This is a genomic window from Kitasatospora saccharophila (assembly GCF_039529925.1).
Taxonomy (GTDB): domain Bacteria; phylum Actinomycetota; class Actinomycetes; order Streptomycetales; family Streptomycetaceae; genus Kitasatospora; species Kitasatospora saccharophila.
This window is the reverse complement of sequence record NZ_BAAANS010000007.1, coordinates 1-57,433: the sequence shown is the minus strand read 5'-3', so window position 1 is coordinate 57,433 and position 57,433 is coordinate 1. Positions and strand designations below refer to the sequence as shown.

The 57,433-nt window shown below is 75.4% G+C and carries 44 protein-coding genes and 1 pseudogene (1 of these 45 cut by a window edge); 28 read left to right on the top strand and 17 right to left on the bottom strand.

The features are described from left to right. A protein-coding gene (locus tag ABD345_RS07315) for a S8 family serine peptidase (protein WP_344551010.1) crosses the window boundary here: on the bottom strand, positions 1–2,394 show its 5' portion. The gene continues 153 nt to the left of window position 1, outside the view; only the first 2,394 of its 2,547 coding nucleotides appear in the window; its start codon is at positions 2,392–2,394; its stop codon lies beyond the left edge, outside the window. A 226-nt stretch (positions 2,395–2,620) separates the two neighbouring features. Between ABD345_RS07315 and ABD345_RS07310 the strand changes: the two genes are divergently transcribed. Continuing rightward, on the top strand, positions 2,621–3,175 hold the full coding sequence (locus tag ABD345_RS07310) for a DUF4232 domain-containing protein (protein ID WP_344551008.1): 555 nt from the start codon (positions 2,621–2,623) through the stop codon (positions 3,173–3,175). Positions 3,176–3,214: 39 nt separating this feature from the next. Here ABD345_RS07310 and ABD345_RS07305 read toward each other — a convergent pair whose 3' ends face one another. Further along, complete coding sequence (locus ABD345_RS07305) at positions 3,215–4,378, bottom strand: C40 family peptidase (RefSeq protein ID WP_344551007.1); 1,164 nt, start codon at positions 4,376–4,378, stop codon at positions 3,215–3,217. A 184-nt stretch (positions 4,379–4,562) separates the two neighbouring features. On the opposite strand from ABD345_RS07305, the gene ABD345_RS07300 reads away from it, so the two are divergent. Then, a complete protein-coding gene (locus tag ABD345_RS07300; protein WP_344551006.1) occupies positions 4,563–5,297 on the top strand; it encodes a class I SAM-dependent methyltransferase in 735 nt (244 codons plus the stop codon). Positions 5,298–5,321: 24 nt separating this feature from the next. Continuing rightward, a complete protein-coding gene (locus tag ABD345_RS07295) occupies positions 5,322–5,690 on the top strand; it encodes a VOC family protein (RefSeq protein WP_344551005.1) in 369 nt (122 codons plus the stop codon). Between the two features lie 47 nt (positions 5,691–5,737). On the opposite strand, the gene ABD345_RS07290 is transcribed toward ABD345_RS07295, so the two are convergent. Next, positions 5,738–7,594, bottom strand: coding sequence for an arabinofuranosidase catalytic domain-containing protein (locus ABD345_RS07290; RefSeq protein WP_344551004.1), 1,857 nt, complete (start codon positions 7,592–7,594; stop codon positions 5,738–5,740). A gap of 198 nt (positions 7,595–7,792) precedes the next feature. Here ABD345_RS07290 and ABD345_RS07285 point away from each other — a divergent pair, with 198 nt between their 5' ends. Then, on the top strand, positions 7,793–8,830 hold the full coding sequence (locus ABD345_RS07285; protein ID WP_344551003.1) for a LacI family DNA-binding transcriptional regulator: 1,038 nt from the start codon (positions 7,793–7,795) through the stop codon (positions 8,828–8,830). Positions 8,831–8,841: 11 nt separating this feature from the next. Here the strand turns inward: ABD345_RS07285 and ABD345_RS07280 are convergent, their stop codons facing one another. The 6 genes from ABD345_RS07280 to ABD345_RS07255 all read right to left on the bottom strand — a co-directional run bounded on the left by ABD345_RS07280 (position 8,842) and on the right by ABD345_RS07255 (position 15,830). Continuing rightward, entirely contained in the window at positions 8,842–9,888 is a 1,047-nt protein-coding gene (locus ABD345_RS07280; protein ID WP_344551001.1) for an aldose epimerase family protein, read from the bottom strand. Between the two features lie 47 nt (positions 9,889–9,935). Next, complete coding sequence (locus ABD345_RS07275; RefSeq protein WP_344551000.1) at positions 9,936–10,970, bottom strand: LacI family DNA-binding transcriptional regulator; 1,035 nt, start codon at positions 10,968–10,970, stop codon at positions 9,936–9,938. 64 nt (positions 10,971–11,034) lie between these two features. Then, entirely contained in the window at positions 11,035–12,039 is a 1,005-nt protein-coding gene (locus ABD345_RS07270; protein ID WP_344550999.1) for an ABC transporter permease, read from the bottom strand. Next, positions 12,036–13,001 carry an ABC transporter permease gene (locus ABD345_RS07265; protein WP_344550998.1) on the bottom strand — a complete coding sequence of 322 codons (966 nt, stop codon included), beginning with the start codon at positions 12,999–13,001 and terminating at the stop codon, positions 12,036–12,038. Before ABD345_RS07265 ends, ABD345_RS07270 begins: the two co-directional genes overlap by 4 nt. Next, entirely contained in the window at positions 12,998–14,638 is a 1,641-nt protein-coding gene (locus ABD345_RS07260; protein ID WP_344550997.1) for a sugar ABC transporter ATP-binding protein, read from the bottom strand. The genes ABD345_RS07265 and ABD345_RS07260 overlap by 4 nt, the downstream gene beginning before the upstream one ends. An 82-nt stretch (positions 14,639–14,720) precedes the next feature. Then, on the bottom strand, positions 14,721–15,830 hold the full coding sequence (locus tag ABD345_RS07255; protein WP_344550996.1) for an ABC transporter substrate-binding protein: 1,110 nt from the start codon (positions 15,828–15,830) through the stop codon (positions 14,721–14,723). 470 nt (positions 15,831–16,300) lie between these two features. Here ABD345_RS07255 and ABD345_RS07250 point away from each other — a divergent pair, with 470 nt between their 5' ends. Further along, complete coding sequence (locus tag ABD345_RS07250) at positions 16,301–17,377, top strand: universal stress protein (protein ID WP_344550995.1); 1,077 nt, start codon at positions 16,301–16,303, stop codon at positions 17,375–17,377. Positions 17,378–17,481: 104 nt separating this feature from the next. Here the strand turns inward: ABD345_RS07250 and ABD345_RS07245 are convergent, their stop codons facing one another. After that, entirely contained in the window at positions 17,482–18,462 is a 981-nt protein-coding gene (locus tag ABD345_RS07245; RefSeq protein ID WP_344550994.1) for an FkbM family methyltransferase, read from the bottom strand. A gap of 246 nt (positions 18,463–18,708) precedes the next feature. Between ABD345_RS07245 and ABD345_RS07240 the strand changes: the two genes are divergently transcribed. From ABD345_RS07240 to ABD345_RS07215, 6 genes are all read left to right on the top strand, one after another. Further along, complete coding sequence (locus ABD345_RS07240) at positions 18,709–19,359, top strand: hypothetical protein (RefSeq protein WP_344550992.1); 651 nt, start codon at positions 18,709–18,711, stop codon at positions 19,357–19,359. Positions 19,360–19,369: 10 nt separating this feature from the next. After that, positions 19,370–21,502, top strand: coding sequence for a glycosyltransferase family 2 protein (locus ABD345_RS07235; RefSeq protein ID WP_344550991.1), 2,133 nt, complete (start codon positions 19,370–19,372; stop codon positions 21,500–21,502). Between the two features lie 135 nt (positions 21,503–21,637). Continuing rightward, the gene (locus tag ABD345_RS07230) at positions 21,638–22,747 is read left to right on the top strand and encodes a glycosyltransferase family 4 protein (protein WP_344550990.1); all 1,110 of its coding nucleotides are present in this window, start codon (positions 21,638–21,640) and stop codon (positions 22,745–22,747) included. A gap of 55 nt (positions 22,748–22,802) precedes the next feature. Then, on the top strand, positions 22,803–27,296 hold the full coding sequence (locus ABD345_RS07225; protein WP_344550989.1) for a glycosyltransferase: 4,494 nt from the start codon (positions 22,803–22,805) through the stop codon (positions 27,294–27,296). Further along, positions 27,293–27,946, top strand: coding sequence for a class E sortase (locus ABD345_RS07220; RefSeq protein ID WP_344550988.1), 654 nt, complete (start codon positions 27,293–27,295; stop codon positions 27,944–27,946). Before ABD345_RS07225 ends, ABD345_RS07220 begins: the two co-directional genes overlap by 4 nt. 296 nt (positions 27,947–28,242) lie before the next feature. Then, complete coding sequence (locus ABD345_RS07215; protein ID WP_344550987.1) at positions 28,243–28,968, top strand: carbohydrate-binding module family 20 domain-containing protein; 726 nt, start codon at positions 28,243–28,245, stop codon at positions 28,966–28,968. 79 nt (positions 28,969–29,047) lie between these two features. Here ABD345_RS07215 and ABD345_RS07210 read toward each other — a convergent pair whose 3' ends face one another. Continuing rightward, positions 29,048–31,189, bottom strand: coding sequence for a hypothetical protein (locus ABD345_RS07210; protein ID WP_344550986.1), 2,142 nt, complete (start codon positions 31,187–31,189; stop codon positions 29,048–29,050). Between the two features lie 247 nt (positions 31,190–31,436). Between ABD345_RS07210 and ABD345_RS07205 the strand changes: the two genes are divergently transcribed. The 7 genes from ABD345_RS07205 (at position 31,437) to ABD345_RS07175 (ending at position 39,069) form a co-directional block, all read left to right on the top strand. Continuing rightward, positions 31,437–32,903, top strand: a complete 1,467-nt coding sequence (locus tag ABD345_RS07205) for an aldehyde dehydrogenase (protein WP_344550985.1) — start codon at positions 31,437–31,439, stop codon at positions 32,901–32,903. Between the two features lie 29 nt (positions 32,904–32,932). Next, a complete protein-coding gene (locus ABD345_RS07200) occupies positions 32,933–34,009 on the top strand; it encodes a zinc-binding dehydrogenase (protein ID WP_344550984.1) in 1,077 nt (358 codons plus the stop codon). 114 nt (positions 34,010–34,123) lie between these two features. Next, positions 34,124–34,744 (top strand): TetR/AcrR family transcriptional regulator, encoded by a 621-nt coding sequence (locus tag ABD345_RS07195; RefSeq protein WP_344550982.1) that lies wholly within the window; start codon positions 34,124–34,126, stop codon positions 34,742–34,744. Positions 34,745–34,827: 83 nt separating this feature from the next. Then, a complete protein-coding gene (locus ABD345_RS07190) occupies positions 34,828–36,000 on the top strand; it encodes a GDSL-type esterase/lipase family protein (protein ID WP_344550981.1) in 1,173 nt (390 codons plus the stop codon). A 197-nt stretch (positions 36,001–36,197) separates the two neighbouring features. Beyond that, positions 36,198–37,448, top strand: coding sequence for a non-hydrolyzing UDP-N-acetylglucosamine 2-epimerase (gene wecB / locus ABD345_RS07185; protein WP_344550979.1), 1,251 nt, complete (start codon positions 36,198–36,200; stop codon positions 37,446–37,448). Next, positions 37,445–37,789, top strand: a complete 345-nt coding sequence (locus ABD345_RS07180) for a hypothetical protein (RefSeq protein ID WP_344550978.1) — start codon at positions 37,445–37,447, stop codon at positions 37,787–37,789. Before wecB ends, ABD345_RS07180 begins: the two co-directional genes overlap by 4 nt. Further along, entirely contained in the window at positions 37,786–39,069 is a 1,284-nt protein-coding gene (locus ABD345_RS07175; RefSeq protein WP_344550977.1) for a glycosyltransferase family 2 protein, read from the top strand. Before ABD345_RS07180 ends, ABD345_RS07175 begins: the two co-directional genes overlap by 4 nt. Positions 39,070–39,253: 184 nt before the next feature. Here the strand turns inward: ABD345_RS07175 and ABD345_RS07170 are convergent. Next, positions 39,254–39,667, bottom strand: a pseudogene (locus ABD345_RS07170) (winged helix-turn-helix transcriptional regulator); the annotation flags it as partial. Between the two features lie 101 nt (positions 39,668–39,768). On the opposite strand from ABD345_RS07170, the gene ABD345_RS07165 reads away from it, so the two are divergent. From ABD345_RS07165 to ABD345_RS07155, 3 genes are all read left to right on the top strand, one after another. Next, positions 39,769–40,623 (top strand): alpha/beta fold hydrolase, encoded by an 855-nt coding sequence (locus ABD345_RS07165; RefSeq protein WP_344550976.1) that lies wholly within the window; start codon positions 39,769–39,771, stop codon positions 40,621–40,623. A gap of 344 nt (positions 40,624–40,967) precedes the next feature. Further along, on the top strand, positions 40,968–42,212 hold the full coding sequence (locus ABD345_RS07160) for a S53 family peptidase (RefSeq protein WP_344550975.1): 1,245 nt from the start codon (positions 40,968–40,970) through the stop codon (positions 42,210–42,212). A 24-nt stretch (positions 42,213–42,236) separates the two neighbouring features. Next, a complete protein-coding gene (locus ABD345_RS07155) occupies positions 42,237–43,088 on the top strand; it encodes a formyl transferase (protein WP_344550974.1) in 852 nt (283 codons plus the stop codon). A gap of 38 nt (positions 43,089–43,126) precedes the next feature. Here the strand turns inward: ABD345_RS07155 and ABD345_RS07150 are convergent, their stop codons facing one another. After that, positions 43,127–45,010: an N-acyl-D-amino-acid deacylase family protein gene (locus ABD345_RS07150; protein ID WP_344550973.1), complete on the bottom strand. Its 1,884-nt coding sequence runs from the start codon at positions 45,008–45,010 to the stop codon at positions 43,127–43,129. A 175-nt stretch (positions 45,011–45,185) separates the two neighbouring features. Here ABD345_RS07150 and ABD345_RS07145 point away from each other — a divergent pair, with 175 nt between their 5' ends. Next, on the top strand, positions 45,186–45,758 hold the full coding sequence (locus ABD345_RS07145) for an EF-hand domain-containing protein (RefSeq protein ID WP_344550972.1): 573 nt from the start codon (positions 45,186–45,188) through the stop codon (positions 45,756–45,758). A 174-nt stretch (positions 45,759–45,932) separates the two neighbouring features. Here ABD345_RS07145 and ABD345_RS07140 read toward each other — a convergent pair whose 3' ends face one another. After that, complete coding sequence (locus ABD345_RS07140) at positions 45,933–46,340, bottom strand: hypothetical protein (protein ID WP_344550971.1); 408 nt, start codon at positions 46,338–46,340, stop codon at positions 45,933–45,935. 218 nt (positions 46,341–46,558) lie between these two features. Here ABD345_RS07140 and ABD345_RS07135 point away from each other — a divergent pair, with 218 nt between their 5' ends. The 4 genes from ABD345_RS07135 (at position 46,559) to ABD345_RS07120 (ending at position 51,895) form a co-directional block, all read left to right on the top strand. Further along, a complete protein-coding gene (locus ABD345_RS07135) occupies positions 46,559–48,439 on the top strand; it encodes a galactose oxidase early set domain-containing protein (protein ID WP_344550970.1) in 1,881 nt (626 codons plus the stop codon). A gap of 99 nt (positions 48,440–48,538) precedes the next feature. Continuing rightward, positions 48,539–50,911, top strand: a complete 2,373-nt coding sequence (locus tag ABD345_RS07130; RefSeq protein WP_344550969.1) for a Dyp-type peroxidase — start codon at positions 48,539–48,541, stop codon at positions 50,909–50,911. A 214-nt stretch (positions 50,912–51,125) separates the two neighbouring features. Next, on the top strand, positions 51,126–51,656 hold the full coding sequence (locus tag ABD345_RS07125) for an Asp23/Gls24 family envelope stress response protein (protein ID WP_344550968.1): 531 nt from the start codon (positions 51,126–51,128) through the stop codon (positions 51,654–51,656). 50 nt (positions 51,657–51,706) lie between these two features. Beyond that, the gene (locus ABD345_RS07120; protein ID WP_344550967.1) at positions 51,707–51,895 is read left to right on the top strand and encodes a hypothetical protein; all 189 of its coding nucleotides are present in this window, start codon (positions 51,707–51,709) and stop codon (positions 51,893–51,895) included. 24 nt (positions 51,896–51,919) lie between these two features. Here ABD345_RS07120 and ABD345_RS07115 read toward each other — a convergent pair whose 3' ends face one another. From ABD345_RS07115 to ABD345_RS07105, 3 genes are read right to left on the bottom strand one after another with little or no spacing between them, the layout of a single operon-like run. Continuing rightward, positions 51,920–54,052 (bottom strand): xanthine dehydrogenase family protein molybdopterin-binding subunit, encoded by a 2,133-nt coding sequence (locus ABD345_RS07115; protein WP_344550966.1) that lies wholly within the window; start codon positions 54,050–54,052, stop codon positions 51,920–51,922. After that, entirely contained in the window at positions 54,049–55,053 is a 1,005-nt protein-coding gene (locus tag ABD345_RS07110; RefSeq protein WP_344550965.1) for an FAD binding domain-containing protein, read from the bottom strand. The genes ABD345_RS07115 and ABD345_RS07110 overlap by 4 nt, the downstream gene beginning before the upstream one ends. After that, complete coding sequence (locus ABD345_RS07105; protein WP_380275836.1) at positions 55,050–55,619, bottom strand: (2Fe-2S)-binding protein; 570 nt, start codon at positions 55,617–55,619, stop codon at positions 55,050–55,052. Before ABD345_RS07105 ends, ABD345_RS07110 begins: the two co-directional genes overlap by 4 nt. 175 nt (positions 55,620–55,794) lie before the next feature. Between ABD345_RS07105 and ABD345_RS07100 the strand changes: the two genes are divergently transcribed. Together ABD345_RS07100 and ABD345_RS07095 are read left to right on the top strand one after the other, a co-directional pair. Beyond that, on the top strand, positions 55,795–56,724 hold the full coding sequence (locus tag ABD345_RS07100) for a DUF389 domain-containing protein (protein ID WP_344550963.1): 930 nt from the start codon (positions 55,795–55,797) through the stop codon (positions 56,722–56,724). Between the two features lie 257 nt (positions 56,725–56,981). Next, positions 56,982–57,332: a beta/gamma crystallin domain-containing protein gene (locus tag ABD345_RS07095; protein ID WP_344550962.1), complete on the top strand. Its 351-nt coding sequence runs from the start codon at positions 56,982–56,984 to the stop codon at positions 57,330–57,332. Positions 57,333–57,433 lie beyond the last annotated feature (101 nt).

Below are 57,433 nucleotides of genomic sequence, written 5' to 3'. Positions count from 1 at the left end.
GGCGCCGGTGGCCTCGTCGAACAGCACCTCGAAGCTGACCCGCTTCGAACTGTCGGCGACCAGCGGGACGTTGTCCCAGACCACGGCGAAGGTGCGCTTGCCCGCGGTGCCGGTGGTGGCGGTGGTGACGGTGGCCTTCTTGTCGAGGGTCAGGTCGTCCCAGAACGGGGCGACGACGCCGTTCGGCTGGTAGGCGGTGGGCAGCGCGGTGTTGGCGTAGTCGCCGATCCGCGGCTGCAGGAAGTCGACCAGGCCGTTGGTGGTGACGGCGGCGCTGGTGTACGTCACGCCGTAGTACGTCACCGGGAACGGCAGGCTGACGGTCTTGGCGTCCTCGTCGCCGCTGAGCGCGACCTTGCTGCTGCCCTTGACCCAGCCGTAGGCGGCGGGGGCGCAGCTGGTGCCGGAGTTGTCGGTCCGGGCCGGGGTCCGCACGGTCTTCTTGACGTCGGCGGCGACGGCCAGCGGGCCGGTCCAGACGCCGTTGCACAGCACCGGCTGGGCGGGCTTGACGGTCAGCGTGTAGCCGCCCTCGGCGACCTTGCCCAGGGTGTACGAGCCGTCCTGGCCGGAGACCACCGAGGCGACGGGGGTGCCGGTGAGTTCGACCACGGCGCCCGCCAGCGGCTTGCCGGTGACGTCCAGCACGGTGCCGGTGACGGCGTGGGTGGCGACGGCGGTCATCGCCAGCGGGACGCTCTGCGGCTGCCCGGCGGCGACCGTCAGGCCCTTGACCTCGAAGTTCGCGTAGCCGTAGCCGGCGGCGGCGAGGTCGTAGCTGCCGGGGGCCAGCGCGAGCCGGTAGGAGCCGTCGGGGGCGGTGGTGACGGTGCGGGTGCCGGTGGCGTCCGAGCTGATCTTGACGGTGATGCCCGCCAGCGGGGCGCCGGTCGCCTTGTCGGTGGCCTTGCCGGTGATGTTCACGGCGGTGTGCGGGGCCAGGTCGACGGACTTGAGGATGTCGAGCCTGCCCTCGCCCCACACGTTGTTCATGCCGGCGGTGCCGCCGCAGTGGGTGTCGTCGACGTCCCGGGCGCCCTGGTCGAGCAGCGCGCGGGTGCCCTCGATGTCGCCGATCAGGCTGGGCGCGGCCGACCACAGCAGCGCGGCCGCCCCGGCCACGTGCGGGGTCGCCATCGAGGTGCCGGACTCCGCCATGTACGCCGAACCCGGCCAGGTGGAGCGGACGTTGACGCCGGGGGCGGAGATGTTCGGCTTGGCCGAGCCGTCCACCAGGGACGGGCCGAAGCCGGAGAAGTTCGCTATCTTGCCGTTCGCGTCGTACGCGCCCACGCCGTAGGACGGGGCCTGCGAGCCGGGGGCGTGCGCGGTGGAGCAGGTGGTGCCGTCGCCGTCGTTGCCGGCCGCGAAGGCTTCGAAGATGCCCGCGGAGTTCCAGGCTTCGACGATGTCCTGGTAGAAGGTGGTGTCGTCACCGCCCCAGGAGTTGTTGACGATGTTCGGCGCCAGGTCGGGCCGCGGGTTGTTGCCGTTGTGGTCGGTCGGCGCCAGGATCCACTGGCCGGCCTTCAGCAGGTACTCGTCCGAGCACTGCGAGGACTCGCAGCCCTTGGCGGCGATCCACTTGGCGTTCGGGGCGACGCCGATGCCGTTCTTGGCGACCATGGTGCCCATCGTGTGGGTGCCGTGGCCGTTGTTGTCGCACGGGGTGCTGGGGGTGGCGCAGTTCCCGGTCGGGTCGTAGAAGTTGTAGTCGTTGGTGAAGGTGCCGTCGCCGTTGTTGCCGCGGTAGTTGGCGACCAGGTCCGGGTGGTCGTACTGCACGCCGGAGTCGACGTTGGCGATCACGATGCCCTCGCCGCGCGCGTCGTACTGCGACCACACCTGGTCGGCCTCGATGTCCTTCACGCCCCACTCGGGCGTGCCGTCGCCCGCGTCGGTGGCGGCGGTGGCCGACAGTTGGCTGTCGTCCACGTGGTACGTCTGCGCCTTGACGATCTTCTGCACGTCGTCGCGCTTGGCCAGCTTCGCGATCAGCTTCGCGTCGCCGGTGACCTGGACGGCGTTGGCGATCCAGTAGTCCTGGTGGCCGACCTTCTGCTCGTCCAGGAACTTCTTCAGCGCGCCCTGGCTGCGCTGCGCGGTGTCCTGCAGCTGCTGGTAGGCGGTCCGCGCCCGCTCGGCGTGCGAGCCCTTGCCCTTGGACTTGCCCAGGTCGGCGCGGTCCTTGAGCACCACGAAGAAGGTGGCGTCCTGGCCCCCCGCCACCGCGCCGGTCAGGGCCGGGTCCACCTGGACGGTGGCGGAGCCGGACGGGGAGGGGGCGGCGGCCACCGCCGCGGGCAGCGGGGACGCGGTCAGGCCGGCCGTCACGGTCAGTGCGGCAGTGGCCCAGAGAGCCGTTCTGCGCCGGTTCTGTCGGGGCAGGTGCATCGGGGAGATCCTCCAGGGAGGGAGCGGGATTCCCCGAAGGTAGGGAGGGGCCGTTACTGCGGAATTACAGGCTCCGCGGACGCCGCCCACCGGCGTTGATCCGATGTTGATCGAGCTGCGCCAGCATGGCCGCACACCGGGCCGGGACACCCCGCGCCGACCGGTCGCCAGCCTCCCCCGGCCCCGCCGCACGGGCCGCCGAATCACGAGTGGGACCGCAACCGCCATGCACCCGAACCGACTTGCCGCCACCGCGGGCCTGACCGCCGCCCTGGGCCTGGCCCTCACCGCCTGCGCCCCCGGCCCGGCCACCGCCCCGGCCCCACCGGCCGCACCGGCCCCGCCCGCCGCCACCGCCGCGACGGTGATCCCGGTGGAGGCGGTGCGCGACGGCAGCGGCCGCTGCACCGCCGACGACCTGCGGGCCGCCGTCAGCGCACCGCCCGGCGGACGGGCCACCGAGCGGATCGAACTGACCAACCTCGGCCCGGCGCCCTGCACCATGACCGGCTACCCGCAGGTCGACCTGCTCAGCGACACCGGCACCTGGACCCTGCCCCGCAGCCCGGACTCCCCCGTCCGCACCGTCACCCTGTCCCCCGGCGGAACGGCCCTGGTGCTCGTCGACTACCTGCGCCACGAGGCCCCCGGCCAGGCCGGTTTCAAGGTCACCGGCATCGCCCTGACCCCGCCCGGCGGCACCGGCCGCCTCACCTTCCACTGGGAGGGCGCCAACCCCCGCACCGACGGCGGCACTTACGTCCACCCGGTGACCGGCTGACCCGAGAACCGCCCGACGGGCCGTCAGCGGCCCCGGGCGTCAGGACCGTGCGGGGTCCGGGGTCGGAGCGGCGAACGGGGACGGGGCCGGGGCGGGCAGGGCCGGTGCCGGGGCCGGGGCGGCGTCCGGGTCGGGGCGGACGGCGCCCAGGATCGGGAGCATGGTGACGGGGGCGAGCTTGACCACGGTGCCGGTGTGCGGGGCGTGCACGACGGTGCCGCCGCCCAGGTAGAGGGCGACGTGGCCGGCGTCGCCGTGGTAGATGACCAGGTCGCCGGGGCGCAGGTCGCGCAGCGCGACCCGGTGCAGGCCCGCCCACTGCTGCTGGCTGGTGCGCGGGATCGGGATCCCGGCGGCCTGCCAGGCCTGCGAGGTGAGGCCGGAGCAGTCGTAGGCGTCCGGGCCGGTGCCGCCCCACAGGTAGGGCTTGCCGCGCTGGGCGAGGGCGAAGTCGATGGCCTTGCGGCCGGCCGCGGAGGCCCCGCCGCCGGGGCCGAGGGCGCCCGCGGCGAGCAGTTGCCGGGCGGCGGCGTCGGCGAGGGCGCTGTCCCGCTGCTCCAGTTGGCCGAGTTGCTCGGCGGTGGCGGTGGAGAGCAGCCGTTCGGTGCGGGCGGCGTCCTCCTTGGCCCGGTCCAGGGCCCGTTGGGCCTCGGCGGCGGCGTCGGAGGCGGACTTCTCGGCCTGCGCGGCCTGTTCGGCGAGCAGCACCATCCGGCCGCGGGCCTCGCGCAGGTCGCGCAGCACGGTGGCGGCGCTGCGCGAGTCGGAGGCGGCGCGCTGCTGCCGGTCGAGGAAGTCCTCGGGTCCGCCGGAGAGGAACAGCCGGGCCAGGGTGCCGAGTCCGCCGCTGCGGTACTGGTCGGCGACCAGCCGGGCGGCTTCCGACTCGGCGTCGGCGAGCCGTCCGCGCTGTTCGTCGGCCTGCCGGGCGGTGTCCGCGGCGAGCTGCCGGCGGTGCGTCAACTCCCCGGTCGCGGCGGTGTAGCGCTGTTCGGCGGCCTCGGCGGTGTGCCGGGCGGCGTCGACCTCCGCGGCCAGCAGGTCGAGCGCGGTGTCCGCCCCGGCGGGGGAGGACTCGGCGGGGAAGGCCCCGGCGGGGGGTGCCGGGGCGGGGTCGGCGGCGGCCGGAACCGCCGGTACCAGCAGGATCGTTGCCACCAGCAGGGCCGCGGCCCGCCAGGATCGGGGTGTGTCACGGGACACTGCCGTCCACCGTCCTCGGTCTGATGATCGTAAGCCACGGACACTCTGGCACCCGTGCCGGACCGCTCCGGGGACCTCGCCCCCGGGGAGCCCCGCGCTCACCCGCGCGGCCCAGCCCGGCCCAGCCCGGCCCAGCGGCCTGTCGGGGCGCCGGGAACCGGCCGGGTGCGGCAGGGTGGACGGCATGAGTACAGCGGAGGGAACGGACTACGCCGTCAGTTCCGAGTTCTACGACCTGTTGCAGGCGGAGCCCGACCGGCGGCGGGCCGAGCGGTGGTTCGCCGCGGCGGCGGGGCGGGCCCGGCACGGGATCGTCGACTTCGGCGCGGGCACCGGGATCGTCACCCAGGTGCTACTGGAGTCCTCGGGCGTCCCGGTGCACGCGGTCGAACCCGCGGCGGCCATGCGGACGGTGCTGATGTCCCGGGCGGCGGCGCTGGGCGCGGACCGGCGGGCCCGGCTGACGGTCCATCCGGGCCGGGCCGAGGACGCCGGGCTGGACGCGGTCGCCGACCTGGCCGTCGCCGCCAACGTGGTGGGCTGCGTGGAACCGGCGGCCCGGCGCGCCCTGTGGCGGGCGGCGGCCCGGGCCCTGGTGCCCGGCGGGGTGCTGCTGTTCGACCCGCCTCCGGTCGGGGTCCCGGACGGCGTCGAGGACTTGGCCGGTCTTGGCCCGGTCCGGATGGGCGTGGACAGTTACCGGGCGGACGTGACCCGGGTGCCCGACCGCGGGGTGCTGCGGATGGTCTTCGAGTACCGGGTGGAGCGGGCCGGCCTGCCGGTGCGCAGCGTCCGGGAGGAGTTCCCGATGTGGCCGGCCGAGGCGGCCGCGCTGGCGGCGGAGGCCGCACAGGAGGGCCTGGAGTTCGTCCCGGCCCCGCTGCCGGAGCTGCTGGCGGCCCGTCGCCCGCCCGGTTGAGCCGAAGTCCGGCAGGATGGGGGCATGTTGACGATGGGTTCGGTGGTGCTGGGGGTGGCGGACGTGCCCCGGGCGGTGGCGTTCTGGACGGCCGCGCTGGGGTACGTCCCGCGCGGGGACGGCGACGAGCGGTGGGCGGTGCTGCTGCCGCCCCGGCCGGGCGGGGTGCAGTTGGCGCTGGGCCGCAGCGAGAGCCCGGTCCAGGTGCGCCCCCGGGTGCACCTGGACCTCTACGCGCAGGACGCCGCCGACCAGGCCGCCGAGGTGGAGCGGCTGGTGGCGCTGGGGGCCCGGCGGGTGGCGTGGGACAGCTACCCGCCGGACCCGGACTTCGTGGTGCTGGCCGACCCGGACGGCAACCGCTTCTGCGTGATCGACACCGCGCACGGCTGACGTCCGGTCAGCCCCCTCGGGCAGGGGTCAGCGCCTCCGGGCGGCGGTCAGCGCAGCGCGAACTTCTGCGCCGCGCTGCCGTTGCAGTCCCACAGTTGCAGTCGGGTGCCGTTGGCGGTGTTGCCGCTCGGCGCGTCCAGGCAGCGGCCGGACTGCGGGTTGAGCAGCGAGCCGTCGCCCTGCTGCACCCACTTCTGCGCACCGCCGCCGTTGCAGTCCCACAGCTGCAGGAGCGTGCCGTTGGCGGTGCCGTTGCCGGTGGCGTCCAGGCAGCGGCCCAGGGTGCCGAGCGAGGTGTCGGCGTTGTGGATCCAGTGCTGGTCGACCGCGTAGGACTGGCAGTTCCACAGCTGGACGGCGGCGCCGTTGCCGCCGCTGTCGTCGGCGGCGACGTCCGCGCACTGCCCGCCGGGGCCAGCGACGGGGCCGCCGCCGTTCACGGTGAACTTCTGCGCGGCGGCGCCGTTGCAGTCCCACAGCTGGAGCCGGGTGCCGTTGGCGCTGTTGCCGTTGGGGGCGTCCAGGCAGCGCCCGGACTGCGGGTTGAGCAGCGAGCCGTCGCCCTGCTGGATCCATTTCTGCGCGCCCCCGCCGTTGCAGTCCCACAGCTGCAGGAGCGTGCCGTTGGCAGTGCCGTTGCCGGTGGCGTCCAGGCAGCGGCCGATGGTGCCGAGCGAGCCGTCGGCGTTGTGGATCCAGTGCTGGTCCTCGGCGTACGTCTGGCAGTTCCACAGCTGGACGGCGGCGCCGTTGGCGCCGGTGTCGTCGGCGGCGACGTCCGCGCACTGCCCGCCGGGGCCGGTGATCATGCCCTGCGGGGCGCTCGGCAGGTCGGTGCGGCCGCTGTAGCCGACCGAGGTGACGTTGGCCTGGACGGCGTTCTCGGTGGCGTCGCCCGGGTAGCCGGCGACCATGGCGCCCTCGAAGAAGGTGCCGCGGTTCCGGTTGGAGTTGTCGCCGCCGATGCCGAGGATGATGCCGCCCTCTTGCTGCATCGGACGGTAGCCGGGGCGGCTGGGCAGGGCGCCGTTCCACCAGGTGGTGAGCGCGCCGGACTGGGCGTTGCCGCCCTTGAGGGCGTACGCGCTCTGGCCGTTGTTCTTCAGGACGGCGGTGACGTAGGGGGTGTTGTTGCCGAGGTTGGCGGTGTTGGAGCCGTTGTCGCCCTGGAACATGCCGTTCTCCAGGTCGGCCTCGATCCACGGGCCGCTGCCGCTGCACGGCGGGAAGTAGCAGGTGGTGGCGATGGAGACGGCGTCCATGTGGCCGTTGCCGGTGTCGGCGGGGGTGGATTCGGCGTTGCCGTAGTCGAAGCAGCAGTCGGCGCCGACGTGGGTGCCGGAGGCGACCATGTAGACGCCCTCGGGCCGGCCGTTGACGGCGACGCCGGAGGCCACGCCGGTGTAGCGGTAGCCGACGCCGGGCGAGATCCACACGCCGTAGACCTTGTGGCCGCCGGCGGTGACGGCGATCTCGGCGGCGTCCGCGCCGCGGTCGACGCCGCCCGCGGTGCCCGCGGGTCCGGGCAGGAGGTCGTTGTGCCGGGAGGTCTGGTCGTAGATCCGGGTGATCCGGCAGCTGCTGCCGTTGCAGAACTGGTCCTGCGCCTGGGCGTTGGCGTAGCCGCCCGCCGCGAGCGGGCCGATGTCGGTGCTCGCGCCGTCGGAGGCCCGGGTGACCCGGTACAGCGGGCCGCCGTAGTTCGCGAACAGGGCGCGGGTGGTGCTGTGCGCGGCGACGCAGGGGGTGCCGCCGGAGGCGTACAGGTCGCAGGGCAGCGCGGTGGCGGCGTGGCCGACGCCGGGCAGGCCGATCAGGGCGGCGACGAGCAGCGCCAGGACGGCGGCGGCGGCGCGCGCGTTGTGCCACAACTGCCTTGCGGGTGACTGCACTTGGCTGGACAAGGTGCGCTCCTTCTGGGTGGGGGTGCGAGGGGGCGGTACCGGTCTCGGAGGCGGCCGGGGCGGGGCCCGGCTCCGGGGCGCGGGATGCTGTCCGTTCATCGGCGACCTTGTATTCTCACGTTGTAGTAGCTGTAGGGGCGGCGTCGTGGCGAGGCCGGCCGCGCTCCCTCGCGCCGGCCGGCGGGAGGAGGGTGCGGCGTGTCCGTACCGGGTGGCGGTGCTGCGGCGCCGCGGTTGAAGGACGTGGCGGAGCTGGCCGGGGTCTCGGTGAAGACCGTCTCGAACGTGGTGAACGGCACGGTTCCGGTCGCCGAGGCGACCCGCGAGCGGGTGCAGCGGGCCGTCGACGAGCTGGGCTACCAGCCGAACGTGACGGCCCGCCGGCTGCGCACCGGCCGCAGCGGGGTGATCGCGCTGGCCTTCCCGGAGCTGCCCTCGCCGTACTTCGCGGAGCTGGCGGTGGAGGTGATCGCGGCGGCCCGCCGGGTGGGCATCACGGTGCTGATGGACGACACCGGCGGCGACCCGGCGGCGGAGCTGCGGATCGCCTCCGGCCTGGGCGACCCGATGATCGACGGGGTGATCCTCAGCCCGCTGGGCCTGGACCGGGCGGCGCTGCTGTCGCGCTCCCGGGAGATCCCGCTGGTGCTGCTCGGCGAGGCCGACCTGGGCCCGGTCGCGGACCGGGTGCACATCGACAACGTGGCGGGCGCCCGCGAGGTGACCCGGCACCTCCTGGACGAGGGCTACCGGCGGATCGCCGCGATCGGCTGGCAGGACCCGGCGCCGCGGGCCACCGCCGAGCAGCGGCTGGCCGGGTACCGGGAGGCGCTGGCGGACGCCGGGCTGCCGCTGGACCCGGAGCTGCTGCCGCCGGTGCGGGCGTACTTCCGGCCGGACGGCGCGTCCGCGATGCGCCGGCTGCTGCGGCTGCCGGAGCGGCCGGACGCGGTGTTCTGCTTCAACGACCTGCTGGCGCTGGGCGCGCTGCGGGCCGCGCACGAGGCGGGGCTGCGGGTGCCGCGGGACCTGGCGATCGTCGGGTTCGACGACGTCGAGGAGGCGGCGTACGCGATCCCGTCGCTGACCACGGTGGCGCCGGACAAGCGGCTGATCGCCGAACTGGCGGTGCGCTGCCTGGAGGAGCGGATCGAGCGGCGCTACACCGGCCCGGGGCGGCGGATCACGCCGGGCTTCCGGGTGGTGGTGCGGGAGAGCAGCACCCTGGCGCGCTGAGCGACGGCCGGTCACCGCGGCTCCAGGTGCGGGAAGCGGTACTCGGTGGTGCTGCGCCGGGTCGCGCCGGGGCGCAGCACGGTGTCGGGGTAGTCGGGGCGGTTGGGCGAGTCGGGGAAGTGCTGGGTCTCCAGGCAGAGGCCGCCGTGCCGGGGGTGCGGGTTCCCGGCCAGGCCGTTGCCGGTGTAGACCTGCAGGCCGGGTTCGGTGGTCCAGACCTCCATCCGGCGGCCGCCGGCCGGGTCGTGCAGCCGGGCGGCCCGGCGCAGCGCGCCGGGGGCGGGCGGTGCGGTGAGCACGAAGCAGTGGTCGTAGCCGCCGGCCCGGCGCAGTTGCGGGTGCGGGTCGGCGAGCCGTTCGCCGAGCGGGGCGGGGGTGCGCAGGTCGAAGGGGGTGCCGGCGGTGGGGGCGGGGTCGCCGAGCGGGATGGCGGCGGGGTCGACGGGCAGGTAGGCGTCGGCGTCGACGGCGAGGCGGTGGCCGAGGACGCCGTGGCCGCCCGGTCCGGCGAGGTTGAAGTAGGCGTGCTGGGTGAGGTTGACGGGGGTGGGCCGGTCGGTGCGGGCGGTCCAGTCGAGGCGCAGGGTGCCGTGCCGGTCGAGGGTGTAGCGGGCGGTGACGTGCAGGGCGCCGGGGAAGCCCATGTCCCCGTCGGGGCTGTGCAGGTCGAGGCGGAGTTCGGCGCGGTCGGGCGCGGCCCGGGCGGTGGCGCGCCACTGGCGGCGGTGGAAGCCGTCGGGGCCGCCGTGCAGGGCGTGGCCGCGGTCGGTGGCGGGGACGCGGTGGGTGCGGCCGTCGAGGTGGAAGCGGCCGTGGGCGATCCGGTTGGCGTAGCGGCCGATCAGGGCGCCGAGGTAGGCGGTGTCGGCGGTGTAGTCCGCCAGGGTGTCGTGGCCGAGGACGACGTCGGCGGTCTTCCCGTCGGGGTCGGGGACGTCGAGGCGGTGCAGGATCCCGCCGCGTTCCAGTACCTCGGCGCGCACGCCGGTGCCGGAGTCGAGCGTCCAGCGGGCGACGGGGGTGCCGTCGGGCAGGGTGCCGAAGGGGCTGCGGGTCACGGACGGGAGCGTCAACTCGGTTTCCTCCGGTGGGAGTCGGCGGGCTGTCAGGTTCGGTGCGGGGCGCGTCCGGCGGTGGACTCGCGGACCACCAGGGTGTGGCCGGGCAGGATCCGGCGGGGCGGTGGCGGGGTGCGTTCGGGGGCGGCCTCGATCCGGGCGATCAGGCGGTCGACGGCGAGGCGGGCGATGGCGGCCTTGTCGGGGGCGATGGTGGTGAGGGTGACGGCGCCGTAGCGGCCGTCCTCGATGTCGTCGAAGCCGACCACGGCGACCTGTTCGGGGACTTTGACGCCGCGTTCGGCGAGGACGCGCAGCGCGCCGAGGGCGACCAGGTCGTTGTAGGCGAAGACGGCGTCGGGGGGTTCGGGCAGGTCGAGCAGCCGGGTCATGGCGACGGCGCCGTCCAGGCGGTCGTAGCCGTCGGTGGCGATCACCAGGTCCTCGCGGGGGGTGCGCCCGGCGGCCAGCAGTTCCTCGCGCCAGCCGCGCAGCCGCAGGTGGGCGGGTTGCCGGCGGCTGTCGCGGCGGGCGCCGACGAAGGCGATCCGGCGGCGGCCGAGGCCGAGCAGGTGGCGGACGGCGAGCCGGGCGGCGGCGACGTTGTCGATGGCGATGTGGTCGAACGGGGCGTCGTACTCGCGTTCGCCGAGCAGGACCAGCGGCGGCCGGGCGGGCCGGTGCAGCAGGTCCTCCCGTTCCAGGTGGATGGGGCTGAGGATGAGTCCGTCGATGAGGTGGGAGCGGAAGCCCTGGGAGACCAGGGTCTCGTTGGCGCGCAGCCCGGCGGTGTGGTCGAGCAGCACGGTGTGGGCGTGGTGGGCGGCGGCGTCGATGACGGCGGTGGCGAGGTCGGCGAAGTAGGGGTTGCCGAGTTCGGGGACGGCGAGCGCGATGATGCCGCTGCGTCCGGTGCGCAGCTGCCGGGCGGTGGCGTTGGGGCGGTAGCCGAGTTCGTCGATGGCGCGCTGGACGCGGTCGCGGGTGCCGGCCCGCACGTGCGGGTAGTCGTTGACCACGTTGGAGACGGTCTTGACGGACACTCCGGCCCGCAGCGCGACGTCCTTGAGGCTCACGCCCATGGGCCTCGGCCCCTCTCGTTCGGTTCCGGTCGGATCGCTGCGCGGCGCGGGGGCGGGGTGCCGCTCACTCGTCCCGGCGTCCCCGGTTGAGCAGCGCCTGGGCGAGCACCACGGCGGCGAGGAAGCCGCCGTTGACGGTGTCGGTGACGGCGGAGCCGTACTGGGAGGCGGAGCGGTCGATCAGGTTGTGGACCACCGACAGCAGCAGGACGCCGGCGACGGTGCCGCCGACCGAGCCGCTGCCGCCGGTGAGCAGGGTGCCGCCGATCACCACCGCGGCGATGGCGGTGAGTTCGTAGCCGACGCCGACGGTGGTGACGCCGGAGCCGAGCCGGGCGCCGCCGAGCGCGCCGGCCGCGCAGGCGAGCGTGGCGGAGAGCACGTAGACCAGCGCCTTGGTGCGGGCGACCGGCAGGCCCATCAGGGTGGCGGCGTGCTCGTTGCCGCCGATCGCGGTGGTGGTGGCGCCGAACCGGGTGCGGGTGAGCAGCAGCGCGCCGAGGCCGAACAGGGCGGCGGAGATCAGCACCGGCGTCCAGGTGCCCTCCCCCAGCGCGCGGAACGCCGAACCGCGCGGCACCAGGTGGGTGTCGGCGCCCTCGTCGGTGATCAGCTGGAGCAGGCCGCGGGCGCCGAGCAGTCCGGCCAGGGTGACGATGAACGGGGCCGTCCGGGCCCGGGCGATCAGCAGCCCGTGCACGCAGCCCCAGCCGGCGCCGACCGCGAGCGGCAGCAGCAGGGCGGCCCAGGTGCCGTACCGCTCGGCCGCCCAGGCGGCGAGGACGCCGCCGAGCGCGTACATCGAGCCGACCGACAGGTCGATGCCGCCGGTGAGGATGACGAAGGTCAGGCCGAGGGCGAGCAGCCAGACGAAGGCGTTGTTGCCGAGGATCGCGCCGAGGTTGTCGGTGCTCGCGAAGCCGGGCGAGAACACCGAGGCGAGCAGCACCAGCAGGGCGAGCACGGTGAGCGCGCCGTGCCGCTGGATCCGGGCGGCGAGCCGCTCGGCGGCGGTCTCCGCGCCGAGGGCGGGGGCGGTGGCCGTGGGGGCGGGGGCGGTGGGGGTCATCGGGTACCACGCTCCTGGGAGGCGTAGACGGCGGCGCAGATCACGACCGCCTCGACGATCTTGGTGAGGGAGGCGGGCACGTCGTGCTGGGTGAGCACGGCGGCGGTCAGCTGCATGAACAGCGCCCCGGCGACGGTGCCCAGCACCCGGACGCTGCCCCCGGCCAGCGGGGTGCCGCCGACCACGACGGCGGTGATCGCGTCCAGTTCGATGTTCCGGCCCTGGTTGGCCGGGTCGGCCTCGGCGCCGTGCCCGACGATCACCGCGCCGGCCAGCGCGGCCAGCACCCCCGACAGCAGGTACACCGTCAGCAGCACCCGGCGCACCGGCAGTCCGGCCAGCCGGGCGGCCCGCCGGTTGTCGCCGACCGCGACCAGCTGCCGCCCGAAGGTGGTGCGGTGCACCAGCACCGCGGTCAGCGCCACGCAGGCGGCCGCCAGCCAGGCCGTCAGCGGGACGCCCAGGAAGGCGTCCGAGCCCAGGGTCAGCAGCGCGCGGTCGGTGACCGGCTTGGCGGAGGCCCCGTTGACCAGCGAGGCGAGGCCCCGCAGTCCGATCATCAGGGCGAGCGTCGCCACGATCGGCTGCACCCGGGCGAACGCCACCATGGCCCCGCCCGCCAGCCCGCCCAGCGCCCCGAGCGCGACGGCGACCAGCAGCGCCACCGGCAGCCCCCAGCCGATGTACAGCGGGATGACGGCGGCGGCCAGCGCGATCACCGCGCCCACCGACAGGTCGATCCCCTCGGTGCCGATCACCAGCGCCATCCCCAGCGCGACCAGCAGCGTCGGCGCGACCTGGAACAGCTGGATCCGCACGTTCCCCGCCGACAGGAACCCGGCGTCCAGCAGCACCGCCGCCAGGAACAGCACGCCCAGCGCCAGGTACACCCCGTACCGCCGCAGCAGCCGCAGCGCCGGGGCCCGCCCGCGCAGCACCCCCGCCGGGGCGAGAACGCTCATCGCCGCGCTCCGTTCTTCTCGTCGTCGGTCTTCTCGTCGCCGGCCCCCGGCCGGGTCTCGTGGGCGAGGGCGGCGAGCAGGTCGTCGGGGGTGACCCGGTCGCCGGTGAGTTCGTCGACGGGGGCGCCGTCCTTGAGGACCAGGACCCGGTCGGCGCCGGCGGTCAGCTCCTCCGGGTCGGAGGAGATCAGCAGGACGCCGAGGCCGTCGGCGGCGAGTTCGTCGATCAGGGCCCGGACCTCGGCGCGGGCGCCGACGTCGATGCCGCGGGTGGGTTCGTCGAGCAGCAGGACCTTGGGGGCGAGGCAGAGCCAGCGGGCCAGCAGGACCTTCTGCTGGTTGCCGCCGGAGAGGTCGGCGACCTTCTGGTCGGGGCTCGCGGCCTTGATCCGCAGCCGGGCCATGAAGGTCTCCACCACCGCGTCCTGCCTGGCCCGGGAGACCATTCCGGCCCGGGAGAGCCGGGGCAGCGCGGCCAGCACGATGTTCTCCCGCACGGAGAGGCCGGGCACGATGCCCTCGGCCTTGCGGTCCTCGGGCAGCAGCACCACGCCGGCCCGGACCGCGGCGGCGGGACTGCGCCGGGCCAGTCGGCGGCCGTCCACCTCGACCGTTCCGGCGTCCGCGCCGAGCGCGCCGACCACGGCCTTGGCGGTCTCGCTGCGCCCGGAGCCGAGCAGCCCGCCGAGGCCGAGCACCTCGCCCCGGTGCAGGTCGAAGCCGACGCCGTGCACCCGGTGGCGCACGGACAGGCCCCGGGCGCGCAGCGCGGGCCGGGCCCCGGGGTCGGGCACCTGCCGGGCGGCGCGTTCCCGGGCGGCGAGCAGGGTGCGGCCGAGCATCAGGCCGACCAGGTCGCGGCGGGCCAGCGGGGCGAGTTCGCCGGTGTGCACGGCGCGGCCGTCGCGCAGCACGGTGACGTCGTCGCAGAGGGCGTAGAGCTCGTCCATCCGGTGGCTGACGTACACCACGGCGGTGCCGTGCGCGGTGAGGTCGCGGACCACGGAGAACAGGGTGTCGACCTCGCGGGGCTCCAGCGAGGAGGTGGGTTCGTCCATCACGACCACCCGGGCCTCGACCTGGACGGCGCGCGCCAGGGCGACCATCTGCTGGGCGCCGAGGCCGAGTTCGCGCAGCGGCCGGGTGACGTCGGTGTCCACGCCGTAGCGGAGCAGCAGCGCGGCGGCCTCCCGGTGCATCCGGCGCAGGTCGAGCAGGCCGCGGCGGCGCGGCTCGCGACCCAGGTGCAGGTTGCGGGCCACCGACATCATCGGGACCAGGTTGACCTCCTGGTAGACGGTCGAGACCCCGGCCCGCTGTGCCTCCAGCGGGGTGCGGAACTCCCGTTCCCGGCCCGCGAGTTCGATCCTCCCGGTGTCGAGCCGGTGCACGCCGGTGAGCACCTTGATCAGCGTCGACTTGCCGGCGCCGTTCTCGCCGACCAGGGCGTGCACCCGCCCCGGGCGGAGCGTCAGGTCGACGTCCCGCAGGGCGTGGACGCCCGCGAAGCTCTTGCCGATCCCGCGCGCCGCCAGCACGGGCGCCGCCGCTGCGAGCGCCACCGCCGACTCCGCCGCTGCGGGCTCCGTCGGTGCGGGCGCGCCGGCGGGGCCGTCCGGCCGTTCCGCCTGGGCCATGGGGGTTCCTCCTCCTGCTCTGCTGGGACGGGGGTGCCGGGGGCCGCGGGCGGGCGGCCCCCGGCGGCGGTGCGGCGGGCGGTCAGTAGACCAGGCCCTGGTCGAGGGCCTGCTTGGCGTTGTCCGCGCCGAAGTGGCCGTCCTTGATGATCACCTTGGGCTGGACCCCGGCGGTGCCGTAGAAGTCCTTCAGCGACTGGAAGGCGAGCGGCCCGAAGCGCGGATTGGTCTCGATGTCGGCGACCAGCTGCCCGTCGACCACGCCCTGCACGGCCTGCCGGATGCCGTCGATGGACACGATCTTGATGTCCTTGCCGGGGGTCTTCCCGGCCGAGCGCATCGCCTGGATCGCGCCGAGCGCCATGCCGTCGTTCTCGGCGTACACGGCGTTGATGTCCGGGTGGGCCTGGAGCAGCTGCTCCATCACCTTCTGGCCCTCGGTCTGGTCGAAGTTCGCCGTCTGCGCGGCCACCACCCGCATGTTCGGGTACTTGGCGGCGAGTCGGTCGGTGAAGCCCTTGGTCCGGTCCGCCGAAACGTTGTTGCCCGGCGTGCCCTGGAGGACCGCCACGTGCGCCTGCCCGCCGGTGGCGGCGGCCAGGTCGTCGGCGGCGATCTCGGCCTGGCCGTGGAAGTCGGAGCCGATGAACGCGACGAAGTCGGAGCAGGCGGCGCCGCCGACGCTGCGGTCGATGGTCAGCACCGGGATCTTCTTCGCCTTGGCGGCGGCCAGCGCCGGGCCGAGGCCGTCCGAGTTCTCCGGGGCCACGATCAGCACCTGGGCGCCCTGCGCGATCAGGTCCTGGATCTGCGCGTTCTGGGCGTTGACGTCGGCGTTCGCGTTGCGCTCGATCAGTTTCACGCCGAGCTTCTTGGCCTCCGCCTCGATGCTGGCGGTCTCCGCGGCCCGGAACGGGTTGCTGGTGGACTCCGACTGGGAGAACCCGACCACCGTCCTGCCGTCGGTCAGGTCCAACTTGGGCGCGCCGTAGGCATCCGCGGTGCAGCCCGGCCCGGCGGCCGACGCCGAGGGCGCGACGACCTGCTGGGCGGCCGCGGTGTTGTCGGGGGCGGCGGCACTGTGCCCGGAGGGGCCGCCGTCGCCCTGGTTGGTGCAGGCGGAGGCCGTGACGCACAGCCCGGCGAGGAGCAGCGCGGCGACGGCGGACTTGGCGCGCGGGGTGGGGTTCATACGCCCGATCACATCCTTGACTGCGAGTGCGAGGGAGGGGAGGGGAGAGCGGGGAGGAGCTCAGGAGCACGGGGTGGGGCCCGTCGGGCGCACCGGCTACCCGCCCGTTTCCAACGTTGCAGAGGGACAATGGGCCATCCGTCGAGACGGTGTCAAGGACTCGCGCACCGCCCGCCCGGCCCGCCTCCACGCTCTGAATGACCGTCAACTCGCCTTCACCAGCGCCGATCTGCTCATACAGCACAGCCGTCGCACCGATCCCCGCAGGAGGTCTGGACAACCTGCGGCCGCCCTGCTGTGATGCCTCCGCGGCCGAATTTCCAACGTTGTGCAACTGGCCCCGGCCAGCCCGCCGACGGATCAGGTGGCCGCCGCCCGGCATGCCCGCCGCTCCCCGGGGTAGCCGGTCGACGCCACGGACGGCAGAGACGCCGTCCGCTGCGAGAAGGCGCGAGAAGGGGACGTGGACCATGACGCAGAAGATCGTGAGCGGGTACGACGGTTCCCCGCAGGCACGGGCCGCCGGCCGCTGGGCCGCGGCGGAGGCCGAACGGCGCGGCGCGGAACTGACGCTGCTGCGGGTCTGGCCCTGGCTGGGGCCGGCCGACCCGGAGGGGCCGGGCGCCGACCCGGTCCAGCAGGCCGAGCACGACGACCTGGAGGCCCTCGCGGCGGAGCTGCTCGCCGCGCACCCCGACCTGGCGGTGGCCACCCAGGCCGCCGCGGGCGACCCCGCCGACCTCCTGGTCGAGGCCGCCGCCCACTACGACCTGGCGGTGCTCGGCTCGCACGGCCCGGGCGCCGTCACCGACCTGTGGGGCGGCTCGGTGGTCCGCTCGGTCGCCGCCCGCGCCACCTGCCCGGTGGTGCTGGTCCGGGAACAGCCGGCCGACCAGGACGCGCAGCCCGCCGGGACGGACACCCCGCTCACCGCGGAGGCGGCGGCCCTGACCCCCGCACCGGCACCCGCTCCGGCCCCCGTTCCGGTTCCGGTTCCGGCCGGGGACGTCGCCCAGGCGGCGACGGCGACGGCTACGGAACCCGACACCGCCACCGCCACCATGACGGCCACCGTGGCCGCGCCGCCCGCCCCGGAGCCGCCGCGGGCCGCCGGAGCGCCGGAACGGCCGGAGATCGTGGTGGGCCTGGCGGGCGACTCCTCGCTGCCCGCCGTCGAGTTCGCGCTCGCCGAGGCGGCCCGCTCGGGCGGCCGGGTGCGGGCGGTGCACGGCTGGGAGATGGTGCCGCTGTGGGCGGGCACGCCCGGCTGGCTGCCGCCGGACCCGGACGCCGACCGGCAGGGCGAGCGGATCGAGGCCGACCTGGACCGCCTGCTGGCCCCCGCCCGGGCCGCCCACCCGGACGTCGAACTGCGTGTCGAGGCCGATCTCGGCGGCGCCACGGGCGCGCTGCTGGCCGCCGCCGAGCACGCCGACCTGCTGGTGATCGGCCGCCACCCGCACCTGCTCGGCAACCGCCTCGGCCCGGTCGTCCACGCCGCGCTCCGGCACAGCACCGCCCCCGTGGTCCTGGTCCCGCACGAGTGACCCGCGGCTGAACCGCGGGTCCACCGCGCCCGACCGGGACCACCCCGGTTTTCCGCCCGTCCGGATGAGCGAACCTCAGCCCCGGACGGGCGGAACCAGCGCGTTCAGCGCGCCGCCCGGACCCGTCCCCGGGCCTTCGGAACGGCCCAGCGGGCGAGCAGTTCGCGGTCCTCGTCCCGGCCCGCGGCGACCACGTTGACCAGCCGCGAGCGGTAGGCCGGGGCGAGCAGCGCGGCCGGGGCGCAGGCCGTGACGGTGCGCCGGGCGGTGTCCACCACGTGGACCTCCTCGTACGCCTCGGCCAGCAGTTCGGTGAACTCCTCGGCCCGCGCCCCGCACCGGGCCAGTTGCGGCGGGCAGAACTCGGCGAACAGCACCGGCCGGTCGCGGGCCAGCAGCCGCCGGGCGCCGCGCAGCGCGTGCACGTCGTAGCCCTCGACGTCGATCTTCAGCACGTCCACCGGGCGCGGCCCGCCGTGCTCGGCGAACAGCGCGGGCAGCCGGGCGTCCAGCGCGACCTGACGCACCGACAGCCCGCCCGCGCCCCCGTCCAGGCCGCCGGCCGCGACCCGGTGCTGGCCGATGTCCTCGGCCAGGTGCAGGGTGGCGCGGCCCTCGCACGGGCCGACCGCGTAGGGCTCGACCCGGACGGCGGGCCCGGGCCGGCCGGGGTTGCGGCGCAGGTTGGCGGCCAGCCGGGCCAGGTTCTCGGGGGCGGGCTCGTAGCAGACCAGCAGGCCGTCGGCGGGCATCGCCCGGGTGGCCAGGCAGGCGTACACGCCGAGATTGGCGCCGACGTCCACGACGGTGCGGCGCTCCGCGCACAGCTGCTCGAACAGGTCGAGTTCGCGCTCCTCGTAGAAGCCGCCGAGCAGGCCCGCCGCGATCGACGCGCTGGCCGTCGGCACCGCCAGTTCGGCGCCCCGGAACACCGCCCGCGCCTCGCCGTCGCCGTGCCCGGCCTGCACGAGCCGGCGCACCACCGCCCCGGCCGCGGGCCACCGGCTCAACGCGGTGCCCTTGAAGCACGCGCGGCCCGCCCGCACCACCGCGTCCGCCGCCCGCCTGCGCAACTCCCGTGCCATCGCTCCGCCTTCCTCCGTGCCGCTCCCGGCGTCCTGTCGTCGTGGCGACCAGGTACCGCACCGGGGGCGGCCCGCCGCGCGGCCACCCCGGGCGGGCGGCGCGGACCACCCGGGCGGCGCAGCGGCCACCGGGCCCTCCGGGTGAATCCTGTGCTGACGGTGCGTCAGCGAACGGACGGCGGTCAATGGCTGTGCGGGCAGCCCGGGTGATCGCACCCGGGTCCGACCCCTCCCTCAGGAGCTTCCATGACCAGTCCCCCCAGGGGCGTGCTGCGCTGCGGCGCGGCCGCCCTGCTGTTCCTCTCCGGCGCCGCGCTGGCCGCACCCGCCGCAGCGGCCGTGCCGGCCTTCGGCGACCTGGTGCCCGCCGCGGGCAGCTACCCGGTCAGCGAGGGCACGCTGGCCGCCACCACCCAGACCACCGACCTCGTCCCGGGCGGCGGCGTCACCGTCACCGGTGGCGGCTACCAGCCCGGCGGGACCATCGAGTTGACGCTGCACTCGACCCCCGTGGCGCTCGGCAAGGCCACCGCCGACGGCTCCGGCTCGTTCACCACGACCGTCACCCTGCCGGCCGACACCACCCCGGGCACCCACACGATCCAGGCCACCGGCCCGGACGCCCGTGGCGGCACCCGGGTCGACTCGCTGACCGTTGAGGTCAACGGCGGCGGCAGCAGCAGCGACGGCAACGGCGGCGGCAACGGCGGCGGCAGGGGCGGTGGCAAGGGCCACGACGGCAAGGGCGGCCGCCACCTGGCCGACACCGGTGGCGCCGCCACCGCGTCGGTCGGCTGGAGCGGCGGCGAGACCGCGGGCGTCGCGGCGGCCGGGCTGGCGCTGGTCGCCGGCGCGGCGCTGACCGGCCGGCGGATGTACCGCAGGTCGCGCGGCTGAGCGGACGGCGATGACGCAACCTCCGGCATCCGCCCACGCGGTGACCGCCGACGGGCCGGTGGCCCGGGACTCCGCAGCGGAGCCCCGGGCCACCGGCCCCGGTCTGCCCGTCGGCCCGGCCGCCGCCCTGGCCGGGGTCCTGCTCGCGCTGCGCGGCCTGAGCGACCTCGGCCTGCACACCGCCGCCGGGCACCTGCTGGGTCCCGACCGCTACGGCGCGCTGGCCGCCCTGCTCGGCCTGCTCGCCGCGGTCGGCGTCGCGCTGGCCGCCGTCCAGACCGTCGTCGCGGCCGCCGTCCTGCGCGCCACGACCGCCGCCCCCGGCGCCCCCGCTCTCCCCGTCGACCCGCGTCCGCTGCTGCGCCGGGCCGTCCGGTACGCCGGGCTGGCCGTGGCGGTGGCCGCGCCCGCCGCCGGTCCGCTCGCCCGGCTGCTGCGGCTGCCCGGGCCGCTGCCGGTGCTGCTCACCCTGGCGGTGCTGGTGCCGAGCACGGCGGTGGCCGTGCTGTGGGCGCACGCGCTGGGGACCCGGGGGCCGCTGGCCGCGTCCTGGCCGCTGCTGTGCGGGGCGTCGGTCCGGCTGCTGGCGGCGGGGCTCGCGCTGCGGGGCGGGCTGGGGGTGGCCGCCGTGCTGGGGGCCACCCTGCTCGGCGAGTGCGCGACCGTCCTGCTGCTGGGCCTGCGGCTGCCCGCCCGGCGGCCGGACGCCGCGGCGCTGCGGGTCGGACCGCGGGTGCTGGTGCGGGCGGTGACCGGCTTCGCCGGGCTGTGGGTGCTGACCGGCGCGGACCTGCTCTGCGCCCGGCACTGGCTGAGTGCCGAGTCGGCGGGCGGGTACGGGGCCGGCGCGCAGCTCGCCAAGGCTTCGCTGGCCTGCGCCAACCTGATCGTGCTGCTGCTGCTCGGCCGGCTGGCCTCCGCGGACCGCCGCACCGCGACCCGGGCGCTCACCGGCGCGCTGGCCGCCGCCGTGCTGGCCGGGGCGGGCACCGCGCTGGTGCTCGCGGTCGGCGGCGGCACGGTGCTGCCGCTGGTGTTCGGCCCGGGCTTCGCCGTCGGCCCCGGCCTCGGCCTGCTGCTCGGCATCGACGCGACCGCGCTGCTGGTGCTGACCGTGCTGCTGCACTACCGGGCCGCGCACGGCGGCGCCCCGCTCGGCGGCTGGGCCGGGGCGGTCGCGTTCCCGCTGCTGGTGGCGCTCTTCCCGCTCAGCGCGCAGGGCATCGCCGCCGCGCACGCGCTGGCCGTCCTGCTGGCCGTCGCCTGCGCGCTGCCCGGCACCGGGCTGCGGCTCGGCCCGCGCGCCGAACTCCCCGCCGCCGAAGCGGCGTTCGCCGAGCTGCCCGCCGCCCGGGCCGAGCACGAGATCGACCGGGCGGCCCGGGTCGAGATCAGCGTGGTCGTCCCGTACTACAACCCGGGCCCGGCCGTCGCCCGGCACCTGTCCGGGCTGCTGCGGGTGCTGGACCGGCACGGCGCCAGCTACGAGGTGCTCGCCGTCGACGACGGGTGCACCGACGGCAGCCGCCGCCGCGTCGCCCGGCTCGGGCACCGCCGGCTGCGACTGCTCGGGCACCCCGCCAACCGGGGCAAGGGCGCCGCGCTGCGCACCGGGTTCCGGCAGTGCCGGGGACGCTGGATCGCCTTCATCGACGCCGACGGCGACCTGCCCGCCGAACTGCTGCCCGGCCTGCTGGACGCGGCCCGCCGGGCCGGCGCGGACGCGGCCGTCGGGGTCAAGCACCTCCAGCACGGACGGGTCCGGCGGCTCTGCTCGGGGGCGTTCCGGCTGCTCGCCCGGGTGCTGTTCCGGCTCCCGGTGCGCGACACCCAGACCGGGCTGAAGGTGTTCCGCCGCGAAGCCCTGGCCGGGGTGCTGCCGCTGTGCCGCGAGGACGGCTTCGTCTTCGACCTGGAACTGCTCGCCCTGCTGCACCGGCACGGCCACCGCCGGTTCACCGAACTCCCGGTCGTCGTCCGCCCCCGCACCGGCAGCACCGTCCGCCCCTCCACCGCCCTGCGGATGCTCACCGAAGCACTCCGCCTCGGCGACCGCCTCCACCTCACCCCCCGCACCACCCCCACCCCCGCCCCCACCGACCCCCGCCCCCTCCTGCTCGCCCTCCCCGACAACGCGAGCTGACACCCCACCGGCCCCTCCCCCGCACCGCGCTCCTCCCACACCCCCGAACCCGAGCCCCTCCTCCCCCCACCCCCGAGCCCGCCCCGCAGGGGCTCCCCTCTCCCCTCCTCCCACCCACGATCCCGAGCCGAGGCCATGCGCATCTGCGTCTTCAACTGGAAGGACACCGCCCACCCCGAGGCCGGCGGCGCCGAGGTGTACACCCACGAGGTGGTCACCCGGTGGGCCGCCGCCGGGCACCGGGTCACGCTGGTGACCTCGGCGGTGCCCGGGGCCCCCGGCCGGGAGTCCCGGGAGGGCGTGCGGATCGTCCGCGGCGGCGGCCCGCTGGGGGTGTACCGGGCGGCCCGGCAGTGGTACGCGGCGCACGGGGCGGGGCGGTTCGACCTGCTGCTGGACGAGGTGAACACCCGCCCGTTCGGCTGCGCGGCCTGGTCGGCGGGGACGCCGTCCGTCGCGCTGGTGCACCAGGTGGCGCGGGAGATCTGGGACGCCAGGTTCCCGCCGCCGCTGTCCTGGCTGGGCCGGTACGTCGCGGAGCCGCACTGGCTGCGTTCGCTGCGCGGGGCGCCGGTGCTGACCGTCTCGCCGTCCAGCCGGGACTCGCTGCGCGGCTACGGGCTGCACGACCTGCACCTGGTGCCGGAGGGGCACACCCGGCGGGTGCGGCCGCCGGTGGCGCGGGAGCAGGCGCCGACGGTGGTGTTCCTGGGGCGGTTGTCGGCGGTGAAGCAGGTGGACCACGTGCTGGCGGCGTTCGCGCTGCTGCGCCGCCGGCTGCCGCAGGCCCGGCTGTGGATCGTCGGGGACGGTCCGGAGCGGGCCCGGTTGGAGCGGCTGGCCCCGCCGGGGACGGTGTTCCACGGGCGGGTGCCGACCGCGCGGCGCGACGAACTGCTGGCCCGGGCCCACGTGTTGGTGGCGACCTCGATCCGGGAGGGCTGGGCGCTGGTGGTGGACGAGGCCGCGGCGATGGGCACCCCGACGATCGGCTACCGCCGTCCGGGCCTGTGCGATTCGGTGCCCGCCGCGGGCGGCCGCCTGGTGGCCCCGCACCCGACCGCGCTGGCCCGGGCCCTGGCCGAGCAGCTGCCCGACCTGGTGGCCGCCCCGGCGACGGCCGGCTGGCGGGGCGGGGCGCTGCCCTGGGACGAGGTCGCGGAAGCCGTGCTGCGCACCGCCGTCACCGCCGCCGGCCTGTCCCCGCTGCCCGCCCCGGCGATCTCCGGCGGTGCCGCCCAGTGACCACCACCCTCCCCGCTCCTTCCCCCCTCTCCCCCACCCACGGCGGTGCCGCCCAGTGACCACCACCCTCCCCACCCCCCGCCGCCCCGTCGTGGCCGCCGCACCGCACTCCGCCCGCCGACTGCTGCGCACCGCACGCCGCCTGACCCACCACCACCGCGACACACTGCTGCGCCTCGCCCTGCCGGGAGTGGTCGCCGCACTGCTGCCGCTGCTCTGGTTCCGCCCCGGGCGGGACTTCGCGACGGGGGACGTCGGGCCGTTCCGGCGGGACGCGTTGGGGGCGGAGCTGGGGAGCGTCTGGGGGCACCAGATCACCGGGACCGGCGGGCCCTCGTACGAGGTGGTGCGGCTGCCGGACCTGGTACTGGTCCGGGTGTGCGGGCTGTTCGGGCTGGGGCCGGGGGTCGCGCAGGCGGTGCTGTACGCGCTGGTGCTGGCGGGGGCGGCGACGGGGGTGGCGCGGCTGGCGTCGGTGTGGCTGCGGCACCCGCTGGCGGCGGCGTGCGCGGGGCTGCTGGCGGTGGTGAACGTCTACACGCTGGTGTCGCTGCTCAATCCGCTGCCGGTGCTGGCGACGGCGCTGGTGGCCTGGTTCGGCGGGCACCTGCTGCACGCGGCGGCGGGGCGGCGGGTGCGGGCCCGGACGGTGGCGCTGACCTCGCTGCCGCTGTGCTACCTGGGGATGAACCCGCCGCTGCTGGCGCTGGTGGCGGGGGCGACGGCCGTGCTCGCGGTGGCGGCGGTGCCGCTGACCGGGGGGCGGTGGCGGCCGGTGCTGGTGCTGGTCGGGCGGGGGCTGCCGCTGTTGCTGCTGGTGCAGCTGTGGTGGCTGCTGCCGCAGGCGGTGACGCTGACCGGGGGCGGCTCGGGCACGGACTTCAGCGCGCAGACCAACGTGCAGGCGTGGGCGTGGACGCAGGTGCGCAACACGCTGCCCAACATCCTCGCGCTGAACGCCCATTGGGGCTGGGAGCACATCGAGTACTACCCGTTCGCGGCGGCGGTGGACCGGGCTCCGTGGGGCCTGGCGCGCTGGGTGCCGGCGCTGCTGGCGCTGGCGGGGGCGTTGCTGCCGCCGGGGCCGCGCCGGACCAGGTGGGCACTGCGGGCGCTGGCGGTGGCGGGGTGCGTGCTGGTGCTGCTGTGCAAGGGGCTGCACCCGCCGCTGGCGGGGGTGAACGGGTGGCTGTACGCGCACGTGCCGGGGATGTGGCTGTTCCGCGAGCCGATGAGCAAGTTCGGGGTGCTGCTGGTGCCGGTGGTGGCGGTGTTGGCGGGCGCGGCCGTGCAGCGGGCCCTGGAGGCCGGGTGGCGGTCGCTGCGGGCGGTGGCCGCCGTCGCGGTGGCCGCCGCGCTGGCCTACCCGTGGCCGCTGTGGACGGGTGCGCTGGTGACCTGGGTGCGGCCACCGCTGCCGTCGGCGTCGGTGGCCGTCCCGGCGGACTGGCAGCGGGTCGCGGACGCGGCGAACGGCTCGGCGGCGCCCGGGAAGGTGCTGGAGCTGCCGCTGCAGGGCTACTACCAGGTGCTCACCGACTGGGGTTTCCACGGCGTGGACGACCTGCCGCGCAATCTGCTGACCCGGCCGCTGCTGCAGCGGCTGCCGGGCGGCTACTTCGACAACGCCTCCGGCCCGGCCCGGCTGCTCGCGCTGGCCGAGGACGGGCTGGCCGCCGGGGACGCGGACGCGGCGGCGGGCGCGCTGCGGGCGCTGGGCGTCGGGCAGGTGATGGTGCGCCGGGACCTGCGCAGCACGGCGGGGGACGCTCCCACCGCCGATCCGGCCGTGCTGGCCGCCGGGCTGGACCGGCTGCCGGGGGCCCGCCGCACGCTGGCCACCCCGGTCGCCGACCTGTACGAACTCCCGTCCCCCGCGGGCGGACCGGGCGCCCTGGTGCTGGACCCGGCGGCCGATCCGCGCGCCACCGCCGAGGCCGCCGCGCGCGGCGCGGCCACCACCGCCGACCCGGCGGTGCCGGTGGACGCGGCCCGGCTCGCCTTCACCGCTCCGGGCGGCACCGAGGTGCGGCTGCGCGCGGGCGGCCCGTACGCGGTGCGCGCCGACCGGAGCGCGGGCACCGCCTACCTGCCCTCCCGCACCGGGCCGGGCGTGCTGCTGGCCGACGCGGGCCGGGCCGAGGTGGACGGTGCGCCCGCCCCGGCCGCGCCCGAGCTGCGCCTCGACCTGCCCGCCGACGCGGTCCCGGCCGCGCTGCTGGTCGGCCCGGAGGTGCTGCCCTGGCAGCCGGGGCGCCCGGTCGCCGTCCGCCCGGGGGACCGGGTCGCGGTCGCCCTGGCCGACGGCCCCGAGCTGACCGCCGACCCGCAGGAGCAGGCCGACGGCGGCTGCGGGGGCGCCACCGACCGTGCCGAGGACGGGAGTTGGGAACTGCGGGCCGATCGGGGCACCGCCTGCGTCCGGCTGCCGCTGGCCGACCCGCCCGCCGACGGGCTGGTCGAGGCCGAGGTCGAGTACCGGGGCGGCGCGCCCCGGATCTGCCTGTGGCAGGACGGTCCGGGCGGTTGCGCGGTGAGCCGCCGGCTGCCTGCCGCCGCCGACTGGCAGACCTTCCGCACCGTGCTGCGGCTGGCCCCGGGCACCACCGGCGCCGTGCTGTACGGGTACGCCGACGCGGACGGCACCCGTCCGGGCGACGCCGCCTACCGCGCCCCCCGGGCCACCGCGCTGGGGGACGCCGCCGAGGCGCTGGCCGCCGCCGACGCGCCGCCGCTGCCGCTCGGCCCCGGTGCCCACCGGGTCCGCGCCGACCCGGGCCTGCCCGCCGCCGCCCCGCCCGCGTTCAGCGCGCTGCAGGACTGCGGGCGCACCGACGGGCGCGGCTTCGCCGAGGCGGGGCTGTCCGCGACGCCGCTGGGCGCCGACGGCGTCCGGCTCGCCGCCCGGGCCCACACCGCCTGCGTCAGCGTCCCCGTCGACACCTTCGAGCCGGGCACCGGGCACCGGCCCGGCAGCTACCGGCTGTCCGTGAACTACCGGACGCTCAGCGGCAGTCCGGCCCGGCTGTGCCTGTGGCAGGGCGGCCCGGACCGGTGCGCGGAGCTGCCGCGCACCGCCGACGGCGCGCAGTGGCACACCCTGGACACCGTGGTCGGCCCGGCCGCCGACGTCCGCGAGCTGGAGCTGTACCTGTACGCCGACGGCGACGACGTAGGCACCACCGTGGTCGAGTACACCGGCCTGCGGGTGACGCCCGTGCTGCCGCTGACCGTCCGGATCGACCCCGCCCCGGGCCCCGCCGCAGGCCCCGCCCCGGGCCCCGCCACTGCCCCGGGTGCCGTGCTGGCCGCCGAGCCGGACGGCGCCGGGCGCTACCGGGCCCGGCTGGACGGCGCCGACCGCGCGGGCGGCCCGGTGGTCGTCGCGCTGCCGGACTCCGCCGACCCGCGCTGGGAGCTGACCGGCCTGCCCGCCGGGTGGAGCGCCCGCCCGCTGACCCTGGACGGCTACCGGGCGGCCTGGCTGGTCGACGGGTCCGGCGCCGCCGAGCTGCGCATCGCGTTCGGGCCCGACCGCTGGTGGCGGATCGCCCTCGGGCTGTCCGCCGCGACCGTGCTGGCCTGCGCCACCGTCCTGCTGCCGCGCCGCCGCCGCGGCACCTCCCCCGACCACCACTTCCCGGAACCCGTGAGGCCGCCGATGTCCGCCGTCCCGTCCGCCCCGACCCCGTCCCAGGCCGCGCCGAGGATCGCCGTGGTCGTCCCGACCCGGGACAGCGCCCCGCAGGTCGGCCGACTGCTCGACTCGCTGGTGCAGCAGCGCGAGGGGCTGGAGGTGCTGGTCAACGAGGACGAGCGGACCAGCGGGCCGCTCGCCCCCGCGCTGCCCGCCTTCCACGCCCGCGGCCTGGACGTCCGGCTGGCCCGCGACAACCCGTCCCGGGCCGCCGGGCGGCGTCGCGGCGTCCGGCTGACCAGCGCCGCCGTCGTGCTGCACCTGGACTCCGACATGACCGCCGGGCCCGGCCTGCTCGCCGAGTGCCGCCGGCTGATCGAGGACGAGGGCTACGACGCCCTGGTGATCCCCGAGGTCTCGGTCGGCGTGGGCTTCTGGGCGCGCTGCAAGGTGCTGGAGAAGCGCTGCTGGGACGGCGACAGCGCGGTGGAGTCGCTGCGCTGCCTGCGCCGCGAGCTGTACGACCGGGTCGGCGGCCACGACGAGGGGCTGGTCTGGTCCGAGGACAAGGACCTCGACCTGCGGGTGCGCGCCACCGGCGCCCGGATCACCACCACCCGCAGCGTGCTGATCCACGACGAGGGCCGCACCACGCTGCGCGCGGCGATGCGCAAGAAGGCCCACTACGCGGCCACCGCCGGGCGCTACGCCGCCCGCCACCCCCGGCACTTCGCCGCCCAGGCCGGGCCCTGGCGGCTGCCGGTGCTGGCCGCCCGGGCCTGGCGGCTCAGCCGCGACCCGGTGCTGACGGCCGGTCTGCTGCTGCTCAAGACCTGTGAGTTCGCCGCCGCGGGCGCCGCCCTGCTGGCCGCCGTCCTGCCCGGCCCGCGGCGCGGTGGCGGGCGCGGATGAGCACCGCGCTGCGCGCCGCCTGGCGCTCCCGCACCCGGGCCGCCCTGCGCGCCGCCGCCGGCTCCCTCGCGGCCGGGGCCCTGCTGTGCACGGTCGGCGTCATCCCCGCGTACGGGCCCCCGGCGCCGCCACCCGCTGCTCCCGCCCCCGCCCCCGCTCCTGCCGCGCCCGGCGCGCCCGCCGCCCCCGAGCCGGGGGCGGAGCTCGGCACCCTGACCATCCCGCGGCTCGAACAGCTCGACCTGCCCGCCACCTTCACCGTCCGCGAGGGCGTGGACCGGGGCACCGTCCTCGACTCCGGCGCCGTGGGGCACTACGCGGACACCCAACTCCCCGGCGAGCAGGGCAACCTGGGCCTGGCCGCGCACCGCAACGGCCACGGCGAGCCGTTCCGCCACCTGGACCGGCTCGCCCCCGGCGACCAGGTGGTGCTGCGCACCCCCGGGGCGGTCTACACCTACACGCTGGACCGCGAGCTGCCGGAGACCGGCGCCGACAACTACGAGGTGCTCGACCCCGTCCCCGCCCAGGCCGGCTACACCTCCCCCGGCCGCTACCTGACCTTGACCACCTGCACCCCGGAGTTCACCTCGCTGTACCGCCTGGTCTGGTGGGGCCACCTGGTCTCCGAGGCGCCGACGGCGCCCTGAGGGCCACCCCGATTGAAAAGTTTTGCGCCATCTTGCAGCAAGAGTTTTCGTAACGCCCGGATGTCGTCGGGCGCACCGGCGGGTGTCCCCGGTGTCAACCCGGCCGCCGTTCTCCCGCAGCAGCGGCCCGAAGGCACTCCCTCCACTTCTTGAAGGCAAACGACCGGAGCGGCTCGGAGCATGACCTGAATCCGATACCAGCGAGGCCGCCGGGGCGGATCTTCCGTTGATTTCATGTTGTGATCAACGGGCGCTGACGCCGCGTCAGCGCCGACGGAGAAGAGACGGGAAGCCCCATGACCACCGCACCGCCCCGCACCACGGCCACCGCCTGGTGGCGCCCGCTGCTGCTCGCGGCCGCCCTGCTGACCGGGCTGTTCGGCGCCGCCGCACCGGCCGGCGCGGCCACCGCCGAGGCCACCATCTCGGTCACGGTCTCGGCCGTGACCAACCCCGGGGACACCGTCCTGATCAGCGGGAACACCGCGCAGCTGGGCAACTGGGACCCGGCCGCGGCCGTCCCGCTGCACACCACCGCGCAGACCTACCCGTCCTGGACCGGGTACGTGCAGATCATCCAGGGCAGCACCGCGGAGTACAAGTTCCTGATCCGCAGCAGCACCGGGGCCGTGACCTGGGAGAGCGTCCCCAACCGCACGGTGACCCACTCGACGACCACGATCACCGCGATCGACGACCGCTGGAACGTCGGCAGCGGCGCACCGGTCGCCGCGAGCTTCCGCGTCACCGCCGGCACCGCCTACGGGCAGAACGTCTACCTGGTCGGCAACCTGGCCGAGCTGGGCGGCTGGAACCCGGCCGCCGCCGTCCCGCTGAGCACCGGCTCCGCCAGCTACCCGGCTTGGAGCGCCGCCCTGCAGCTGCCGCCCAACACCCCGGTCGAGTACAAGTACCTGATCAAGAACCCGGACGGCAGCGTGGTCTGGGAGGGCGGCGCCAACCGCACCGCCACCACCCCGGCCACCGGCACCTTCACCGTCCAGGACACCTGGCGCCCGTAGGGCCCGCCGACCCACCGACCGCCCGGCACCGGACGCGTGGCGTCCGGTGCCGGGCGGTCGGCCGCGGGCGGGCGGCCGGCTACGGGTAGGCGACCACGTTGACCGGGACGGTTCCGGTCGGGGTGACGCCGCCGGTGTCGTTGATGACGTGGGAGATGGTGCCCTGGTAGCCGAGCGAGACGCTGAGCACGTCGTGGAACTTCACGCCCGCCGTGTTCGGCACCTCGAACGCGTGGTACGCGTTCACCGCCGGGTTGACGTTGAAGTAGCAGTAGCTGCCCAGGCCCCAGGCCTCGTGGCTGGTGACGCCGGTGCCGACCTTGTAGGCGGCGTAGCCGTTCAGGCCGGACGGTGACTTCCAGGCGGCCTGGTTGGGCACGTCGTACGGCATCTCGTTCTGGAAGAAGATCGTCCGTCCGTTCTGGCCGTTCCAGGTGACCTCGTACTTCTGGTAGTGCTCGACGAACAGGCCGGTCGCCAGGACGTTGTTGCCGTTGACGACGACGCCGTTGTCGGCGGTGTTGACCGTCCAGCCGACGGTGCCCGCGTTGCCGTGGTCGGCGCGCCAGGCCCAGATGTGGTCGATGATCGTGTTGTTGCTGTTGACGACCAGGCTGGTGGTGGCCCGGCCGGCGATCTCGCCGCCGATCCGGAAGAACACGTCCTGGACGGTGGTCGGGTCGGCGGCGTGGCTCGCGGTGGAGCCGTTGGCGCCGACGGTCAGCAGGGCGGCCGAGTTGACGGTGCCCGCGTCGAACAGCAGGCCCTTGAGCCGGACGCCGTCCACGTCGGCGACCTGCATGGCGTTGACGCCGTTGTCGGGGACGAAGGTCGGGTAGCCGATGCCGAGGACCACGGTGTCGGCCCGGGTCACGTTGAGGGTCTGGCTGAGGTGGTAGACCCCGGGGGTGACGAACAGGTTGCAGCCCTGGGAGAGCGCGTTGTTGATGGTCGCGGCGGTGTCCCCGACCTTGACCACGTAGAACCGGCTCATCGGCAGCGAGCTGCCGGGGGTGCTGCCGGACGCCCAGCTGGGGCCGGTGGCGTTGGTGCGCAGGCTGGGCAGGAAGACCCGGTACTTGCCGGAGCCGTCGACGTACAGGTAGGGGACGTCGCGGGAGACCGGGGTGGTGGCCAGGGTGGTCTCGGGCGGGTTGGGGAAGGTGGTGGCCGGGGCGCCCTGGACGCCGGAGAAGACCATGTTCCACACCCCGCCGTCCCAGCTGCCGAGGCTGCTGTCCCGGGTGTACCACTGCTGCTGGGAGATCGAGGCGGCCTGGCCGGTGACCTTGGTGTCGGCGACGTAGCCGCCGCTGGCCCAGCCGTAACTGGCCGGGTACAGCGCCAGGTTGCCGTGCACGTCGATCCGGCGGAACGGGGCCGCCTGGGCGACCGCCCAGCGGTTGGTGCCGCCGCCGGGGTTGATCGCCAGGTTCTCGGCGGAGCGCCAGAAGTTCTGGGTGGCGTTGCCCGCGTCGGAGGCGTTGAAGGCGTCGACGGTGACGTTGCCGTTGATGGTGACGTCGTCGGGGTTCTGGCCCAGGCCGGCGATCGAGGTGTAGAAGCCGACGTTGTCGTTGACGTTGTAGGTGCCGGGCTTGAACAGGTCGGCGACCCGGTTCTCGGAGAACTGGGCGCTCTGGGTGTCCTTCATCTGGTTGAAGTGGGCGTCCAGTTGGGACTGGATGGTGGCGCTGGACATGCTCGGGTCGTAGACGTGCACGTTGGGCCCGAAGTTCGGGGTGTCGGACTGCGCCGGGCAGGTGGTGCCGCCGGTGCTGGTGGGGGTCGGGGTGGGGGTCGGCGTCGGCGTGGGGCTGGTGCCGGTGCTGCCGATGGTGACGGTGAAGTGCGGGCTGTCGTACTGCGGTCCGCTCTTCTCGTAGGTGAACCAGTACTCGACGGTGTTGCCGGTGGCCAGCGCGTTGACGGTCCAGTTCCAGGTGCCCGCGGTGTTGGTCATCCGGACGTTCTGCTGGTTGGCGCCGTTGACCAGGTAGTGGACGTCCACGTAGAGCGCGGGCGTGGTCGGGGTGAAGGCGATCTGCAGCTGGGTGGCGCTCGGCTGGGTGGCGCTCTGGGTGTAGTCGGCCGCGGCGGAGGCGGGGCCGGCGGTGGCGGCCAGGCCGAGCAGGGCCGCGACGGTCAGCGCCAGCGCGGTGAGCAGGGCGAGCACCCGCGGGTGGGGGCGGGGGCGGGAGAGGGCGGTCGTCCTTCGCATGGGGGTCCTCTCGTCTGGCTTCGCAAAGTGAACGCCAGATCGAAGTGGGGAAGGGGTGGTGTCGCCTTTCTGGCGGGTCCGATCGATTGAGAGCGCTCTCTGAACCCGTACGGAAGTGTTGGGGGGCTGAAGGCCCACCGTCAAGTGGCGTGCAGTGTTCACTTCTCGAAGGCAACCTTCGCCCCTGGACTCTAAACAGTCAGCTGTGTACGTTTAGGAGGTCATCGCAGAGCAGAAGGAGTCGGCCATGGCCGAGGCACCCGCCGTACACGGCACCCTTTTCATCGGCGGACGGTGGGAGACCCCCGCCGGAACCGACACCATCGAGGTCGTCTCGCCGCACGACGGGACGCTGATCGGCCGCGTCCCGCACGCCTCGCCGCAGGACGTGGACCGGGCGGTGGCCGCCGCCCGGGAGGCGTTCGACCACGGGCCGTGGCCCCGGCTGCCGCTGGAGGAGCGGCTCGCGGTGCTGGAGCGGATCCAGGCCCTGATGCTGGAGCGCAAGGACGAGTTCGCCCGGGTGATCAGCGCGCAGAACGGCTCCCCGGCCTCGTTCAGCACGGTCAACCAGGCTGCCGCGGCGGCCGTCCAGTACGGGCTGGTGGCCGCGGCCGCCCGGGAGTTCCCGTTCGAGGAGCGGCGCGCGGGCCTGCGGCAGCCGCTGCTGGTGCTGCGCGAGCCGGTCGGCGTGGTGGCCGCGGTGGTGCCGTGGAACGTCCCGCAGTTCGTGACCGCCGCCAAGCTGGCGCCCGCGCTGGCGGCCGGCTGCACGATGGTGCTGAAGCCCAGCCCGGAGACGCCGCTGGACGCCTACCTGCTGGCCGAGGTGTGCGAGGCGGCCGGGCTGCCGGAGGGCGTGCTGAGCGTGCTGCCCGCCGACCGGGAGACCAGCGCCTACCTGGTGGCGCACCCGGACGTGGACAAGGTCTCGTTCACCGGCTCGGTGGCCGCCGGGCGCCAGGTGATGGCGTCCGCCGCGCAGCACCTGGCCCGGGTGACCCTGGAGCTGGGCGGCAAGTCGGCGGGCATCGTGCTGCCGGACGCCGACCTGCCCTCCACCGTGGCGGGCCTGGTCGCCGGGTCGCTGCTGAACAACGGGCAGGCGTGCGTGGCGCTGACCCGGATCCTGCTGCCCGCCTCCCGCTACGAGGAGTTCGCCGGCGCGCTGACCGCCGTGTTCGCCGGGCTGCGGGTCGGCGACCCGCAGGACCCGCAGACCCAGGTGGGCCCGCTGGTCTCCAAGCGGCAGCAGCAGCGCAACCTGGACTACATCCGGATCGGCCGGGAGGAGGGCGCGACGCTGCTGGCCGGCGGCGGTGTCCCGGACGGGCTGGAGGCGGGCGCGTACGTGCGGCCGACGCTGTTCGGCGACGTCACCAACGAGATGCGGATCGCCCGCGAGGAGATCTTCGGCCCGGTGGTCTGCCTGCTCCGGTACGAGGACGAGGACGAGGCGGTGCGGATCGCCAACGACTCCGACTTCGGCCTGTCCGGCGCGGTGTTCACCGCCCGCACCGAGGAGGGCGTGGCGCGCGGCGTCGAGCTGGCCCGCCGGATCCGCACCGGCACGTACACCGTGAACGGCTTCACCATCGACCTGCGCGGCCCGTTCGGCGGCTACAAGAACTCCGGCGTGGGCCGGGAGTTCGGCGCCGAGGGCCTGGGCGAGTACCTGGAGCACAAGACCGTCGCCCTGCCCGCCACCGTCTGACGCACCGTCAAGAGCTAGGAGTATCCACCATGTTGGCTGCAATGATCACCGCCCCGGGCGCCACCGAGCTGGAGGTCCGCGACGACGTCGAGGCGATCGGCTTCGGCCCCGGCACCGTCCGGGTCGCCATCCGGGCGACCAGCCTGTGCCACTCCGACCTGTCCGGCATGAACGGCACCATCCCCGCGCCGATGCCGCTGGTGCTCGGCCACGAGGGCGCCGGCGAGGTGCTGGAGGTCGGCGAGGGTGTCACCCACGTCCGCCCGGGCGACCGGGTGATCGTCAACTGGCGGCCGTCCTGCGGCGAGTGCGCCTGGTGCGTGCGCGGGCAGGGCCAGCTGTGCCAGAGCGGCAACGCCGCGATGATGACGCCGGCGTTCCGCTCCGGCGGGCAGGACTTCTTCCGCTTCATGGGCGCGGGCACCTTCGCCCAGGAGGTGGTGCTGAACGCGGGCTTCGCCAGCCCCGTCCCCGACGGCGTCTCCTACGACGCGGCCGCGCTGATCGGCTGCGGCGTCACCACCGGCGTCGGCGCGGTGTTCAACACCGCCGGGGTGCGGCCGGGCGAGACGGTCGCGGTGATCGGCTGCGGCGGCGTCGGCATCAGCGCGATCCTCGGCGCCAAGGCCGCCGGGGCCTCGCACGTGGTCGCCGTCGACCCGGTCGCGACCCGCCGCGAGTGGGCGCTGTCCTTCGGCGCGACGGCCGCCGTCGCCCCCGAGGAGCTGGCCGACGCGGTCGCCGGGGCCACCGGCGGCCTCGGCTTCGACCACGTGATCGAGGCGGTCGGCCGCCCCGCCACCTTCCGCTCCGCCTACGACGCCACCCGGCGCGGCGGCAACGTGGTGCTGGTCGGCGTCGGCGGCGCCAAGGACGAGTTCCCGATCAGCATGTGGGAGCTCTCGGCGGGCGAGAAGCGCGTGCTGCCCTCGTTCTACGGCGGCGACACCGTCACCCGCACCTACGCCCGGATCGCCGAACTGGTCCGCACCGGCCGCCTCGACCTGGAGCGGCTGATCACCCACCGGCTGCCGCTCACCGGGATCAACGAGGCGCTCGGCCTGATGCGCAGCGGCGAGGCGCTGCGGATCGCGCTGACCGTCTGACCGGGCCCGAACCGTCCGACCCCGTGCTCCCCGGTGCCTTCTGAGCGGGCCCCGGGGAGCACGGCCGCCCTCAGCGCTCCCGGCCCGGCCCCCGGGCGCGGGTAGGATTCCGGCATGCCCGCACCCTCCGACGACACCCGGCAGCGCCGGGTCCAGCAGCGCGCGCTGGAGACCAGGGACCTGCTGCTGCGCGCGGCGGTGGACGTGCTGTGCGACAGCGGGTACGCCGGGTTCTCCACCCTCGCGGTCGGGGAGGCGGCGGGGGTCAGCCGGGGGCGGCTGGTGCACCACTTCCCGACCAAGAACGCGCTGATCGAGGCGGTCACCGACCACCTGTCCGCCTCGTACGCGGCGCTGGCCCCGGCGCAGGCGCGGGAGTTGGCGGCGGCGCCGCAGCCGGACCGGGCCGCGCAGGGCCTGGGGATGATCTGGCAGCTGATGAACACCCGGGACTACCAGGCGTTCCTGGAACTGCTGATCGGCACCCGGCACGATCCCGAACTGCGGCCGGTGGTGCGGGAGTTCGAGCGGCGGCTGGAGCACGAGCTGATGGCCGCGGTGCGGACCGTCTCCGGCCCGGCCGCCGACTCCCCCGCGTTCGGCGCCTCGCTGCTCACCGCGCTGCAGGCGATGCGCGGGCTGCTGCTGATCTCCTCGGCGGGCGGGCACGACCTGGCCGCCGAGTGGGAGACCGTCCGCGGGCGACTGCTGCTGCTGTTCCGCCCGGTCGCCTGAACGCACCACTCCCACTGGTCCATTCGGAGGCGAACGGGCCGCCGGCCGTAACCCCGCGGCGAGCGGCTGCCGACACCGTGGGCATGACCTCTTCTTCGTACAGCCGCAAGGGGCTGGCCGCCCTGGCCGCCGCCGTCTGCGTGGCGGGCGTGACCGGTTTCGCCTCCGCACCCGCCTCCACCCACCGGGTGCCCGCGGCCGACGCGCCGTGGGTGGTGTCGCTGGGCGACAGCTTCATCTCCGGCGAGGCGGGCCGCTGGTCCGGCAACAGCAACGAGTCGGCCAACGGCTGGTCCGGCACCGACCGGGCGTACGACCCGGCGACCGACGAGAGCGACCCGTCCCGGGTCTACGGCGCCTCGTACGAGAACGGCTGCAACCGCTCCGACGTCGCCGAGGTGCAGTCCCTCACGCTGGACGTCCGCAAGCTCAACCTGGCCTGCTCCGGGGCGACTTCGACCGCCGTCAAGCTGCCGGAGAACGGAGGGGCGCCGTTCAAGGGCGAGTCCTCGCAGGCCGAGCAGCTGCAGAAGGCGGTGGACGGGCAGCCGGTGCGCGCCGTGGTGGTGTCGATCGGCGGCAACGACCTCGGGTTCTCGGACATCATCACCGACTGCACGAAGCAGTTCCTCAAGCCCTTCGGCGGCGCCCCCTGCGCGCCCGGTGCCGAGCAGCAGGTCAAGGACCGACTGCCCGGCGTGCGGAGCGCCGTGGTCGAGACGCTCGCCGACGTGAGGACCGCGCTGGAGCGGGCCGGGCACGAGAGCGGCTCCTACCGGCTGGTCCTGCAGTCCTACCCGTCCCCGCTGCCCGACGCCGCCCGGGTCCGCTACCCCGGGGAGAAGTACGACCGCTTCAGCACCGGCGGCTGCCCGTTCTTCGACCAGGACCTCACCTGGGCGCACGACGACCTGGTGCCGCAGATCAGCGCCACCATCGCCGAGGCGGCGCACGAGGCCGGGGCCGAGTTCCTCGACCTGTCCGGCGCCTTCGAGGGCCGGGAGGTCTGTTCGAACAGCACCCGGCAGGCCGACCTCCAGAACCCGCCCTCCGGCGAGACCAGCGAGTGGATGCGCTTCCTGACCACCGGCGCCGGGCAGGGCCAGCTCCAGGAGTCGCTGCACCCCAACCGCTTCGGCCAGCAGGCCCTCGGCACCTGCCTGAGCCTCCAGCTGGAGCAGGACGCCGCCGACCGCCGCTGCGCCAACACCCCCGGCAAGGGTCCGGCCGACATGACCCTGGCGCCCCTCGCCTGACCCGGCGTCAGCCGACCGGCGCGGTAAGGCGGGTGCCGGGGCGCCGGTCGGTCCAGGATGGTGACCGTCCGTGGCCGCGGCAGTAGGGGAGCACAGTGGTGGAGCAGCAGCGCGATCCCGGGACCGGCGACGGAGGCCGTGGCGGGGACGGAGGCGGGGGCGGGGACGGGGAGGGGGACCGGCGGACCCGAGTGCTGGTGGCGGTCGGGACCAGGCCCGAGGCGATCAAGATGGTGCCGGTGATCCGGGCGCTGCGGGCGAGCACCCGGCTGCGGCCGCTGGTGGTGTCCACCGGGCAGCACCGGGAGCTGCTGGCCGAGGTGTTCGACCTGGCCGGGATCCGGCCGGACGTCGACCTGGCGGTCGGGGAGCCGGGCCTGCCGCTGAACCACCTGTTCGCCCGGGTGCTGTCCGGCCTGCAGGACGCCCTCGCCGAACTCCTCGGCCCGGCCGACAGCGTGACGGTCGACGGCCCGGCCGCCCGCTACCCGGCCTGGGCGCTGGTGCACGGCGACACCAGCTCGGCCGCGGCCGTCGCGCTCGCCGCGTTCCACCTGCGGATGCCGGTCGCGCACGTCGAGGCCGGGCTGCGCACCCACCGGACCGCCACCCCGTTCCCCGAGGAGCTCAACCGGCAGCTGGTCGCCCGGATCGCCGCGTTCCACCTGGCGCCCACCTCGCTCAACGAGGAGAACCTGATCCTGGAGGGGGTGCGCCACGAGCAGGTCTTCGTCACCGGCAACACCGCGGTCGACGCCCTGCTGTGGGCCGCCGCCACCGCCCGCCCCTCCGGCCTGCCCGAGCTGGACGCGCTGCTCGCCGACCCCGGCCGGCCGCTCGTGGTGGTGACCGCGCACCGCCGGGAGAACCTCGCCACCCGGGCGCTCGGCCACGTCGCCGCCGCGCTCGCCCAGGTCGCCGCCGAACGGCCCGGCACCGCGTTCGTGCTGCCGCTGCACCCCAACCCGGCCGTCCGCGCGCAGCTGCGCCCGGCGCTGGACCCGCTGCCGAACGTCCTGCTGACCGAGCCGCTGCCGTACCCGGTGTTCGCCGCGCTGCTGGGACGCGCCGCGCTGGTGGTGACCGACTCGGGCGGCGTCCAGGAGGAGGCGCCCGCCCTGGGCGTCCCGGTGCTGGTCACCCGGGAGAGCACCGAACGCACCGAGGGCGTGGACGCGGGCACCCTGCGGCTGGTCGGCACCGAGACCGGCGCGGTCGCCGCGGCCGTCCGCCACCTGCTGGACGACGACCGGGCCCGGGCCGCGATGGCCGCCGCGGACAACCCGTACGGCGACGGGCGCGCCGCCGAGCGGATCGTGGCCGCCCTGGAGCACCTGACCTTCCGCACCCCGAAACCGGCCCGCTTCGGCAGCGGCTACCGGCGGGCCGCGGTGCTGCGGGCGGCGGGCTTCGACGAGACCGCGATCCACCGGGCGGAGCGGGCGTGACGGCGGACGTGACGACGGGCGGGGCGGGCCCGGCGGGTGCGGCGGGCGGGCGGCACGGGGCGTGGGGGCGCCGGATGCTGTCGGTGCTGCTGGGGACGGGCGTGCTGCTGGCCGGGTGGGCGCTGGCGGGGTCGGACCGGCCGGCCGGGCGGGCGGCGTGGCTGGTGCTGCGGGACGGGGCGTCGACGTTGGCGGTGGCGGCCGGGCTGTTCGCGGCCGTCGCGGGGATCGCCTGCGCGCTGCGCGCCGCCGGGGTGCCGCGTCGCCGCGAGGCGCCGGTGGCCGGGCCGGTGCCGGAGGGCCCGCACGGCCCGCACGGCTCGCACCGGAGGTCGCGGTGAACCTGCCCGTCGGTCCGCTGACCACGTTCACCCTGCTGGTGCTGGGCTACGGGCTCACGTACTTCCTGGTGCTGCAGTTCTCCGGACGGCTGCGGGTCCGGGCCGAACGGCGACCGGGCGCCGAACCTCCTTTGCCGGAGGAGGAGTTGGTGTTCTGGTTCCTGGTGCCCTGCCTGGACGAGGAGGCGGTGATCGGCGCGACGGTGGCCAACCTGCTGGCGCAGGACGCCCGGGCCCGGGTGACGGTGGTCGACGACGCCTCCGCCGACGCCACCGCCGAGCGGGCCCGGGCGGCGGGCGGCGACCGCGTCGAGGTGCTGTCGCGGCGGCTGCCGCAGGCCCGGCAGGGCAAGGGGGCGGCGCTGAACGCGGCGCTGCCGCACCTGGTGGCGGCGGCGGAGCGGCTGGGCGTGCCGGAGGAGCGGGTGGTGGTGGCGGTGATGGACGCCGACGGGCGCCTCAGCCCCGGCGCGCTGGCGCACGTCGCCCCGCTGTTCGCCGACCCGGCGGTGGGCGGGGCCCAGTTGGCCGTCCGGATCCGCAACCGGGACCGGCTGCTGACCCGGATCCAGGACGCCGGGTTCTGGGGCGCCGCCGCGACCGCGCAGTACGGGCGCGACCCGTTCGGGACGGTCAGCCTGGGCGGCAACGCCCAGTTCGCCCGGCTGTCGGCGCTGCGCTCGGTGCCCGGCGCGCCGTGGACGGACTCGCTGACCGAGGACCTCGACCTGGCCCTGTCGCTGGCCGTGCGGGGCTGGCGGCTGCGCACCACCAGCCTGGCGCACGTCGTCCAGGAGGGGCCGGAGCACCTGCGGGCGCTGCTGCGCCAGCGCACCCGCTGGGCGCAGGGGCACATGGTCTGCGCCGGGCGGCTGGGCGAGGTGTGGCGCGGTTCGCGGCTGGGCACGGCGGCCGCGCTGGAGTTGGCGCTGTACCTGCTGCAGCCGTGGTGCCTGGCGCTGCCCTGGTCGGTGCTGGCGCACCTGCTGGCGGTGCTGGGCGTGCTGGCGACGCTCGCGGTGGGCGCGCACAGCGGGACGGCGGCGGCCGTGGCGACCGCGGTGGCGGTCTACCTGCTGGCGTTCGCGCCGCACCTGTACCAGGCCACGCTGTACCACCGGCGCACCCGGCACTACGGCTGGTGGCGCTCGGTCGGACTGCACCACGCCTCGTACCTGCTGACGTACGTCACCTACCTGGCGACCTGGCGGGCGCTGTGGCGGATCGTGCGGGGGCGGCGGGACTGGGCGAAGACCCGGCGGGTGGCCCGGGCCGCCTAGGCCCTGTCCGATCGATCTTGTCGGATCAGCGTGCGGCGTCGGGCGCCCGGCTGGGAGTGCCGGCCCCACGCCCTCGTACTGGATGTACTTGGGTGTGGGGCCGGTGCTTCCAGGCGGGATGATCCGGCGTCGCGCGCCCGGCAAGATCGGCCGGACAGGGCCCAGCGTTCCGCGGTTCCGCGGCGGCGGCCGACTCGTCGGCGAGCCGGTTGTTGCGGCTGATCTGCGCCATGTGGGTCTCGGCCCACTCGCGCAGGGCGGAGAGCGGTTCGTCGAGGGAGCGACCGAGTTCGGTGAGCCGGTAGTGGACGGCGGGGGGCACGGTGGGTTCCACCCGGCGCGCGACCAGGCCGTCGCGGACCAGGCTCTGGAGGGTGACGGAGAGCATCTTCTGCGAGATGCCCGGGACGCGGCGGCGCAGTTCGGCGAAGCGGAGTTCGGCCGGGGCCTCCTCGGCCAGCACCTTGACCGCGATCGACGTCCACTTGGTGCCGACGCGGTCGAGCAGCCGGCGGGTCGGGCAGAGCGGGTCCAGCAGGTCGCCGCGTTCGCCGGGCTCGCCGGGCTCGCCGGGACTGCCGGGCTTCGACGTGGTCACTCGGAGCTCACCACCTGAGGGGGAAGTGCCGTCTTGGAGCGGCCAGCATAGTTCCCTAGCGTGAGCTGGTCACCATTCCTCACCACCACGCTGGAGTCCCCGTGCCCGAACTGCGCCGCGTCCTCGCCAACGGCGTCGAACTGAACGTCGCCCTCGCCGGATCCGGCCCGGCCGTCCTGCTGCTGCACGGCTTCCCGCACACCTGGGAGGTGTGGACGGACGTCATCGCCGACCTGTCGGGCCGCTACCGGGTCATCGCGCCCGACCTGCGCGGGTTCGGCGCGAGCGGCCGGGCCGCCTCCGGGTACGACGCGGGCACCCTGGCCGAGGACGCGGCGGCGCTGCTCGCGGCGCTCGGCGTCGGCTCGGCCGCGGTGGTGGGCATCGACGCGGGCACCCCGCCGGCCGTCCTGCTCGCCCTGCGCCGGCCCGACCTGGTCCGGCGCCTGGTCGTCATGGAGTCCCTGCTGGGCCGGCTGCCCGGCGCCGAGGACTTCCTGGCCGGCGGGCCGCCGTGGTGGTTCGGCTTCCACGCCGCCGCGCCCGGGCTCGCCGAGCGCGTGCTGGAGGGCCACGAGGCCGCCTACGTCGACTGGTTCCTGGACGCGGGCACGCTGGGGGACGGGGTGCGGCCCGCCCTCCGGGACGCCTTCGTCCGCGCGTACACCGGCCGTTCGGCCCTGGGCCGCGCGTTCTCGTACTACCGGGCGCTGCCCGAGAGCGCGGCGCAGATCGAACGGGCCGTCGCCGCCGCCCGGCTGACGGTGCCGGCGATGGCGGTGGGCGCCCGGCCGGTCGGCACCGCACTGGAGCGTCAACTGCGGCCGTTCGCCGATGAGTTGACGGGGCACGTGATCGAGGACTGCGGCCACATCGTCCCGCTGCACCGGCCGCGCGAACTGCTCGCGCTGCTGCACCCGTTCCTGGCGGCGGACGGGGACCCGCGGGCGGCGTGACCGCGGCGGCGGGGCAGGGGCGGTGGCGGCGTGACCGGGGCGGCGGGGCAGGGGCGGGCGGGGCCGGAAGCGGAGGCAAACCCTCCCCAGGCGAAGGGGCGTCGATCGACCAAGCGTCAGGCCCCTTGGGCAAAGGGCTGGTTCGGATCGGCGCCGACTCCTTGTTGGGCATGAGCATGACCCCCTAGTGTCGAACGCCAGCCCGTCCCCGTACGGACTGCCCGGCCGAACGGCGGCCCCGATCCCCGCCTTCGCGCCCGCCCCGCCGCGCTCCCGGACACCATCCGTCCGCGCGGCCCGGCATGCACCGCTTCCGGTCACCCCAGCCAAGGAGGCACTTCCGCATGCGCACTTCCGCCGCCGTCCGCCGCACGGCCATCGCCGTCGCGGGCACCGCAGCCCTCGCCCTCTCCGCCCTCACCACCGCCGCCCCGGCGGGCGCGACCGCCGCCCCGCAGGCGCCCGCCCGGGGCGGCACGTCCTGGGTCCGGGCGTGCGACACCCTCGCCCACGGCGACACCGTGGCCTGCCACGCCCTGCGCGTGACCAGCACCGTCGAGCCGGTCGCCGCGTTCGGCGTCAGCCCGCACCTCACCCCGTCCGGCTTCGGCCCGAGCGACCTGCTCAGTGCGTACAAGCTGCCCGCGAACGGCGGGGCGGGCACGACCATCGCGATCGTGGACGCCTACAACGACCCGAACGCCGAGGCCGACCTGGCCGTCTACCGCTCCCAGTACGGCCTGCCCGCCTGCACGAAGGCCAGCGGCTGCTTCAAGCAGGTCAACCAGACCGGCGGCAGCACCCTGCCCGCGAACAACTCCGGCTGGGCCGGGGAGATATCGCTCGACCTCGACATGGTCTCGGCGATCGCCCCCAACGCCCACATCGTGCTGGTCGAGGCCAGCAGCGCGACCATGGCCAACCTCGGCACCTCGGTGAACACCGCGGTGAGCCTGGGCGCCAAGTACGTCTCCAACAGCTACGGCGGCGGCGAGTCCTCCGCCGACACCTCGTACGACAGTTCCTACTTCAACCACCCGGGCGTCGCCATCACCGTCTCCTCCGGCGACTCCGCGTACGGCGCCCAGTACCCGGCCGCCTCCAAGTACGTGACCGCGGTCGGCGGCACCGCGCTCAAGCGGGACTCCAGCACCCGCGGCTGGTCGGAGAGCGTCTGGCTGACCAACGCCAGCGAGGGCACCGGCTCCGGCTGCTCCAAGTACGACGCCAAGCCGACCTGGCAGAAGGACACCGGCTGCACCAAGCGCACCATCGCCGACGTCTCCGCCGTCGCCGACCCGGCCACCGGCGTCGCCGTCTACCAGACCTACGGCGGCAGCGGCTGGGCCGTCTACGGCGGCACCAGCGCCGCGGCCCCGATCATCGCGGGCGTCTACGCGCTGGGCGGCGCCCCCTCCTCCGGCTCCAGCCCGGCGTCCTTCCCGTACGCCCACACCAGCGCCCTGTTCGACGTCACCTCCGGCTCCAACGGCTCCTGCTCCCCGACCTACCTGTGCAAGGCGGGCACCGGCTACGACGGCCCGACCGGTCTCGGCACGCCCAACGGCACCGCCGCCTTCACGGGCTGACCCCGGGACACCCCCGGTGGGGGCATGCGAATCACCGTGTGCACCAAGCGTGACCTGCCGGGTTGTGTGGCGCTGAACCGGTTGCTGCCCGGGCTGGCCGGGCACCGGGTGCAGGTGCTGATGTCCGAGGTGGCGCGGGTGGGTGAGCACGCCGTGCCGGAACTGGCCCGCCTGAAGCGCTTCGAGCGCGACCTGCCCAACCGGGTGCTGTTCCCGGCGCTGGACCGGCTGGAGCGGCCGCCGGGGCGGCTGCTGAGCTTCGGCCACCTGGCCCGCCGGTACGGGTGGGAGTGCCGCTCGGTGCGGGAGGTCAACGGCGGGGACGGGCTGCGCGCGCTGTCCGGGTTCGCCCCGGACCTGGTGGTCTCGATCCGGTTCAGCCTGATCTTCCACGAGGAGGCGCTGGCCGTGCCCCGGCTGGGCGTCCTCAACGTGCACCCGGGCGAACTGCCGCGCTACGCGGGCCTGTTCTCGCCGTTCTGGACGATGCTGGAGGGCCGGGAGTCGATCGGCTGCACCGTCCACTGGATCGACCGGGGCGTGGACACCGGCCCGGTCCTGGGCATCGGCCGGCTCCCGGTGGACCCGGCGCGCTCGCTCGCCTGGCACGTCGCGCACGCCTACCCGCGGGGCGTGCGGGTGCTGCTGGACGTGCTGCCGCGGGTGCTCGCCGGACGCCCGGTGCCCGCGCTGCGGCAGGACCCGGCGCTGCGCCGCTACCGTTCGCTGCCCGGCCCGGCGGATTTCGCCGCGTTCCGGGAGCGGGGCCTGCGCCTGGTCGATCCGGGCGACCACCGGGCGCTGCTCGGCCCGTTCACCTCCGGCGCCCGGGCGGCGGGGCCCGCGCCGGTGGACGCGGTCGTCACCCCTCGCTGACCGTCACCCGTCACCGACCGTCACGGCCCCGCCGACCGTCACCCCTCGCCGACCGTCACGGCCCCGTCCGCCAGCGGCCCGTACCCGCCCGGCGCCCCGGCGACGGACCAGGCGACGGAGGGGCGCCCGCGCTGCCGGGGGTCGGCACTCTGGACGACCGCGTGGAAGGGCTCCGGCCGCCCGTCCGCGCGGGCCCCGACGCCGATCAGCAGCGCCCAGTCGCGTCCGGCCCGCAGGCTGCCCGCCCCGGCGGCGGTGAACTCCCGTCCGGCCGGGTCGCGCAGCAGCACCCGGCCGGTCGCCGGGCCGCCGCGGTCGCCACCGGTGACGTCCAGCTCGCAGTCGGGTCCGCGCGCCGTCACCCGGGCGTCGGCGCCCCGTCCGGCGTCGGGGTCGCTGACCGCGTAGGGCGGGCGGCGCAGCACCCGGCCGGCCCGGACGCCGGTGGGGTCGCCGTCGCGCAGCGCGAAGGAGCCGGCCACCAGGACGTGCCGGACGCCCTCGGCGTACTGCCGGGGCCGCTCGTAGGTGGCCAGGTCGCGGATGCCGTCGGGGTCGAACAGCACCAGGTCGGCGACGGCGCCGGGGGCGACCAGGCCGCGGTCGGGCAGGCCGAGGACGGCGGCGGGCAGCGCGGTCATCCGGCGCACCGCCTGCGGGAGGGTCAGCAGGTGCCGGTCGCGGACGTAGCGGGCCAGCACCCGGGGCTGGGTGCCGTAGTGGCGGGGGTGGGTGCGCTCGTCGCGGCAGGCGCCGCCGTCGGAGGCCACGGCGACGTAGGGCTGGCGCAGGATCCGTTCCAGGTCGCTCTCGTGGCCGAAGTCGTACACCGCCATCGCCTGCGGGTCCCGCTCCAGCAGCCGGATCACCGCCTCGCCCGCGCCGACCGCGTGCTCGGCGCAGTAGGCGCCGAGGGTGCCGCCGGTGCTCTCCAGGTGCACGCCGCGCGCGTCGGCGACCCGTTCGCCGAGCATCCGCCGGATCCCGGCGGCGACCTCCGGCCGCCGGTGCGGGTCGGCGAAGCCGGCGAGCATCGCGGCCTCGCCGCCGGAACGGTGTTCCGGCGGGACGAGGACGGCCAGGCCGGTGCGGCTGGACAGGTACGGGTAGACCTCCCCGGCGGCGGGCACGCCCCGGGCGCGGGCGGCGGCGATCGCGGCCAGGGTGTCGGTGGTGGCGCACCAGTTGTCCGGGCCCATCGCCTTGAGGTGGGCGATCACCGGGACGAGTCCGGCCCGTTCGGCGATCAGCAGGCTCTCCGCGGTGGCCTCCCGCACCCGCGGGCCCTCGTTGCGGATGTGGTTGCTGAACGGCATCCGCCAGGGCGCGGCCGCCGACACCGCCGCGATCACCTCCTCGGTGGTGCCGTACGCGCTGGGCGGGTAGTACAGCCCGGCCGAGACGCCCCAGGCGCCGGCCCGGGCGGCCCGCCGCAGCAGGGCGCGCATCCGCTCCAGCGCCTCCGGGGCGGGGCGGCGGTCCTCCCAGCCCGCGCCGGCCGCCCAGAGCGCGCCGAGGCCGACGTACGCGCCGACGTTGATCGCGGTGCCGGGCGGTTCGGCGGCGAAGGCCAGGGTCCGCTCGATGTCGGGGGTGGCCATGATGTCGGTCCAGGGGGCGCCCTCGGTGCCGAAGCCGTCCGGATTGAGGATCTCGGTGGTCACGCCCTGGCGCAGCGAGCTCTCGGCCCCGCGCAGCGCCTGCGGGTCGCCGTGGCTGTGCAGTTCGACGAAGCCGGGGGCGAGCACCAGTCCGCGGGCGTCCAGGGTCTCGGCGGCGGGCAGGCCGAGCCGCGGTCCGACGGCGACCACGTGGCCGGCCCGGACGCCGACCTCGGCGGCCCGCACCGGGCGTCCGGTCCCGTCGGCCACGCCCGCGCCGGTGATCAGCAGGTCCAGCGGGAGGGCGGTCGGTTCGTTCACGCGGCGGCTCCGGGACGGGCGGGGGCGGGGGGCGGTCCCCGACGCTAGGAGACCGCCCCGGCCGCGCCGCCGCCGACCCGCGGGCCCGCCACCCGGACGGAGCAGCGGACCGGCGGGCCGCAGCGCCCGGGCGCTACCTTGGCCCGGGCACGGTGCCGAGCCGGCGGAGGTGGCGATGACCGGGGTGAACCGGGTGCTGGAACGCAAGATCGACGTGTGCTTCGGCTTCGCCGACCAGAACCGCGACGGGGTGATCGACTCCGCCGACGTGCTGACCCTGACCGCCCGGCTGATCGCCGCCGCCGGGGTGCCGTTCGACTCCCCGAAGTCGGTCGCGATGCTCCGCGTCGGCGCCGCCTGGTGGGAGGCGCTGCGCGCCGAGCTGGACGTCGACGGCGACGGCCGGATCGACCCGGACGAGTACCGGGCCGGCGTGCTCCGCCTCTCCGGCGCCCAGGCCGGACCGCCGGGGCCCGGCGCGCTGGCCGCCGCCGGGGCGCTCTGGGCGCTGTGCGACCGCGACGACGACGGCAGGGTCACCGCGGAGGAGTTCACCCGCTTCCACCGCGCCCTGGGCCTTCCCCCGGGCACCGCCGGCCTGGCCTTCGAGCGGCTCGACCTGGACGGCGACGGCACCCTCTCGGTCGCCGAACTCGCCGCCGCCCTCTGGGAGTTCTGGACCAGCGAGGACGCCGGGGCGCTCGGCAACTGGCTGTTCGGCGACGCGTTCCTCACCGCCGCCGACTGACCGACTGACCGACCGACCGGCCCGCGGGACGAGGCCCTTCGAAGGTCCGACCGTTCGGGCGGGCGGTCCGGCGGAGCCCGAGTGCCCGCCCGAGCGGCCTTCCCCGGTCGGTGGCCCGGGCGGGTCCGGGGCCGGGCCGGGCGGCAGCGAGTGCCCCCGGGCCGGCGAGGAGCGTCAGCCGCCGAGGCTGACGTTGTTCTGGCCGTCGGTGCAGACGATGCGGATGGTGAGGTTCGCGGGCCTGGACCCGCCCTCCACGCCCTCCGGCGGGCAGTCGTCCTTGCGCACGGTGACGATCCAGCCGGTGGCGTCGTCATTGGGACGGCTCTCCAGCACGTCGGCCGGCCACCGGCTCAGTTGCCGGTTCTCGCCGGGGGTGATGCTGAATCCGCCGCTGTAGATGCTCTCGTCGGACGGGCAGAGCAGCTCGTGCGGCATGCCGTCGGCGCCGCCCTGAACGGTGGGGCCGGTCACCGCCTGCGGCGGGAGGAGGCTCGGGTCGGCCGCCGCGCTGCCGCTCGTGGCGACGAGGACGGCGACTCCTGCTGCGGCGGCCATGGCGATCGTGGTTCTGCTGGGCACCTGTCACTCCTGGGGTCCGGTAGGGGGTGTGCGGACATTCCAGCACGGGAGTGATCAACCGTCAGGCCGACACGCAAGGTGACGGTGCGCGGGCAGTCGATCATGGGAATGCTGGAGTGTCTGCAAACGAACGACTACCGAGAGTGCTCTACTTGCTCCGAATCGTTGTCACCCATGCGGCTGCCCGCAGCCCCGACCGATGCGTCGCGAGGACTTCCATGACAAGCAGAAGACTGGGGGCAGCACTGGCGGCCACCGCCGTCACCGTCGCCCTGTCGACCACCACGATCCTGACCGCGCCCGCCCCCGCGGCTTCCGCCGCCCCCAACCCCTTCGAGGGCAACCACGGGCTGCGCATCACCGGCGAGCAGGTCCAGTCCGAGGTCCGCACGGCCGAAGTGGCCGCGTTCGGACGCCCGGCCGCCGAGGCGATGGCCCGGGACCGGATCGGCCTGCGGGCGGTGCAGACCGACTACCCGCAGACCACCCGCACCAACCGGTTCAACATGCTGACCAGGACGCAGGCGGAGTTCAACAGCGCCTTCGACCCCGCGAAGTTCGGGCGGTTCAAGCAGTACATCCCCTCTCCCGAGTTCGCGGACCACATCGCGCTGCTGCCCACCGGCAAGGTGCTGATGTTCTCCTTCGAGTCCGTCGAGGACAACCCGCAGAAGGAGACCGCGCCCACCGACGTCATCGGCAAGCAGAACGCCGGCCGCGCCTACCTCTGGACGCCTCCCGCGAACGACACCGACCCGGGCGAGTTCAAGGCCGTCCCGCCGCCGGAGGTCAACATGCCGGACGGCCTGGACGAGAAGCGCCCCGCGCCGTTCTTCTGCGCCGGACACTCCTACCTGCCCAACGGCATGGTCGGCGTCTTCGGCGGCAACCTCGGCGGCAACGGCGGCACCGGAGCCAAACTGGCCCTGGTCTTCGACCCGTGGACCGAGACCTGGCACCAGGAGCAGGACATGTCGGTCGGCCGCTGGTACCCGAGCGTGGTCACCGGAGCCGACGGTCGGCAGACCATCATGTCCGGCCAGTCCGAACTCGGCTTCGGCACCCCGACCCCGGTCGTCGAACGCTTCCCCGCCAAGGGCACCGACGTCCCCTACGCCAAGTCGGCGGCGCCCGACAACGTCGCGCTGGACCGGTGGAAGGCGGACGCCCCGTACCGGATGGACTACCCGCACCTGTTCTCGCTCCGGGACGGCAAGATCTACGGCTTCGGCCGCAGCTCCGACCAGCAGTTCGTCTTCGACCCGGCGAACGAGACCCGCGAGACGCTGCCCAGCCGGCCCGACGGCTTCCCCCGCCTGTACGGCTCGGCCGTCGCCCTGCCCAACGGCACCGACGGCCCGGACTCGGTGCTCGTCCTCGGCGGCAACTACAAGGACCCCAACACCTTCAAGTTCTCGGGCGGCCGGTGGACCAAGGACAAGCCGCGCAACCTCGGCCGCGCCCAGGACGACACGCTGATCTTCCCCGACGGCAACCTGTTCACCGTCAACGGGGCCGTCGGCATCCGCGACTACGGGCTCGGCGACTACAACCCGAACGTCCCCGACGACCGGTTCCGCCAGGTCGAACTGCGCGACGCCGACGGCAACTGGACCCTCGGCCCCAAGCAGCGGCTGCCGCGCGGCTACCACTCCAACGCGGTCGTCCTGCCCGACGGCCGGATCATGGTCACCGGGGACGAGCTCCAGCAGATCGCCAACAACCCGGACATCAAGGCCGGCAACAACGGCACCATCGAGATCTACGAACCGCCGTACCTGCACCAGGGCGGAAAACGCCCGGACATCAGGACCGTGCCGACCCAACCGGTGGGTTACGGCAAGAAGTTCCGGGTCAACACCGACTCGCCGGACCAGGCCGCCCGCGCCGTCCTGCTCGCCCCCGTCACCTCCACCCACTCGGTCGACACCAGCCAGCGCCGCCTGGAGCTCAAGCTCGCCGGTGCCGGCAGCCAGCTCCTGCTCGACAGCCCGGCCTCGGCCGCCGACGCCCCGCCCGGCTGGTACATGCTCTTCCTGCTCAACAAGGCCGGAGTGCCCAGCGTGGCCAAGTGGATCCAGTTGAGCCCGGACGCCTGACCCCATCCCCCCGCCACCCCGGGTGGACGGGCCCGCGGCCGGCGGGGCCGTCCACCCGGGGGCCTCCGCATCAGACGGAGCCGACGAACGGATCAACCCATGGCCGACCTGAGCCTGCGTCAAGACACCGAGATCCAGGGCGACATCATCGCCGGATTCAAGAAAGACCACATGACCCTCCTGCTCCTCCAGTTCAGCGACGCCCCGGCGGCCCGGAACTGGCTGGAGAAGATCACCCCCGAGATCGCCACCACCAAGGCGGTCGCCCAGTTCAACGAGGACTACAGCCAGGCCCGCCAAGCCTCCGGCGGCGACGACCCGACGGCGCTGCGGGCCACCTGGCTGGGCCTCAGCTTCACCTACCAGGGCCTGCAGTTCCTCACCGGCCAGCCGGACCTGCTCAAGGACCGGGCCGGGACCGGCGACACGCTGCAGGCGTTCATCCAGGGCCCGGCCGACCCGGGGCGGTCGATGGTGCTCGGCGACACCGACGACAACGACCCCAAGCACTGGGTGTTCGGCTGCGCCGACAAGCCCACCGTCCACGCCGTGCTGACCGTCGCCTCCGACACCGCGAACGGCCTCGCCGGGGCGCTGGAGGAACAGAAGGCCGCCGCCAGCCAGGCCGGCGCGGTCGTCGTCTACGAGCAGAAGGGCGCCGCCCTGCCGGGCGAGAAGAAGGGCAAGGAGCACTTCGGCTTCAAGGACGGCGTCAGCGAGCCGGAGGTCGAGGGGTTCGACGAACCGGACCCCACCCGGTTCACCGGGGAGGAGCCCGACCGGGTCTTCTACTCGAAGAAGCACCCCGGCACCCGGATCCTCCCGGCCGGGGAGTTCGTCATCGGCCGGAAGCTCACCCCGGCGCACAACCGGGGCACCGCCGCGGTCGACACCATCCCCGACTGGATGCGCGACGGCTCCTTCCAGGTGGTGCGCCGCCTGGAGCAGGACGTCGCCGGCTGGTGGGCGCAGGTCGACGCCCAACTGCGGCGGCTGAAGGACCTCAAGGCCGTCCCGCAGGACACCGGGCGGGACTGGTTCGCCGCCCGGCTGGTGGGCCGCTGGCGCGACGGCTCCCCGGTGTGCAAGCACCCCGACCGGCCCGGTGGCGCGGCCGCCGGATCCGACAACGACTTCAAGTACCTGGGCGACCCGGAGGACCCCGACGGTCTGATCACCCCGCTCTTCTCCCACCTGCGCAAGACCAACCCCCGCGCCGGGCTGGTCGCCGGCACGCCGGTGGACGAGTCGTTCATCGACGCCCGCCGGATCATCCGCCGCGGCGCCCCCTACGGACAGCCCTTCGACCCCACCAGCGGCGACGAGCTGAACGGCCCCGACGCCGAACGCGGCCTGCTCTTCGTCTGCTACCAGTCCGACCTGGTCGCCCAGTTCGAGTTCATCCAGGTCAACTGGATCAACGACCCCGACTTCCCGCCCGGCCGCAAGGCCGAGCCCGGCCCCGACCCGCTGGTCAGCGGCCAGCTCGCCACCGTGAACGACGGCCGGGTCAGCTGGGAGGGCGAATCCCCGGCGGGCGAGCGGCAGACCACCGCCCTGGACTTCCGGCCGTTCGTCCACACCCGCGGCGCGCTCTACTGCTTCACCCCCTCCATCAGCACGCTGCGCCGACTCGCCCGGGGCCGCCTGACCGGCGAACTCGAGGAGGAGACCTGGCACCAGGTCGTGGCGCAGGACCGGCCGGTGGACTGCGTCCTGCCGCTGCCCGGCACGGAAGGCCGCTACTGGACGTTCCAGCAGGGCACGATCCGCCTGATCGGCACCGGCGCCACCGAGATCCGCCGGCTCACCACCGGGACGGTCGACGACAGCACCGGGGTCGTCGTCAAGGAGGTGGGCCCGTACTCGTCCTGGCCCGCCCTGAAGGGCGTCACCCAGATCGACACCGTCCTGCCCGTCTTCGACGAGCAGGGGACCAACGGGAAGAACGCGTACTGGGTCTTCCACACCGTGGACGGCCAGCAGTTCTACCGCTACGTCACGATCGGGGTCGCCGAGCCCCACCCCAGCCAACTGGTGGCCGACGACCAGCCGGTGAGCAGGTGGAGGTCGTTCGCCGGGTCCACCCCCGTCACCCACGTCGACGCCTTCCTGCCGGTGCCCGACCAGCAGCCGGCCGGCGACGGCTCGTTCTGGTACTGGGTGTTCCACCACACCCCGGTCGGCCAGCGCTACCGGCTGATCTCCATCGGCCGCTCCGGCAACGCCCACCCCGACCGGCTCCAGCGGGACGACCGGCAGCTCAGCCAGTGGCGGTCGCTGGAAAACGTCACCAGGGTCGACGCCTTCCTCTCCGTCCCCGGCAAGGGCGACCCCACCGGAGGCCCGCACTGGTACTGGGTGTTCCACCAGGACAAGTACCGGGTGATCATGGTCAACCACGGCGGCAACCACCAGGACGACCTCCTGGCGGAGGACCGCCCGACAGCGGTCTGGTCCCGCCGCCCGTGACCGCCCGGCCGCTCACCCGCGCAGGCGGACACCGGGCGCAGGTGAGCGGCCCGCGGGCGTGAAGACCTCCGGACGACCGGCCCTCCGGGATTCGAAGCCGGATGCGGCATCCGTGATTCCCGTCCCGCTTCATGGGCAAGCGCGGTGCCGGCGGGTCGGCCGTGCCCCGGCCGCCCGTCACGGGTTCCACCGGCACAGCACACAGGAGGCCGTCATGACCGACACCGGAAACGTCCGCTCCCCCGGCAGCCCTCCGCAGTCTCCGCCGGGCGCTCCGCGCCCCGGTGCGGGCGCGGCGGCGGCCGGAGGGCGGGGGAGGACGACCGTCGCCGACGGGGTGGTCGCGAAGATCGCGGGCCGGGCCGCGCGGGAGGTCCCGGGCGTCCACGCGCTGGGCGCCGGAATGTCCCGGGCCCTGGGCGCGGTGCGCGACCGCGTCCCGGGCGGCGGGAGGGGCGAAGCCACCCGCGGGGTGAAGGTCGAGGTGGGCGAGCGCCAGGCCGCCGTCGACCTGGAGGTGGTCGTCGAGTACGACCTGCCGATACCCGGGATCGCGAAGGACGTCCGCGCGGGCGTCGTCGAGGCGGTGGAACGCCTGGTCGGCCTGGAGGTCGTCGAGGTGAACATCGCGGTCAAGGACGTCCACCTGCCCGGCGAGCAGGACGACGAGGACGAGGACGAGGGGGACGGGAACGCCGAGGGCCGCGCGAGCGGCGCGCCCACCGGCCCCAGGCGGGTGGCCTGAGGGGCGCGGCACGGCAGCCGTGAGCGCTGCCACGGAGAGGAGCGTACGAGATGAGTACCGCCGCCATCGGGCTGTTCGCCGGGATGGCCCTGGGGTTCGCCGGGTACTTCGGCGGCTTCTGGGCCTTCCTCCTGGTCCTCGTCCTCGGTGCGGCCGGCCTGGTCGTCGGCCGGTTCCTGGAGGACGGCCCCGACGTCAGGGAGTGGCGCGGGCCCCGCTCGGGGGACCGGCGCCGCTGACCCGCCGGCCGGCCCGCCGGCGCGTCACCGCCCGGACGGGTCCTCCCGCCCCCACGGCGCCGGGAGGGCCTCCAGGGCGGGCAGCACCTTGTCCAGCGTGACGGGCAGGTCCCGCACGCGCGCACCGCAGGCGTGCCACACGGCGTTGGACACCGCGGCGGCCGTGCCGACGATGCCGATCTCCCCGATGCCCTTGGTGCCCATCGCGTTGACGTGCGGGTCGTGCTCGTCGAGCCAGTGGGCCTCGACCTCGGCCACGTCCGCGTGGGCCGCGATGTGGTAGTCGGCGAGGTCGTGGTTGACGACGTGGCCGGTCCGGGGGTCGAGGACGGCGTTCTCGTGCAGCGCCATGGACAGTCCCATGGTCATGCCGCCGACGAACTGCGAGCGCGCGGTGCGCGGGTTGACGATCCGGCCGGCGGCGAAGACGCCCAGCAGGCGCGGCACCCGGATCTCCCCCGTGTCCAGGTGGACCCGGGCCTCGGCGAACTGGGCGCCGAAGGCGTGCATCGCCCAGCGGTCGTCCGCCGGCCGCACGGAGCCGGACGCCTCGGCCCGCTCCGGCGGCTCGCTCCCGTACCTGGCGCGGAAGGCGCGGGCGGCCTCGACCACCGCCGAGCCCCAGGTGGCCATGCCGGAGGAGCCGCCCGCCACCGACGCCGTCGGGTAGTCGGTGTCGCCGATCCGCACCTCGACCCGTTCGACCGGGACGCCGAGCGCGTCGGCGGCGATCTGCGCCAGCGTGGTCCAGGTGCCGGTGCCGAGGTCCGCGGCGCCGATCTCGGCGACGTACCGGTCGCCCTCCCGCCGGATCACCGCCGTCGACTCCGACATCAGGTGCACCGGGTAGGTGGAGGCGGCGACGCCGGTGCCGACCAGCCAGTCGCCGCTGCGGCGCACGCCGGGCCGCGGGTCGCGCCCGCTCCAGCCGAAGCGCGCCGCGCCCTCGCGCAGGCAGCCGACCAGGTTCCGGCTGGAGAAGGGCTTGCCGGTCTCCGGGTCGGTGGCGGGCTCGTTGCGGACGCGCAGTTCGACCGGGTCGAGGCCGAGCCGCTCGGCCAGCTCGTCCATCGCCACCTCGGGCCCGAACATGCCGGGGCACACCCCGGGCGCGCGCATCCAGGACGGCACGGGGACGTCGAGGGCGGCCAGCCGGTGGGTGGTGCGCCGGTTCGCGACGGCGTACATCATCCGGGCGGGCACGCCGGTCTGCTCGGCGAACTCCTTGATCCGCGAGGTCTGTTCGACCACGTCGACGGCGAGGGCGGTCAGCCTGCCGTCGGCCCCGGCGGCGAGGACGCAGTGCTGGACGGTGGGGGTGCGGTAGCCGGCCAGCGCGAACATCTGCTGCCGGGTCAGCGCGAGCCGGACCGGCCGGCCGGGGACGGCGCGGGCGGCCATCGCGGCGAGCACCACGTTGACGTGCGGGGTGCCCTTCGACCCGAAGCCGCCGCCGACGTACGGGCTGACCACCCGGACCTTCGCCTCGTCGAGGCCGAACACCGACGCCACGGCGCTCCGGGCGGGGTGGACGCCCTGGGTGGAGTCCCACAGGGTGAGGAAGCCGTCGCCGGGCTCCCAGCGGGCGGTGGTGGCGTGCGGCTCCATCGGGTTGTTGTGGTACGTCGCGGTGGTGTACGTCTGCTCGACCACCGCCGCGGCGGCGGCCACGGCGGCCGGGACGTCGCCCTCCACGGTGTCGGTGGGGAAGTCCGGGTTCACCCGCTCGGGCGCGTACAGGTCGTCCCGGTCGGCCCGCAGTTCGCTGTCGTGCGCCTGTGGCGCGTAGTCCACCCGGACCAGGGCGGCGGCGTGCCGGGCCGTCTCGGAGCTGTCGGCGACCACCAGCGCGACGACCTGGCCGCGGAAGGCGACCTCGTCGTCCTGGAGGGCCGCCAGCTCCCGGTCCTCGGTGGAGGCCAGGCGTTCCGCGGTGGCGGGGGTGAGCACCGCGAGCACGCCGTCGAGCGCCTCGGCGGCGGCGGTGTCCAGCGCCGTGACCCGCCCCCGGGCCACGGCGGCCTGGACGGGGTGCGCGTAGGCGGCGTGCTCCACCGGCGTCTCGTAGGCGTAGACGGCGGTGCCCAGCACCTTGGCCGCGCCGTCCCGGCGGGGCAGGTCCAGGCCGATGGCGGCGGGGCGGTCGATGAACGTCATCGGGCGTCCTCCCGGACGAGTCCGCGCAGGGTGGCGGCGAGGGTGCGGCGCAGCAGCGGGATCTTGAAGGCGTTGCCGCCGTCCAGCCCGTCGGCCGGGCGGGCGTCGGCGAGTTCGGCGGCCGCGGCGGCGCGGTAGGTCTCCTCGGTGGCCGGGGCGCCGCGCAGCACCCGCTCGGCCCGGTGCGCGCGCCACGGCACGTGCGCCACCCCGCCGAAGGCGACCCGCGCGTCCGTGATCACCCCGTCCCGCACCTCCACCGCCGCGGCCACGCTGACCAGGGCGAACGCGTACGAGGCCCGGTCGCGCACCTTGCGGTAGGCCGAGCGGCGGGCGAGCGGCAGGGCCGGCAGGTCGATCGCGGTGATCAGGTCCCCGTGGTCGAGCACCGTGTCCCGCTCGGGGGTGTCGGCGGGCAGCCGGTGCAGGTCGGTGAAGGGGATCGTGCGCTCGCCGTCCGGCCCCAGCACCCGCACCTCGGCGTCGAGGGCGGCCAGCGCCACCGCCATGTCGGAGGGGTGGACCGCGAGGCAGTGCTCGGAGGCGCCGAGGATCGCGTGGTGGCGGGTCCAGCCGCCGACGGCGGAGCAGCCCGAGCCGGGTTCCCGCTTGTTGCACGCCGTCGTGACGTCCTGGAAGTAGGCGCAGCGGGTGCGCTGCAGCGGGTTGCCGCCGGTGGTCGCCATGTTGCGCAACTGGCCCGACGCGCCCGACAGCAGCGCTTGGGAGAGCACCGGGTACCGCTCGCGCACCCGCCGGTCGGCGGCGAGGTCGCTGTTGCGGGCGCCCGCGCCGATCCGGAGGGCCCCGCCGTCGAGTTCCTCGATCCCGGCGGGCAGCAGGTCGGCGACGTGCACGACCAGGTCGGGCGCGGCCACGCCCAGCTTGAGGTGGTCGACCAGGTTCGTCCCGCCGCCGAGGAACACCGCGCCCGGGGCGGCCGCGACGCTGCGGACGGCCTCCGCCGCGTCGCCCGGCCTCCGGAACTCGAACGGCTTCACCCGGCCGCCTCCGCGCTCGACGCCGCCGCCGTGCCGGAGGCGGCCGCGGCCTGCTGAACGGCGGGCACGATGTTGACGTAGGCCGCGCAGCGGCACAGGTTGCCGCTCATCCGCTCGGCCACCTCGGCGCGGTCCAGCCGCGGCGGCCGGGTGCCCTCGGTGACGGCGCTCGGCCAACCCCGCGCGAACTCGTCGAGCATCCCGACCGCCGAGACGACCTGCCCCGGGGTGCAGTACCCGCACTGGAACGCGTCGCGGTCGATGAACGCCCGCTGCACCGGGTGCAGCCCGTCGTCGTCCCGCTGCTCGCCGTCGTGCCGTCCACGGGCGGCCAGCCCTTCCGCGGTGACCACCCGGGCCCCGTCCTGGGTGACCGCCAGGGTGAGGCAGCTCAGCACCCGCCGCTCCCCGGAGAGCACCGTGCACGCGCCGCACTGCCCGTGGTCGCACCCCTTCTTCGGACTCGTCACCCCCAGCCGCTCACGCAGGGCGTCGAGCAGGGTGGTGCGGGTGTCGACGGTCAGCCGTCGCGGGGTTCCGTCGACATGGACGGTGATCTCGCTCATCACCGCACGAAGGTTCCCGACCCCGGCCCCCCTCACACGACCCCCGCCAGGACTCACCCGGCCGGGCGCCCGGCGCCCCGGCCCGGGCGGGCCCGACGACGACGGCCCGGCACGGGCGGCCCGGAACGGGCGGCTTAGGGTGGGTGCGGTCCGCGCCGCCCGTCCGGAGGTTCCCGTGCTGCAGCTCCGCCTGATCGTCCCCGCCGACCTGCGCGAGGAGGTCCTGGAGCGGCTCGACGCCTGCGTGGGCGTCGCCCACGTCGTGGTGCTGCCGGGTGCGGCGGTGCGGCCCGCCGGGGACGTGGTGCTGTGCGACGTGGCGCGCGAGGCGGTGGACGAACTGCTGGGCGAGCTGCGGGCGTCGGGCCTGGCCGAGCGCGGGGCGATCAGCATGGACGAGACCGGGCTGACCCTCTCGGCGGCGGCCGACGCGGCGCAGGAGGCGGCCCCGGGCGAGGGCGTGGACGCGCTGGTGTGGGAGGAGGTCGCGGAGGTCGTCCACGACGAGTCGACGCTCAGCGGGGTCTTCCTCGCCCTGCTCGCGGTCGCGACCATGCTGGCGGCCTGCGGCGCCGTGCTGGACAGCGCGGTCCTGATCGTCGGCGCGATGGCCGTCGGCCCCGAGTTCGGTCCGCTCGCCGGGTTCTGCGTCGCACTCGTGCAGCGCCGGCTCCGCCCGGCGCTGCGCTCGCTGCTGGCCCTGGCGGTCGGCTTCACCCTGGCGATGGCGCTCACCGTGGGCTTCGCGCTGCTGATGGACTCCCTCGGCCTGTTCAGCGACGCGAAGTTCGCGGCCGCACGCCCCAACACCTCGTTCATCTGGCAGCCGGACGCGATGTCCTTCGTCGTCGCGTTCCTGGCGGGCATCGCGGGCCTGCTCTCGCTCACCTCCGCCAAGGCGTCCGCCCTGGTGGGCGTGGCGATCTCGGTGACCACCGTCCCGGCCGCCGCGAACGCCGCCGTCGCCGTCGCCTACGGCGAGTACGCCCAGGGCTGGGGGTCCGCCGTCCAGCTCGCCCTCAACCTGTCGGGCATCGTGCTGGCCGGCGTCCTGACCCTGCTGGTCCAGCACGGCGCCTGGCGCCTGGCCCAGCGCGGACGCTGAACCGCCCGGGGCGGGCCCGCTCACCCGAGCAGGCCGGGACGGCGGACTTCAGGCCCTGGACGACCCGGAGGTGGAGCGGGAGGACGAAGAACAGGCCGAGCAGGGCGGTGTTCTGGTTGAACAGCGCGATCGGCCCGGCGCGCGGCGGCCGGCCGCCGCAGGTGGGCTCCGTCACCCTGCGCACTCGCACCGGCACTTCTTGTTAGCATCCGTACGGTCCGATACGAGTCCCACCCGCACCCCAGGGAGTCCGCGTCATGCTGAAGCGACGGATCGCCGTGGCCGCCGGAGCCGCCGCGCTGGCCCTGACCGCCGGCGCCGTGCCCGCCCACGCCACCAACGAGGTCAACTTCGCCGAATGCCTGTTCGTCGGCGACTACTTCACCATCGGCGTCACCAACGACAACGGCACCGGCTTCCGGCGGTGCTTCGCCAACGCCGGCGACATCTGGATCGACCAGTCGTCGGTGACGAGCTTCAGCAGCGGCAACAACGCCGGCTACTTCGAGTACGAGCCCGGCGACGGCTCCCTGTACCGCCACACCTTCGGCAAGAACGAGGCCCTCACCAAGAACTACGGCACCGTCACGACGCTCCACATCAACTGACCCCCGCCCGGCCGGGGTTCAGGCGGTCCCCAGGTAGTAGGCACCGAGGGCTTGGTGGTAGTCGGAACCGTCACCGTGGACGTCGGGGTCGAACTCGGGCG

Bases quoted from the DNA above. Each gene is read 5' to 3' on its own strand.
- ABD345_RS07135 (WP_344550970.1), top strand. From the start codon at position 46,559: ATGACAAGCAGAAGACTGGGGGCAGCACTGGCGGCCACCGCCGTCACC.
- ABD345_RS07230 (WP_344550990.1), top strand. From the start codon at position 21,638: ATGCGCATCTGCGTCTTCAACTGGAAGGACACCGCCCACCCCGAGGCC.
- ABD345_RS07235 (WP_344550991.1), top strand. From the start codon at position 19,370: ATGACGCAACCTCCGGCATCCGCCCACGCGGTGACCGCCGACGGGCCG.
- ABD345_RS07095 (WP_344550962.1), top strand. From the start codon at position 56,982: ATGCTGAAGCGACGGATCGCCGTGGCCGCCGGAGCCGCCGCGCTGGCC.
- ABD345_RS07145 (WP_344550972.1), top strand. From the start codon at position 45,186: ATGACCGGGGTGAACCGGGTGCTGGAACGCAAGATCGACGTGTGCTTC.
- ABD345_RS07215 (WP_344550987.1), top strand. From the start codon at position 28,243: ATGACCACCGCACCGCCCCGCACCACGGCCACCGCCTGGTGGCGCCCG.
- ABD345_RS07245 (WP_344550994.1), bottom strand. From the start codon at position 18,462: ATGGCACGGGAGTTGCGCAGGCGGGCGGCGGACGCGGTGGTGCGGGCG.
- ABD345_RS07105 (WP_380275836.1), bottom strand. From the start codon at position 55,619: ATGAGCGAGATCACCGTCCATGTCGACGGAACCCCGCGACGGCTGACC.
- ABD345_RS07265 (WP_344550998.1), bottom strand. From the start codon at position 13,001: ATGAGCGTTCTCGCCCCGGCGGGGGTGCTGCGCGGGCGGGCCCCGGCG.
- ABD345_RS07120 (WP_344550967.1), top strand. From the start codon at position 51,707: ATGAGTACCGCCGCCATCGGGCTGTTCGCCGGGATGGCCCTGGGGTTC.
- ABD345_RS07275 (WP_344551000.1), bottom strand. From the start codon at position 10,970: ATGGGCGTGAGCCTCAAGGACGTCGCGCTGCGGGCCGGAGTGTCCGTC.
- ABD345_RS07200 (WP_344550984.1), top strand. From the start codon at position 32,933: ATGTTGGCTGCAATGATCACCGCCCCGGGCGCCACCGAGCTGGAGGTC.
- ABD345_RS07155 (WP_344550974.1), top strand. From the start codon at position 42,237: ATGCGAATCACCGTGTGCACCAAGCGTGACCTGCCGGGTTGTGTGGCG.
- ABD345_RS07195 (WP_344550982.1), top strand. From the start codon at position 34,124: ATGCCCGCACCCTCCGACGACACCCGGCAGCGCCGGGTCCAGCAGCGC.
- ABD345_RS07295 (WP_344551005.1), top strand. From the start codon at position 5,322: ATGTTGACGATGGGTTCGGTGGTGCTGGGGGTGGCGGACGTGCCCCGG.
- ABD345_RS07210 (WP_344550986.1), bottom strand. From the start codon at position 31,189: ATGCGAAGGACGACCGCCCTCTCCCGCCCCCGCCCCCACCCGCGGGTG.
- ABD345_RS07300 (WP_344551006.1), top strand. From the start codon at position 4,563: ATGAGTACAGCGGAGGGAACGGACTACGCCGTCAGTTCCGAGTTCTAC.
- ABD345_RS07130 (WP_344550969.1), top strand. From the start codon at position 48,539: ATGGCCGACCTGAGCCTGCGTCAAGACACCGAGATCCAGGGCGACATC.
- ABD345_RS07255 (WP_344550996.1), bottom strand. From the start codon at position 15,830: ATGAACCCCACCCCGCGCGCCAAGTCCGCCGTCGCCGCGCTGCTCCTC.
- ABD345_RS07125 (WP_344550968.1), top strand. From the start codon at position 51,126: ATGACCGACACCGGAAACGTCCGCTCCCCCGGCAGCCCTCCGCAGTCT.
- ABD345_RS07190 (WP_344550981.1), top strand. From the start codon at position 34,828: ATGACCTCTTCTTCGTACAGCCGCAAGGGGCTGGCCGCCCTGGCCGCC.
- ABD345_RS07240 (WP_344550992.1), top strand. From the start codon at position 18,709: ATGACCAGTCCCCCCAGGGGCGTGCTGCGCTGCGGCGCGGCCGCCCTG.
- ABD345_RS07220 (WP_344550988.1), top strand. From the start codon at position 27,293: ATGAGCACCGCGCTGCGCGCCGCCTGGCGCTCCCGCACCCGGGCCGCC.
- ABD345_RS07205 (WP_344550985.1), top strand. From the start codon at position 31,437: ATGGCCGAGGCACCCGCCGTACACGGCACCCTTTTCATCGGCGGACGG.
- ABD345_RS07310 (WP_344551008.1), top strand. From the start codon at position 2,621: ATGCACCCGAACCGACTTGCCGCCACCGCGGGCCTGACCGCCGCCCTG.
- ABD345_RS07115 (WP_344550966.1), bottom strand. From the start codon at position 54,052: ATGACGTTCATCGACCGCCCCGCCGCCATCGGCCTGGACCTGCCCCGC.
- ABD345_RS07250 (WP_344550995.1), top strand. From the start codon at position 16,301: ATGACGCAGAAGATCGTGAGCGGGTACGACGGTTCCCCGCAGGCACGG.
- ABD345_RS07270 (WP_344550999.1), bottom strand. From the start codon at position 12,039: ATGACCCCCACCGCCCCCGCCCCCACGGCCACCGCCCCCGCCCTCGGC.
- ABD345_RS07260 (WP_344550997.1), bottom strand. From the start codon at position 14,638: ATGGCCCAGGCGGAACGGCCGGACGGCCCCGCCGGCGCGCCCGCACCG.
- ABD345_RS07160 (WP_344550975.1), top strand. From the start codon at position 40,968: ATGCGCACTTCCGCCGCCGTCCGCCGCACGGCCATCGCCGTCGCGGGC.